We start from the raw sequence: 57,363 nt of genomic DNA, 5'->3' as shown, positions 1-57,363 counted from the left end.
GGAGCCGGTGCCTTCGGTGCTGGAGGTGTTCCAGACGCTCTCGCTCCAGCCGCGGGAGTTGCTCGCGCGGCTGAGCGAGGTGCCGCCGACCGCGGTGACGTACTGGGACGCCGCCGGGTACTCCGCGCCGTAACCGCCGTCACCCGCGCTCACGGTGATGGCGACGCCGGGGTGGTTGAAGTACTGGCTGTCCGAGGTGGTGTCGGTCGAGTCCTCGGAGCCTCCGTAGGAGTTGGAGACGTACTTCGCGCCGAGCGAGACGGCCTCGTTGACGGCCGTGCCCAGGTCGGACATGTTCGCGGAGCTGGCCTCGACGAGCAGGATGTGGCACTGCGGGCAGACGGCGCTGACCATGTCGAGGTCGAGCGAGATCTCACCGGCCCAACCGGAGTCGGCCGAGGGGTAGTTGGTGCCGCCGTTCTGGTCGACCTTGCGGAAGCAGCCGTTGGCGGTGGTGCAGGCCGGCAGGCCGTACTGGGAGCGGTACGCCCCGAGGTCCGACTCGGCGTTGGGGTCGTCCTGGGCGTCGACGATGGCCACCGTCTGCCCCGAACCGGCCGTGGACGACGGGAGGTTGTAGGCGCTCTGCAGGTCGGAGGGGCCGTAGCCGGAGGGTGTCGCGTTCGGGCTGAGGCTCATGTGCTGGACGATGTCGGTGCGCGCCTCGGCGAGGCAGGCCATCCGGCCCGGCTCGGTCGGCTGCGCGCACAGGTGCTTGACGTGGGCCGACGAGGCGGACGAGCCGGATGCGGGGGAGGCGGCGGACGGAGTCGCCGCGAGCAGGCCACCCGAGACGAGCGCCACGGTGGACAGCGCAGCGGCCACCGAGAGTCTTCGTCTGCCGCCCGGTTCTCTTCGGGAACGTTGGGATCTTGAGCGCAATGTACTGCCCTCCTGTGTGGGGATGCGCAGGCAAGACTGGATCTGCGCATGACAAGGAATGACATGTGCGGAGAAGTGCAACGTTGCGTGATGTGCGTACGGTGCGGTTTACGTGCCCAGAACGGGAGATCTTTTGTTGCCACCCCGATCAGTGGTGGCTACTGGCGAAGAAAGTAGCGAAGCCGTTAACAAGAAACAACCAGGAATAAGCAAATCCTTGGCCTGAGCCGGGTCCACCTTTTCGCCCGAGCCGTATACGGTGTCCTGCCATGGATCCGGAGGAAGAGCCTGTCAGCCATCTCGTCTCGCTGGGGCTGGCACGGTACGAAGCGCGCGTCTACCTCGCCCTGATCAGGCGCGAGTCGTACACGGCTGCCCAGGTGGCACGTGAGGCCGACGTGCCGCGTCAGCGTATCTATGACGTCCTGGACGCCCTCGTACGCCGTCGGCTCGCCACCGCCCACCCAGGCAGGGTCGCCACCTTCTCGGCGGTCGACCCCGAGCTCGCGCTCACCCGGCTGATGTCCGAGCAGCGCGAGGCGCTCGAACGCATGGAGCGCGTCTCCACCACCCTCACCGCGGCGCTGCTGCCGCTGTGGTCCGACGGGCGGTCCCACTCCGACCCGCTCGACTACATCGAGGTGCTGCGCGACCCCAAGGCGATCTCCGAGCGGTTCGCGGACATCCAGGAGCAGGCCGGCCACGAGCTGCTCAGCTTCAGCAAGCCGCCCTTCGTCACCCCCGCGGACAACACTGCGGGCCTGAAGGCTGCGCGCCGCCTCAGCCGCTCGGGCGGCACGTTTCGCTCGATTTACACCTACGAGGCCCTCGACGTCCCGGAGATCAGGGAGGCGGTGGAGCGCTTCGGCAGGGCGGGGGAGGAGACGCGCTTCACCGAGGAGCTGCCGATCAAGCTGGTGATAGCCGATGCCTCACTGGCCCTGTTCGACATGCCCGACCCGGTGGCCGGCACCGGCGCCACCACCTGTCTCTACATCGAGCACCCGGCGCTCGCCGCCTGCCTGCGGCTGGCCTTCCTCTCGGTCTGGGACAACGCCTCACCGCCGGACAGCCTCAAGCGCTAGCAGCGCCACGTGCAGCGACAGGCACGACTCCACTTGGTCGAGGTCGGTGCCGAGGACCCGCTCGACCTTGTGGAGGCGGTCGTAGAAGGACGGCCGTGACATGTGGGCGGCGTCGGCCGCCGCCGACTTGTTGCGGCCGCTGGCCAGGTAGACGCCGAGGATGCGGACCAGGTCCGTGCCGTTCTCGGCGTCATGGGCCAGCAGCGGGCCCAACTCCCGCTCCACGTAGGTCTGCAGACGTGCGTCGTCGCGCAGCAGGTGGAGCAGGCCGCGCAGGCGGACGTCCGGGAGGCGGTAATAGGTTCCCGCGGTGCGCGCGGTGGTGCGGTCGGCGGCGTCCGCGACCTGGGCGGCTTCGAGCAGCGTACGGCGGGCGTCGCGCAGTGAGCCGACGGAGGAGCCCGCCGCCATCAGGAACCCGGGATCCGGCGTGCGGGACGTATCCGCGAGCCGGTCGAGGGCGGCAGCGAACCCTTCGAGCGCCGCGTGTTCGTCATCCGACGCGCCGAGCGATATGAGGATGCCCACCCCGTCGTCGTCGAGGCCGCCGATGAGCGCGGTCAGCCCCCGCTCCCGCACCGCGAGCGCCGCCTTCTCGGTGAAGTCCCGCAGCCGCGCCTGGGCTTCGAGCGCCGCGGACGACGGCCCGCCGCGCAGCCGCAGCACCACCCCGACCAGCCGGCGGCCCTCCAGTGGCACACCGAGCGCCCGCGCACGCAACGCCACGTCGGAGACGGTCAGGGCATGGGTGAGGATCCCGCTGATCAGGGTGCGGTGCGTCTGCCGCTCCAGGGACTCCCGGTCGCGTTCGAGCAGCCGGTTGAGGGCGAGCGTGGAGGCGCCCCGCTCGAGGACGACGGACAGGCGCGGCGCGGGCTCCCGGGCCGGCTCGCCCACGAGCACCAGACGCCCCCAGTCCCGGCCGCGCGCTCCCACCGCGGTGACCAGCCAGCCGCTGCGCGGGTCGTAACCGGTACGAGCGGCGGGGTGCACCCCGCGCGAGCGTCGCTCCCAGCCGTCGAGCAGCGCCTGCGGGTCCTCGCCGGCCGCGTCGAAGGCGAGCACCTGGTGCGAGAGGTTCTCCAGCACCACCGGCACCCCGGCCATCCGGGCCACCTCGCGTACCACCTCGCCCGGCTCGGCGCCCTCGACCGACAGCTCGTTGAAGGTCTGATGGACCGCCTCGGAGGCGCGCAACTCGGTCAGCTGCGCGTCCACGACGTGCGCGTGCACCGCCTCCGTGACGGCCACGAACCGCACCTCGGTGCGGAGCGCGACCAGCGGCAGCCGGCGCCGCTCCGCGGCCTTGACCAGCGCGCGGGGCACCTCGTCCGCGTAGCGCCGCCCGAGCTCTACGACGAGACCGGCGGCGCCGACGTCGGCGAGGTCGTCGATGTACCGGGCGAGCGGTTCCTTGTCGGATGGGAGCATGACACCGGTGGTGAGCACGAGTTCGCCGCCGTGCAGCATGCCCGCGATGTCGGCGAGTTCGCTGATGTGCACCCAGCGGACCGGGTGGTGCAGGCCCGCCGCCCCCGCGACGACACTGGGATTGCCGCGGCGCAGGACGTCGAGCTCCAGGACCTGGGCGACGGTGGGGAACACGGGTGACCTCCCGGTCGGAGCCTGCCTCCACAGTGTAAGGACGCCGCTGGGAGCGCATGCGATGTGTCAGTTGCGGGGCCTTGAGGCGCTCCGGCATCGTCCCTTGAAAGCTGGGTACAGCTGGGGAGAGCTGAGAACAGATTCCGTCGTGTGGAGTGAGCTGCGCAACGGAATCGCTTGTTCCGGCCAGGCTACTCTGCCAGGATCGTCCGCAAAAGGGAGAGCTGATGGACCACAGCCGTGAGACCGCGCTGAAGATCGCGGAGCGGTTCGGCGGAGGGGCCCAGTACATCGCGGGCGCACTGCGGCCCGGGTGCTCGGGGCGTAGCCACGACGTCGTCGACCCGGCGACCGGTGAGGCCGTGCTCCGCTACGAGCTCGCCGGTGCGCAGGATGTCGACGCCGCGGTCGCGGCCGCGGAGGAGGCCCAGCCGCAGTGGGGCTCGGCGACGCCCGGCGAGCGCTCCGACGCCATGCACCGCTTCGCGGCGCTGCTCGCCGAACGGGCGCAGGAGCTCGCCCTCGCCGAATCACTGCAGTGCGGCAAACCCGTCAAGCTCACCACCGAGTTCGACGTTCCCGGATCGGTCGACAACACCGCCTTCTTCGCCGGAGCCGCCCGCCACCTGCAGGGTGTCGCCGCGGGGGAGTACTCCGGCGACCACACCTCATACGTACGACGCGAGCCGGTCGGCGTCGTCGGCTCCATCGCGCCGTGGAACTACCCGCTCCAGATGGCCGCGTGGAAGGTGCTTCCAGCCATCGCCGCCGGGAACGCGATCGTGCTCAAGCCCGCCGAACTCACCCCGCTCACCTCGCTGATGTTTGCGCAGGCCGCGACGGACGCCGGGATCCCGCCCGGTGTCGTCAACGTCGTCACCGGTGCCGGACCCGACGCCGGCGAGCACCTGGTGGGCCACCCGTCGGTGGCGATGACCTCCTTCACCGGGTCGACGGCGGTCGGCAGGCGCGTCGCCGAGATCGCCACCCGTACCGTGAAGCGGCTGCACCTCGAACTCGGCGGCAAGGCACCGTTCGTGGTCTTCGACGACGCCGACGTGGAGGCCGCCGCACACGGCGCCGTCGCCGGCGCGCTCATCAACACCGGCCAGGACTGCACCGCGGCGACCCGCGCCTACGTCCAACGGCCGCTGTACGAGACCTTCGTGGCCGCAGTCGCCGACCTCTTCGCGGCGGTGCGGCTCGGTGACCCCTTCGACCCGCACACCGACCTCGGACCGCTCATCTCGCAGGTGCAGCGCGACCGCGTCGCCGGCTTCGTCGACCGTGCCCGCGGTGACGGGGCGCGCGTCGTCACCGGCGGCGAGGCGCCCGGAGGCGGCCTTGCCACGGGTGCCTACTACCGCCCCACGCTGATCACCGACGCGCCTCAGCACAGCGAGATCGTCCAGGGCGAGATCTTCGGCCCGGTCCTGGTCGTGCTGCCCTTCGACACCGACGACGAGGCGCTGCGGCTCGCCAACGACACCCCGTACGGCCTCGCGGCATCGGCCTGGACCCGCGACGTCTTCCGGGCGGGCCGCGCCACGCGGGAGATCAAGGCCGGCTGTGTCTGGGTCAATGACCACATCCCGATCATCAGCGAGATGCCGCACGGCGGCTGCAAGGCCTCCGGCTTCGGCAAGGACATGTCGGCCTACTCGTTCGACGAGTACACCCAGGTCAAGCATGTGATGTACGACAACACCGCGGTCGCCCGCAAGGACTGGCACCGCACGATCTTCGGAGACCGAGGGTGACAGCCATGGCGGACCCAGCCGGCACCTCGCCGACCACACTCAATCGAAGGCGCTCCGCGCCCTGTCCGACGTCGCTCGCCGACGCGCAGCCGACGCCGTACTGGCTCGACGACCCGGCACGGCCTCGCCCGCTGCCCGCGCTCGTCGGCGACGAACACTGCGATCTGCTCGTGGTCGGCGGTGGCTACTCGGGGCTGTGGACGGCCCTGATCGCCAAGGAACGCGACCGGGCGCGCGATGTCGTGCTGATCGAGGGCAACGAGATCGCCTGGGCCGCCTCCGGCCGCAACGGCGGTTTCTGCGCCGCATCCCTCACCCACGGCCTCGGCAACGGCTTGGCCCGCTGGCCCGGAGAGCTCGCCACCCTCGAAGAGCTCGGCGCCCGCAATCTCGACGCGATCCAGGCGGCCGTCGAGCGGTACGCGATCGACTGCGACTTCGAGCGCACCGGTGAGATCGATGTGGCCACCGAGCCCTACCAGCTCGACGACCTGCAGGAAATGGCGCGTGAGGCCGAACGCCTCCGCGGCGCATCCGAGTTGCTCGACCGCGACGCGATGCGCGCCGAGGTCGACTCGCCGGCCTTCCTCGGAGGGCTGTGGGACCGCGACGGTGTCGCCATGCTGCATCCGGCGAAGCTCGCCTGGGGGCTGAAACGCGCCTGCCGGGAGCTGGGCGTGCGGATCCACGAGCACACCCGGGCGACCGCGCTGGCCGTCCACGGCGGCGGGATGGCCGTCCGCACGCCGTACGGCCGCGTCTTCGCACGCCATGTCGCGCTCGGCACCAATGTCTTCCCGTCGCTGGTCAGGCGGGTGCGCCCGTACGTCGTCCCCGTGTACGACTACGCGCTGATGACCGAGCCGCTGACCGAGGCGCAGATGGCGTCGATCGGCTGGAAGAACCGCCAGGGGCTCGGCGATTCGGCCAACCAGTTCCACTACTTCCGGCTCTCCGCCGACAACCGGATCCTGTGGGGCGGATACGACGCGATCTATCCGTTCGGCGGGCGCGTCGCCGCGGAGCACGACCAGCGCCCGGAGACCTTCCGCAAGCTCGCGGCCCAGTTCTTCGACTACTTCCCGCAGTTGGAAGGGGTGCGCTTCACCCATGCGTGGGGCGGCGCGATCGACACCTGCTCCCGGTTCTCGGCGTTCTTCGGCACCGCGCACGGCGGCCGCGTCGCCTACGCCGCCGGGTTCACCGGCCTCGGCGTCGGGGCCACCCGCTTCGGCGCCGAGGTGATGCTCGACCTGTTGGCGGGCGAACGCACCGAGCGCACCGCACTGGAGATGGTCCGCACCAAGCCGCTGCCGTTCCCGCCCGAGCCGTTCGCCTGGGCCGGGATCGAGCTGACCCGCAGATCCCTCGCACGGGCCGACCGCAACGGCGGACGCCGCAATCTGTGGCTGCGCACCATGGACCGGGTCGGCCTCGGCTTCGACAGCTGAGAACTCTTTCCCCGACTCGCGTAAGGATTCCGCCGCGACGCGCTCTCCCCTGTGACAGCGACGAACGCGCAGCGACGCGGAAGAGCGACGCGGAGGGGTGAGAGATGGTCAGCGCGGGGGCGAAATCTGCGGTGGAATGGCTGGTGTCCGTGGCGCCGGACCCGGAGGCCTGCCGGTGGGAATGGGAGCGCAACCCGCTGGGGGTGGCGCTGCTTCCCGCGGGCAGGGCGTGGGACGTACTGATCCTCGGCGGCGATCTGGGCTACCCGACGCTCGATGTGCTTACCCGCCTGCTGGACCGACCGGGCCCGGTGCTCGCCGACTTCGGCGACGCCCGGACCGGGTTCTTCGTGCCCTGCGGCACGGTGAGCCGCTGGCTGGGTACGGGGGTGCGCGGCGCGGGCCGCGGGACGTGGATCGTCGTCCCGTACCCGGGACGGGTGACGGGAGGTGTGCGGTGGCTCGTGCCGCCGGACGGCTCGGGGCGGCTCACCGACCCGGCCGTGCTCGAACTGGCCATGCACGAGGCGGCCGCCCGGATGACGGGCGCATGACGGGCAGGCCGCGCGACATGATGTAAAGCATCAGGACGCAACACCGACACTGTGGTGCTTGTCGCCTCCCGCCGGAGCTCACAACACTGGAGGCAGGCTCTAAGAGAGGAAGTCTGCCGTGACCAGCAAGCACATCACGCACTGGATCGCCGGCCGGCCATGGTCCGGAACCGCCGAGCGCCGGGGCGATGTCTGCGACCCGGCCACCGGCAGGGTCGCCGGGCAGGTGGACTTCGCCGGGATCGCCGAGGTCGACCAGGCGGTCGGAGCGGCGGTCGAGGCGTTCCACGGCTGGCGCGACGTGTCGGTGGCCAAGCGCACCCAGGTGCTCTTCGCCTTCCGCGAGCTGCTCAACTCCCACCGGGACGAGCTGGCGTCGATCATCGTCTCCGAGCACGGCAAGGTGCACTCCGACGCCCTGGGCGAGATCGCCCGCGGCCTGGAGGTCGTCGAGTACGCATGCGGTATCCCGCAGCTGCTCAAGGGCGGCTTCACCGAGCAGGCGTCCACCGGCATCGACGTGTACTCGATCCGCCAGCCACTCGGTCCCGTCGCGATCATCTCGCCGTTCAACTTCCCGGCGATGGTGCCGATGTGGTTCTTCCCCATCGCCATCGCCGCAGGCAACACGGTGGTCGTCAAGCCGTCCGAGAAGGACCCGTCGGCGGCCAACTTCCTTGCCGGGCTGTGGAAGCAGGCAGGGCTGCCGGACGGCGTCTTCAACGTCGTGCACGGTGACAAGACTGCCGTCGACCGGCTGCTGGAGCACCCTGACATCAAGGCTGTCAGCTTCGTCGGCTCGACGCCGATCGCGCGCTACGTCTACGAGACCGGCACCCGCTACGGCAAGCGGGTCCAGGCGCTCGGCGGCGCCAAGAACCACATGCTGGTGCTGCCCGACGCCGACCTCGACCTCGCCGCCGACGCCGCCGTCAACGCCGGGTTCGGCGCCGCGGGCGAGCGTTGCATGGCGGTCTCGGTGCTCGTCGCCGTCGACCCGATCGGCGACGAACTGGTCGAGAAGATCAAGCAGCGGATGGCCACCCTCACCGTCGGCCCCGGCTGCAACGCCGACTCCGAGATGGGCCCGCTGGTCACCGGCGCTCACCGGGACAAGGTGACCTCCTACCTCGACGCGGGGATCGCGGACGGCGCGACGCTCACCGTCGACGGCCGCAGCCACCCGATCTCCGGCGAGGACACCTCGGACGGCTTCTGGCTCGGCCCGACCCTCTTCGACCACGTCAAGCCCGGGATGTCCGTCTACAACGACGAGATCTTCGGCCCGGTGCTCTCGGTGGTTCGGGTCACCACGTACGACGAGGGGCTCGAACTGATCAACGCCAATCCGTACGGCAACGGCACCGCCGTGTTCACCAACGACGGCGGCGCGGCCCGGCGCTTCCAGCACGAGGTGGAGGTCGGCATGGTCGGCATCAACGTACCGATCCCCGTACCGGTCGCCTACTACAGCTTCGGCGGCTGGAAGAGCAGCCTCTTCGGCGACACCCACGCCTACGGCGCCGACGGCGTCCACTTCTTCACCCGGGGCAAGGCCGTCACCCAGCGCTGGCTCGACCCCAGCCACGGCGGCATCAACCTGGGCTTCCCCACCAACGGGTGAGACCCAGCAGCACACCGCTGAGGCACCAGGCGGCCGCCACGTCGAGCGGCCAGTGGTAGCCGCGCCAGACGAGGCCGGCGCCCACCGCACCATTGAGCAGCACGGCGGCAGCCACCAGCAGCCGCCGTGCTGACGTGCTCCGCAGCAGCGGCAGGGTGGCCAGCAGGGCGAGCCCGCAGGCCATCGCCGCCGTCGACGCATGCCCCGACGGGAAGTAGCCGGAGTGGCCGAGGAGCACGGTGCTGCCGGGGGCCGGGCGGGAGACCAGATCCTTCAACGGCACGATCACCGGTCCCACCAGCGCCATGACCAGCGCACAGCAGGCCGACGGCAGCCACCAGCGGGCATGCCCCGCGCGCCGGCGGTACCAGGCGGCGTACCCCAGGGCGGCGGCGAGCGCCGGCACCGCGACCTGGATGTCGCCGAGATCGGCGAGGAACTGGGCGGCGGGGGTGAGGAATCGATACCGCGCGGCGGCCTGCAGCACGGCGGAGTCGACGCCCGTGTCCGAGTGGAACAGCGGGCCATGGACGGCCACTTGCCAGGTGAGGAGCGCGAGAAGCAGCGCGCATGCCCCGACGACCGTCACCAGGAAAGCAGTTGGCCGCCCCGGGACAGGGGGGAGAGTCCCGAGGCGGCCGTGACGATCGCCGCACCGCTCGCCCCGGGGGGTTTGGGACGGGCGGCCGACCGATCGACGAGGATTGCCAGGGCCTTCGGCTCCGGCGGTGTTGCGCGCGAGGGCACTGCACAACCGGCGATGGGGGGTCGCCGGCAGGGTGTCGCTCGCAGTCTCCCGCGAGCGGGGTGGTTCCTTCATCTGCGACCACGGTAGGTCACACGGCGGTCGCCGGGGAGTACGGCGAACCGAATCTCCCCAGCCCCGCACAGGTTCTTCACCGCGTCACGGACCGTCACAAACTGGCCGTCACAGACCGGCGAACGCGCCCTCGATGATGTCGAGGCCCTCGCGCAGCAGCTCCTCGCCGATGACCAGCGGCGGCAGGAAACGCAGCACGTTCCCGTACGTGCCACAGGTCAGGACCACAAGCCCCGCCGCGTGGCACGCCTTGGCGACGGCGGCGGTCGTCTCCGGGTTCGGGTCCTTCGAGCCGGACTTCACCAGCTCGATCGCGATCATGGCTCCACGACCGCGGACGTCACCAATGACGTCGTACTTCTCCGCCAGAGCGGTGAGGCGGCCCTTCATGATTTCTTCGATGCGCTTCGCCTTGGCGTTGAGATCCAGCTCCCGCATGGTCTCGATGGACCCGAGCGCCGCCGCGCACGCCACCGGGTTGCCGCCGTAGGTGCCGCCGAGGCCGCCCGCGTGCGCCGCGTCCATGATCTCCGCGCGGCCGGTCACGGCAGCGAGCGGCAGACCGCCCGCGATGCCCTTCGCCGTGGTGATGAGGTCCGGGACGATGCCCTCGTCCTCGCATGCGAACCACTGGCCGGTGCGGCAGAAACCGGTCTGGATCTCGTCCGCGACGAAGACGATGCCGTTGGCCTTCGCGAACTCGGCGATCCGCGGCAGGAAACCCTTGGCCGGCTCGATGAAGCCGCCCTCGCCCTGGATCGGCTCGATCACGATCGCCGCGACGTTCTCGGCGCCGACCTGCTTGCTGATCTGGTCGATCGCCTGGGCGGCTGCCTCCGCGGCACAGTTCTCCGGGCCGGTGAGCCAGCGGTACGGATAGGCGAGCGGCACCCGGTAGACCTCGGGCGCGAACGGGCCGAACCCGTGCTTGTACGGCATGTTCTTGGCGGTGAGCGCCATCGTCAGGTTGGTGCGGCCGTGGTAGCCGTGGTCGAAGACGACGACCGCCTGGCGCTTGGTGTAGGCGCGGGCGATCTTCACGGCGTTCTCCACCGCCTCGGCGCCCGAGTTGAACAGCGCGGTGCGCTTCTCGTGGTCGCCCGGGGTGAGTTCGTTCAGCTGCTCGGCGACCTCCACGTACCCCTCGTACGGCGTCACCATGAAACAGGTGTGGGTGAACGACGCGAGCTGCTCGGTCGCCCGCCGCACCACGGCCTCGGCGCTGTTGCCCACGCTCGTCACCGCGATGCCGGAGCCGAAGTCGATCAGCGAGTTGCCGTCGGCGTCCTCCAGCACGCCGCCGCCCGCCCGGGTCACGAACACCGGAAGGGTCACGCCCACGCCCGCCGCGACCGCCGCGCTCTTGCGGGCCAGCAGCTCCTGGGACTTCGGACCGGGGATCGAGGTGACGAGTCGGCGCTGCTGGGCCAGCGCCGGGCCGCCGGACAGTTCGGTCATGGGGCTTCCTTAAGCATCATGAGGGCACGTCTTTCCCGGCAGGCTAAGCCCGCCGCGAGCGCACCCGCATACGCCGATAGGGAGCAGTGGCCTGTCATCTCTTCGACGCGGCGGACAGTACGGATAGATTGCTGGTCGAGCGTAGGCCGGTCAGGGGCGAGGGACAACGATTCATGGACGTCGAAGGCACGCACGGCTACCGCGACGGCTACCGCGACACCGAAGCGGCGAGGCCGCCCGTTCCGCGGCAGTCCCCGCCCTGCGCACCGCCCATGCCGCCGGGGCCGCCCGCGCCTTCCCTGGTCACCTGGCTGCGCACCCCGCGCATCGCGGAAGCGCCCGGAATCTACGCGTACGGGCATGTGCCGCGGCCACCGGAGCAGCCGGACCGGATCCCCGACCGCCGCCTCGTCGGCGGCGCCGTGCTGTCTCTGCTCGGCGCGATGCTCGTCTGGTCGCTGCTGTGGGACGCCCCGCTCAATCTGATCGCCGTGATCGTGCCCGAGTCGTGGTGGCTCGGCGGCGGCAACGAGTACCGGGCCGCCCTCTTCAGCTACTCCATGTACGCCGTCACTGCGCTGGCCATCGTCTGGATCTTCGGCCGGACCGGCCACTGGCGCGAAGTGCTGCGCCGCTACGTCGTTGCGCCGCTGCGCCGTCCGGCTGCCGCTGCCGCCGCGACGGCATCGGCAGCCGAGCCCGACCCGCAGCACGACCCCGTCGGCTGGCCCCAGCTGCGCGCCGCAGGACAGCCGGCCGTCGCCGAACGGCTCGCCGCCGAGGCCCGGTCCGGCCGCATGAACGACGTGGACTACGTCCGGCTGCACCGCGCCTGGCATTCGGTGCAGGCCGACCCGTCCCGGCTCGACGCCTACTGCGACGCGGTACTGCGCCAGGGCGCGGCCGCCTGCATCCACCCCTCGGGCGCGCGCGATCTGCCGGCGCGGGCGGCACGGCACGACCTGTTCACGGCCCAGGTGCGCATCGGGTCCGCCGCGAGCAGCCGGAGGAACCCCTACGCCTACCGCGGCGCGGGCATCGCACTCGATCCGGCGCTGCTCGGCACCTCGGCGGTCGCCGTCGGACCGCCGGGATCCGGCAAGACCCGGCACTTGGTCCGCCCGGTCGTCGAGTCGCTGTGCCTGCAGGCGCTCGCGGGGACCGCTGCCGTGATCGCCGTCGGCGCGACGGGCGCCGACTTCGGGCCCGCCGACGCGTTCGACGTGGTGATCGCCCTCGGCGACCCGAACTCCGCCCACGACCTCGACCTCTACGGCGGCACATCCGACCCCGACGAGGCGGCGGCGATCCTCGCCGCCGCCCTGCTCGACGGCTTCGATGGCCCCGAGGCCGATCCGCGTCGGGCCGCCACGGCGCTCGGCCAGCTGCTCGGCCCCTACCGGGCGGTTCACGGACGCTTCCCTGCCGTCTCCGAACTGCGAGAACTCCTCGACGCCCGCCCCGCCGCTCTCGCCGCGCTCCGGGAGGCGCTCGACGAGGCGGACGAACACGCCTGGGCGCGCGAACTCGCCGCCCGCGAGCGGCAGGCCGAGCGCCCCGGCGACATCGGCACGCTGCTCGCCGACCGGATCGCGCTGCTCGACCGTCCCGCCTTCGCGGGCTTCTTCGACGTCACCGGGCGGACCCGGCCCTTCGCCCTGCGCTCGCTCGAACACCCGCTGCGGGTCCGCATCGACCTGCCAGGGCGCGGACACGCCGAGGCCTCCCGGCTGCTGACCCGGCTCGTACTCGCCCAGTTCACGGCCGCCGCCACCGCACGCACCGACCGCTCCCTGTTCGCCTTCCTCGTCCTGGACGACGCCGCGCACACCGTCACCGCGGAGGCCGTGCGCGGCCTGCAGCGGCTGCGCACGGCGGGGGCGGGCGCCCTGCTCGCCCTGCGCAGCCTCGACGAGGTCCCCGAGACGCTGCGCAGTGCGCTGCTCGGCGCGACGGGCTGCCGGATCGCGCTGTCCGGGGTGACGACGTGGGACGGCAAGCGGTTCGCGGAGGCGTGGGGCACCACCTGGGTGGAGGAGAGCGACGTCACCCGCGCACCCGACCTGTCCGGCGGCATCCTGCGGCGCACGCTGCGCGGTATCCGCCGGCTGTTCACCGGTGAGGCGGCCACGACGGAGTCGGTGACCGTGCGCACGGTCGAGCGCGAGCGCTGGTCCGCCTCCGATCTCGCCCACTCGGTGCCGCCCGGTCACGCGGTGGTCTCCTTCACCACGGTGGACGGCGAGCACGCCCCGCCGGTCCTCGTCGACCTGCGCGGCTGATCCCGCCGCGTGACATGTTCGCGCGGCGGACCTGGCACGTGAGGCAGAATCAAAGCGCTATGCCACCCACCCTCGCCTCCCTCGTGCGCACCTCCGCGCTGGGGCTCACCGTCCTCGCCGGAGGCGACCGGCTCGACGCCGCGGTGCGCTGGGTGCACACCAGCGAACTGGACGACCCGACGCCCTACCTCGAAGGCGGAGAGCTGGTGCTGACCACGGGGCTCAACCTGAGCACCGGGGAGAAGGAGCTGAGCGCCTACGTCCACCGGCTGGCGGACGCCGGGGTTGTCGGCCTGGGGTTCGGCGTCGGCCTCGGCCACGACACCGTGCCCGGGCCGCTCGTCACCGCGGCCGAGGAGCACGGCCTGCCGCTGCTCCGGGTGCCACGGCCCACCCCGTTCATCGCCATCAGCAAGGCGGTCTCCGCCGCCATCGCCGCGGACCAGTACAAGGCGGTGACCACGAGCCTGGAGGCGCAGCGCGAGCTCACCCGCGCCGCGCTCGCCAAGGACGGCACGAGCGCGCTCCTCGCTCGGCTCGCCGCGCATCTGGACGGGTGGGCGGCGCTGTACGACGCCTCGGGCGACGTGGTCGCGGCGGCACCCGAATGGGCGGAGCGCCGGGCCGCGCGGCTCACCGGCGAGATCGAACGGCTGCGGGAGCGGCCCGCGCCGGTGAGCGCGGCCGTCACCGGCCCCGGCGGGACCGACGACCGGGTCGAGATCCAGTCGCTCGGCACCGGGCGCCGCCCGCGCGGCTTCCTCGCCGTCGGCACGGGGGAGCGGCTCGACCCGTCCGGCCGGTACGTCGTCCAGGCGGCCGTTGCCCTGCTCACGCTCTCCCTGGAGCAGTCCCGCACCCTGCAGGAGGCCGAACGCCGCTTCGGTGCCGCCCTGCTGCGCATGCTGCTGGAGGGCGAGGCCGGGCACGCCCGCACCGCGGCCGGCCGGCTCTACGGCACCCTGCTCGACCGTCCGGCGCGCATCCTCATCGCCGAGCCCGCGCGCGGTTCCAAGTCCTCCGCAGCCCAGCCGGAGCCCGTCGCGCTGCTCGCCGAGCACGCCGAGGCCGCCTCCGCGCGTGCGGCCGAGCCCGTGCTCCTCGCCCACGAGGGGCAGCGGCTCACCGTGCTCGCCGCCGACGGGGGAGCGGTGCTGCGGGCCTGTCTCGAACACCTGGGGGCCGACGAGGCGCTCGCCACTGGCCTGTCGGCGGCGGTGGAGGTGGACCAGGTCCCGGTGGCGGCCCGCGAGGCCGAACGGGCGCTGGTCGTCGCGCAACGCCGCGGCCGCAGCCTCGTCGAACACGACGAGGTCAGTGCAGGATCGGTTCTGCCGCTGCTGGGCGACGACGCCGTCCGCGCCTTCGCCGAGGGTCTGCTGCGTCCGCTGCGCGAGCACGACGCAACCTCCCGCGGCGATCTCGTCGCGTCGCTGCAGGCGTGGCTCTCCCGCCACGGCCAGTGGGATGCGGCCGCTGCCGACCTGGGAGTGCACCGCCATACGCTGCGCTACCGGATGCGCCGCGTCGAGGAGATCCTCGGCCGCTCTCTGGACGATCCGGACGTCCGCATGGAGCTCTGGCTCGCGCTCAAGGCCGATGTCTGACGGCTGACCCGGGCCCGGCGTCCGACGAATCGGCGAGCGCCGCGGCTTGCGTACTCCGCGATGGACAAACCCGTCGCGCCGCCCCCGCCCCTACCGTGTTAGCACGCATCGACCGATCGAGGACCACCACGGGAAAGGCGGAGATCCGCTGTGACTTCCACCCGCACAGCTGCCAAGGCGTTCTGGCTGGCCGGCCGGCAGGCCACCGGCGAGGACACCTTCGAGGTCACCCACCCGTGGGACGGCACCGTCGTCGCCACGGTGAGCGTGCCCACCGAGGCCCAGGTGGAGGAGGCGGTCTCGGCCGCCACCGCGGTGCAGGCCGGGTTCGCGGCGAGCCCCGCGCACGTGCGCGCCGCCGCTCTCGACCACGTCTCCAAGCGGCTCGCCGAGCGCAGCGAGGAGATAGCCCGGCTCATCACCGCCGAGAACGGCAAGCCCATCAAGTGGGCGCGCGGCGAGGTCGGCCGCGCCGTCTCCGTCTTCCGCTGGGCCGCCGAGGAGGCCCGCCGCTTCAACGGCGGCGACGCCCAGCGTCTCGACACCGACGCCGGCGGCGTCGGCAGGCTCGCCGTCACCCGCCGCTTCCCGCGCGGCGTGGTCCTCGGCATCGCGCCGTTCAACTTCCCGCTGAACCTGGTCGCCCACAAGGTGGCCCCGGCCATCGCCGTCGGCGCGCCCATCATCCTCAAGCCGGCGCCCGCGACCCCGCTGTCGGCGCTGCTGCTCGGCGAACTGCTCGCCGAGACCGACCTTCCGGCCGGCTCCTGGAGCGTTCTGACGGTCCCCAACGACCGGATGCCCGCCCTCGTCCAGGACGAGCGGCTGCCGGTCATCTCCTTCACCGGCTCCGACACCGTCGGCTTCGCGATCCAGCAGTCCGTGCCCCACAAGCACACCACCTTGGAGCTCGGCGGCAACGCCGCCGCCGTGGTGCTCGCCGACTACTCCTCCGACGCCGACCTGGAGTGGGCCGCCACCCGCATCGCGACCTTCGCCAACTACCAGGCCGGCCAGTCCTGCATCTCGGTGCAGCGGGTGATCGCCGACGCTTCCGTCTACGACCGGCTGGTCGAGAAGGTCGTCGCCAAGGTCAAGGCCCAGGTCACCGGCGACCCGTCCGACGACGCCACCGACGTAGGCCCGCTGGTCAGCGAGGACGCCGCCAAGCGCGTCGAGTCCTGGGTCGACGACGCCGTCGCCAAGGGCGCCAAGCTCGTCACCGGCGGGGCGCGCGACGGCGCCTCGTATGCCCCCACCGTCATCGCCGACCTGCCGGACGACGCGATCCTGGCCACCGCCGAGGTCTTCGGACCGGTGCTCAGCCTGCACAAGGCCAACGGCACGGACGAGGCGTTCGCCGCCGTCAACGATTCCAAGTTCGGCCTGCAGGCGGGCGTGTTCACCCACGACCTGAAGACCGCCTTCCGCGCCCACCGGGAGCTCGAAGTCGGCGGCGTGATCATCGGTGACGCACCCTCGTACCGCGCCGACCAGATGCCGTACGGCGGCGTGAAGGCCTCCGGCGTCGGCCGCGAAGGCGTGGCCTACGCGATGGACGACTACACCTACGAGCGGGTCCTCGTCCTGACCGGCCTCGACCTGTAAGGCCCTCGGAACCATCCACCGAGGAGGAGGGCGCTCTGTGCGGGAGCGCCCTCCTCCGCCTTCCCGCGGGTTCGTCGCACGCCTACCACTTGGCTATTGCCACGAAGCGCGTGCAGAATGGCACGGTACGTGTGAGTAATATCACTCGATCGGATCAGGCGGCGAGGTGGAACCATGACCGCACCATCCGCTCCACACAAGGTCTCCGAGCGCGAGGCGCGCGCGGTAGCCGAGGCGGCGCGTGAGCAGGGCTGGCGCAAGCCGAGCTTCGCCAAGGAGTTGTTCCTCGGCAGGTTCCGGCTGGACCTGATCCATCCCCATCCCTCGGGCGCACCCGACGACGTCCAGCGCGGTGAGGCGTTCCTCGCCAAGCTGCGGGACTTCCTCGACGCCGAGGTCGACGGCGCGCGCATCGAGCGCGAGGCGCGCATCCCCGACGAGGTCATCAACGGCCTGAAGGACCTCGGCGCCTTCGGGATGAAGATCGACACCAAGTACGGCGGCCTCGGCCTCACCCAGGTGTACTACAACAAGGCGCTGCAGCTCGCGGGCTCCGCCAACCCCTCGATCGGCGCCCTGCTCTCCGCCCACCAATCGATCGGCGTACCGCAGCCGCTGAAGCTCTTCGGCACCCAGGAACAGAAGGACGCCTTCCTGCCGCGCTGCGCCCGCACCGACATCTCCGCGTTCCTCCTCACCGAACCGGACGTCGGCTCCGACCCGGCGCGGCTCGCCACCGCGGCCGTGCCGTCGGAGGACGGCTCGGAGTACGTCCTCGACGGCGTCAAGCTGTGGACGACCAACGGCGTCGTCGCCGACCTGCTCGTCGTCATGGCCCGGGTCCCCCGGTCGGAGGGCCACAAGGGCGGAATCACCGCCTTCGTCGTGGAGGCCGACAGCCCCGGCATCACCGTCGAGAACCGCAATGCGTTCATGGGCCTGCGCGGCATCGAGAACGGCGTCACCCGCTTCCACCAGGTGCGCGTCCCCGCCGCCAACCGCATCGGCCCCGAGGGCGCCGGCCTAAAGATCGCCCTGACCACCCTCAACACCGGACGCCTCTCGCTTCCCGCGATGTGCGTGGGCGCGGGCAAATGGTGTCTGAAGATTGCCCGGGAGTGGTCGGCCGCCCGCGAGCAGTGGGGCAAGCCCATCGCCAAGCACGAGGCAGTCGGCTCGAAGATCGCGTTCATCGCGGCGACCACCTTCGCCCTGGAAGCGGTGCTCGACCTGTCCAGCCAGATGGCCGACGAGGACCGCAACGACATCCGTATCGAGGCCGCGCTCGCCAAGCTCTACGGCAGCGAGATGGCCTGGCTGATGGCCGACGAGCTGGTCCAGATCCGCGGCGGGCGCGGCTTCGAGACCGCGGCGTCGCTCGCGGCTCGCGGCGAGCGCGCGGTGCCGGCCGAGCAGATCCTGCGCGACCTGCGGATCAACCGGATCTTCGAGGGATCGACGGAGATCATGCACCTGCTGATCGCCCGCGAGGCGGTGGACGCCCACCTGTCGGTCGCCGGCGACCTCATCGACCCCGACAAGTCCCTGCCGGACAAGGCGAGGGCGGGCGCCAAGGCCGGCGGCTTCTACGCCCGCTGGCTCCCCAAACTCGTCGCGGGACCCGGCCAGCTTCCCACCTCCTACGGGGAGTTCCACCCCTCCGGCCACCCCGACCTCGCCGTCCATCTGCGCTACGTCGAGCGCAACGCACGCAAGCTCGCCCGCTCCACCTTCTACGCGATGTCGCGCTGGCAGGGCCGGATGGAGACCAAGCAGGGGTTCCTCGGCCGGATCGTCGACATCGGCGCGGAGCTGTTCGCGATGAGCGCGTCATGCGTACGGGCGGAAATGCTGCGCTCGCGCGGCGAGAACGGCCGCGAGGCCTACCAGCTCGCCGACGCCTTCTGCCGTCAGTCCCGCCTCCGTGTCGAGGAGCTCTTCGCCCGGCTGTGGGCCAACACCGACGACCCCGACCGCAAGGTGGTCAAGGGGGTGCTCGACGGCGCCTACACCTGGCTGGAGGAAGGCATCGTCGACCCGAGCGGCGACGGACCCTGGATCGCGGACGCCACCCCGGGCCCCGCCAGGGCCGACAACGTCCACCGCCCGATCCGCTGACGCCGCTCCGCCGAGTGCACCCGCGTCATCGCCGTCACCGGTTACGGACACAATGGAGGGATGACGGACTCCCTCGCCGACCCGCTCGCCGACCCTCATCTCCGCTATCCGGGCCATCCGGCTGATGCCGGGACGCACACCGGGCCCCGGGACATCGTGATCCTGGGGTCCACCGGATCGATCGGCACCCAGGCCATCGACGTGGTGCTGCGCAACCCCGAGCGGTTCCGGGTGGTCGCGCTGTCCGCGGCGGGCGGCCGTGTGCACCTGCTCGCCGAGCAGGCGCACCGCCTCGGCGTCCGGGCGGTGGGCGTGGCCGACCAGACGGCCGTGCCCGTGCTGCGCGAGGCCCTGGCCGCGCAGTACGGGCCGCGGCCGCTGCCGGAGATCCTGGCGGGGCCCGACGCCGCGACACAGCTCGCCCGCTTCGAGTGCCACTCCGTGCTCAACGGGATCACCGGGTCGATCGGGCTCGCCCCCACGCTCGCCGCGCTGGAGGCCGGCCGGGTGCTGATCCTGGCCAACAAGGAGTCGCTGATCGTCGGCGGTCCACTGGTCAAGGCGATCGCCCGGCCCGGCCAGATCGTGCCCGTCGACTCCGAGCACTCCGCGCTCTTCCAGGCACTGATGGGCGGCGCGCGGTCGGAGGTGCGCAAGCTCATCGTGACCGCGTCCGGCGGGCCCTTCCGCGGCCGTACGAGGGCGGAGCTCGCCGGTGTCACCCCCAGTGACGCCCTCGCCCACCCCACGTGGGACATGGGCCCGGTGATCACGATCAACTCGGCGACGCTGGTCAACAAGGGCCTGGAGGTGATCGAGGCGCATCTGCTCTACGACATCCCGTTCGAGCGGATCGAGGTCGTCGTCCACCCGCAGTCCTACATTCATTCGATGGTGGAGTTCACCGACGGTTCGACGCTGGCGCAGGCCAGTCCGCCGGACATGCGCATGCCGATCGCGCTGGGCCTTGGCTGGCCGGAGCGGGTGCCGGACGCGGCGGCCGCCTTCGACTGGTCGAAGGCGATGGAGTGGGAGTTCTTCCCGCTCGACGAGGAAGCCTTCCCGTCGGTGACTCTGGCGCGCCACGTGGGTAGCCTCGGGGGCACCGCTCCCGCGGTGTTCAACGCGGCCAACGAAGAGTGCGTCGATGCGTTCCTCGCCGGCCGGCTGGCGTTCACCGGGATCGTGGACACCGTCGCCGCCGTCGTCGAGGAACACAGTGCTGGGGGGCACACCGCGCCGGCCTCGGGAACTTCGCTGACCCTGGCGGACGTCCTCGAAGCGGAGACGTGGGCACGAAGGCGTGCCCGGGAACTTGCCGCACAGGCGACAGCGGAGGCGCGCGTATGACGACACTCATGACGGTGCTGGGGGTAGTCGTCTTCGCCGTCGGCCTGCTCATCTCCATCGCCTGGCACGAGCTGGGCCACCTGTCGACCGCAAAGCTCTTCGGCATCCGTGTGCCCCAGTACATGGTCGGCTTCGGGCCCACCATCTGGTCGCGGAAGAACGGCGACACCGAGTACGGGATCAAGGCCATCCCGCTCGGCGGCTACATCCGCATGATCGGGATGTTCCCGCCCGGCGACGACGGGAAGATCACGGCACGTTCGACCAGCCCGTGGCGCGGCATGATCGAGGACGCCCGCTCGGCGGCGTTCGAAGAGCTTCAGCCCGGAGACGAGACGCGGCTGTTCTACACGCGCAAGCCGTGGAAGCGCGTCATCGTGATGTTCGCCGGCCCGTTCATGAACCTGGTCCTCGCGGTCGCCCTCTTCCTCGCGGTACTGATGGGCTTCGGCATCAACTCCCAGACCACGACCGTCAGCAGCGTCTCGGACTGTGTGATCTCCCAGTCCGCGGCGAGCGCGGGCAAGACGACGTGCGCGGCCCACGACCCGGCCTCCCCGGCGAAGACGGCGGGGCTGAAGGCGGGCGACCGGATCACCGCCTTCGACGGGCGGCCCATCACCTCCTGGTCCCAACTGCAGGGCGACATCCGCGCCACCACGGGAGCGGCCACCATCACCGTCGAGCGCGGCGGCCGGAGCCTGGAGCTCCACGCCGATCTGATAAAGAATCAGGTCGCCAAGACGGACGGGTACGGCAACTACGTCGAGGGGCAGTACGTCACCGCAGGCTTCCTCGGATTCACCCCCGCCCAGGGCATTGTCAAGCAGTCGTTCGACGACTCCCTGAACCGCATGGGCGGCATGGTGAGCACGGCCACCCGGTCCCTCGTCGATCTGCCCGAGCGCGTCCCCGGCCTGTGGCGGTCGGCCTTCGACGGCGCGCCGCGCCAGCCGGACTCGCCGATGGGCGTGGTCGGAGCGGCCCGCGTCGGCGGCGAGGTCTTCTCGCTCAACATCCCTCCGGAGCAGCGGGTTGCGACGATGCTCATGCTGGTCGCGGGGTTCAACCTGTCGCTCTTCCTGTTCAACATGCTTCCGCTGCTGCCGCTCGACGGCGGGCACATCGCGGGCGCGCTGTGGGAGGCGTTGAAGCGCAATCTCGCGCGTGTCTTCCGCCGTCCCGACCCCGGTCCGTTCGACGTGGCGAAGATGATGCCCGTCGCGTACGTCGTCGCCGGACTGTTCCTGTCGTTCACCGTGCTCGTGCTGATCGCGGACGTGGTCAACCCCGTCAAGATCACATGACATGGACGGCCGTCGAACCCGCCACTCCCTCCGGGTGTCCGGAGTGTGTCGGTGTGACGGTTGGTGTGCCTGCCACATATGCGGTGCCGTAATCTCGTAAGCCGGGGCTCGTGGCACGATGCACGGACTCCGGTCCACACCATCCAGACCTTGGGGATGCACAGCACATGACCGCGATCTCGCTCGGCATGCCGTCCGTTCCGCTGAAGCTCGCAGACCGCCGCAGGAGTCGCAAGATCCAGGTCGGGTCGGTCGCGGTGGGCGGTGACGCGCCGGTGTCGGTGCAGTCGATGACGACGACGGTGACCGCGGACGTCGGTGCGACGCTGCAGCAGATCGCCGAGCTGACGGCGTCGGGCTGCCAGATCGTGCGGGTGGCGTGCCCCTCGCAGGATGACGCCGACGCCCTGGCGACCATCGCCCGCAAGTCGCAGATTCCGGTCATCGCGGACATCCACTTCCAGCCGAAGTACGTCTTCCAGGCGATCGACGCCGGGTGCGCCGCCGTCCGGGTGAACCCCGGGAACATCCGCCAGTTCGACGACAAGGTCAAGGAGATCGCCAAGGCGGCCTCCGCGGCCGGGGTGCCGATCCGGATCGGCGTGAACGCCGGGTCGCTCGACCGGCGGCTGCTGGAGAAGTACGGCAAGGCCACTCCCGAGGCGCTGGTGGAGTCGGCGCTGTGGGAGTGCTCCCTGTTCGAGGAGCATGGCTTCCGGGACATCAAGATCTCGGTGAAGCACAACGACCCGGTCGTGATGGTCAACGCCTACCGGCTGCTGGCGCAGAAGTGCGACTACCCGCTGCACCTGGGCGTGACCGAGGCGGGCCCGGCATTCCAGGGCACGATCAAGTCGGCCGTGGCCTTCGGCGCGCTGCTGAGCGAGGGGATCGGCGACACCATCCGCGTATCGCTGTCCGCACCTCCGGCCGAGGAGGTCAAGGTCGGCATCCAGATCCTGGAGTCGCTGGGGCTGCGCGAACGCCGCCTGGAGATCGTCTCCTGCCCGTCCTGCGGCCGTGCGCAGGTCGACGTCTACAAGCTCGCCGACGAGGTGACCGCGGGACTGGAAGGCATGGAGGTCCCGCTGCGTGTCGCGGTGATGGGCTGTGTCGTCAACGGCCCCGGCGAGGCGCGCGAGGCGGACCTCGGCGTCGCCTCCGGCAACGGGAAGGGGCAGATCTTCGTCAAGGGCGAGGTCATCAAGACCGTCCCGGAGTCGAAGATCGTCGAGACGCTCATCGAGGAGGCGATGAAGATCGCCGAGCAGATGGAGGCGGACGGCGTCGCCTCCGGCGAGCCCGCCGTCACCGTCTCCTGACGCGCGCCGCACGTGCCGGCCTCCCCGGCCGGGGGTGCACCGTCGGAACCCTGATCCTTTCCGTGCTCTTACGCTCGCTCCGTCCCGCCTCGGCCGGCGCCACCCCGGCCGTGGGCCGTGGCGGTTCGCGCGGCCCGTGGCTGTGGCCGCCGCCGGACCGCGCTCGCGGCGGAGTCGCGCACGATGCGCGAAGCGCGAGGTACAGTGCGGAGATCCCAGCCCGACAGCCCTTGGGGGCCCGTACCGGTGAGGCGCCCACGTGTTGACGACGACGACCACCAAGGTCCTCGACCCCGGTGAGCTCGACGCCGCTCTCGCCCTCCTCGACCGTGAACCCGTCGCCAACGCCTTCGTCGCCGCCCGCGTCCGCATAGCCGGACTCGACCCCTGGCGGCTCGGCGGCGAGATGTGGGGCTGGTACGCGGGCGGACAACTGGTGTCGCTCTGCTATGCGGGCGCCAACCTCGTCCCCATCTGCGCGACCTCCGCCGCCGTCCGCGGCTTCGCCGACCGGGCCCGGCGCGGCGGGCGCCGGTGCTCGTCCATCGTCGGCCCGGCCGCGGCCACAGGCGAACTGTGGTCGCTGCTCGAACCCTCCTGGGGGCCGGCCCGCGAGATCCGCCCTCACCAGCCGCTCATGGTCACCCGTTCCCTGCCCGCGGACGTCCCGCCCGACCCCCTGGTGCGGCGTGTCCGCCGTGACGAGATGGACGTGATCATGCCGGCCTGCGTCGCCATGTTCACCGAGGAAGTCGGCGTCTCGCCGCTCGCCGGGGACGGCGGCCTGCTCTACCAGGCGCGTGTCGCCGAACTGGTCACCTCCGGCCGGTCGTTCGCACGCATCGAGGACGGCCGCGTCGTCTTCAAGGCGGAGATCGGGGCCGTCACCCCGCACGCCTGCCAGATCCAGGGCGTCTGGGTGGCCCCCGAATTCCGGGGCCGCGGACTGTCCGAGACGGGCATGGCCGCGGTGCTCGGCTACGCGCTGCGCGACTTCGCCCCCGTCGTCAGCCTGTACGTCAACGACTTCAACACCGCCGCCCGCGCCTCGTACCGGCGCGTGGGGTTCACCGAAGTCGGTGCCTTCATGAGCGTGCTGTTCTGAGGCAGGCCTCCGCCCAGTACGCTCCCCGCATGGATGACGTGGTGGTCGAGCCGCTCGATCTCGTGCGACGGGTCGACGAGGCGCTCGCCGTACAGGCGCTGGCCTTCGGCCTGACCGACGACGAGATCGCGGTCCGCCGCCAGATCGTGCTCCGGCACTGCAAGTTGCCCGGAGTGCGCGCCTTCGGCGCCACCACCCAGGAGGGCCGGCTCGTCGGCTTCGTCTACGGCATGCCCAACGACCGCGCGCACTGGTGGTCGACGGTGGTCGAACCGTATCTGCGTCGCACCGGCAACGACCACTGGCTCGACTCGTCCTTCGTCATCGTCGAGCTGCACGTGCTCCCCGCCTACCAGGGCAAGGGAATCGGGCGCCGGCTCATCACCGTGATCACCGACACCGCCGACGAGCCGCGCACCATCCTCTCCGCGCTCGACCTGGAATCCTCGGCCCGCCGCTTCTACCGCTCGCTGGGTTACCAGGACCTCGCCCACCCGGTCCACTTCCCGAGCGCACCCACGCCGTACACGGTGATGGGCGCCCCGCTGCCGCTGCCGCGCCCGCGCGGCATCTGAGCCTCGGTATCCTCGGCGGCATCCGATGTCACCAGTACGGAGATCCCCCATGGTCCAGCGCATGTCCCGAATGCTCCTCAAGACACTGCGCGACGCCCCGGCCGATGCCGAGACCGCCAGCCACAAGCTGCTGGTCCGGGCCGGGTACGTCCGCCGTTCCACGGCGGGCGTGTGGACCTGGCTGCCGCTCGGCAAGCGCGTGCTGGAGAACGTCACCCGGGTGGTGCGCGAGGAGATGAACGCCATCGGCGGCCAGGAGGTGCTGCTGCCCGCGCTGCTGCCCCGCGAGCCGTACGAGGCGACGGGCCGCGCGGACGAGTACGGTGACCTGCTCTTCCGGCTGAAGGACCGCAAGGGCGCCGACTACGTGCTCGGCCCCACCCACGAGGAGATCTTCACCCACGTGGTGAAGGACCAGGCCACGTCCTACAAGGACCTGCCGGTGATCCTCTACCAGATCCAGACGAAGTACCGGGACGAGGCCCGGCCGCGCTCGGGCGTGCTGCGCGGCCGTGAGTTCCAGATGAAGGACTCCTACTCCTTCGACGTGGACGACGACGGGCTCGCCGAGGCGTACCGGCTGCACCGCGAGGCCTATGTCAAGATCTTCAACCGGCTCGGCTTCGACTACCGGATCGTCTCCGCCGTGTCGGGTGCCATGGGCGGCTCGGCCTCGGAGGAGTTCCTCGCGCCCGCAGCCGCCGGCGAGGACACCTTCGTCGACTGCCCGGCCTGTGACTACGCGGCCAACACTGAGGCGGTGACCGTCGTCGTACCGCCGGCCGGCGGGACCGGGCACGGCCCGGCGGAGGAGCTGGACACCCCCGACACCCCCACCATCGAGACCCTCGCCGCCCATCTCGGTGTGCCCGCCTCCGCGACGCTGAAGAACCTGCTGGTGAAGGTCGACGGCGAGATCACCGCGGTCGGCGTGCCCGGCGACCGCGAGGTCGACCTCGGCAAGCTCGCCGAACACCTCGCGCCCGCCACCGTCGAACTGGTCACCGCCGAGGACTTCGAAGGCCGCCCCGACCTGGTCCGCGGCTACATCGGCCCGCAGCACGGCCGTACCTTCCGCTACCTCGCCGACCCGCGGATCGCCCCCGGCACGGCGTGGATCACAGGCGCCAACAAGCCCGGGCGGCACGCCCGCAACGTGGTGTGCGGACGGGACTTCGAGGTCGACCAGTACCTCGACGTCGTGGTCGTCGAACCGGGCGACCCGTGCCCGAGGTGCGGTGCGGGTCTGGAGATCGGCCGGGCCATCGAGATCGGCCACATCTTCCAGCTCGGTCGCAAGTACACCGACGCCTTCGAGCTCGACGTGCTCGGCAAAGAGGGCAAGCCGGTCCGCGTGACAATGGGCTCCTACGGCATCGGCATCTCCCGCGCGGTCGCGGCGCTCGCCGAGCAGACCGCGGACGACCAGGGGCTGTGCTGGCCGCGCGAGGTAGCCCCGGCCGATGTGCACGTGGTCGCGGCCGGCAAGGCGGCCCAGACCGACCTGGCCCTCGACGTCGCCGGCAAGCTGGAGGCGGCCGGGGTGCGGGTGCTCGTCGACGACCGGGCGGGCGTCTCGCCGGGCGTGAAGTTCACCGACGCCGAGCTGATCGGGGTGCCGACGATCCTGGTCGTGGGGCGCCGGGCCGCCGAGGGCATCGTCGAGCTGAAGGACCGGCGCACCGGCGAACGCGAAGAGGTCACCGTGGAGACGGCGTTGGCGCGCCTCAGCGCCTGACGCTGACGCGTCACAACCAGGCGGCGAACTCCAGGGCGAGTTCGCCGTCCTCCCGGTCGCCGACCGACAGCGACCACAGGCCCGCCTCCACCGCGCGGAAGAGCGTCCAGTCACGCAGCCGGTCACGGTCCACGTCGAGCGCGTCCGCGAGCGTGGCGATACGGCGCCGTGCCGCCGCCTGCGGGGCCGGCATCGCCACCAGCGTGTCCAGGCGGTCCTGCGCCAGCCAGGCCAGGTCGAACCCCGGGTCGCCCACCAGCGGCTTGGGGTCGATCGCCAGCCACGGCATCCGGTCCCCGGCCAGTACGTTGCCGTGGTGGAAGTCGCCGTGCAGCAGCACCGGCGCGGCGGGCGCCGATTCCGTCAGCCGTTCGAGCGCGGCCAGCGCCTCGTCGGCGAGCGGCCGCGCATCGGCGGCCCAGGGCTGCTCCCGCCGCTCCCGCAGATGCTCCGCAAGCCTGCACGTGTGGTCGGCGACCGAGGCGAAGGGGTGGCCCTCGGCAGGCGCCACCCACAGCCGCCGCAGCACCCCGCACGCCTCCAGCATCGCCTTGGCGTCGGGCAGTGAACGCAGGCTGACGTCGGCGTGGAGCCGCTCCAGCAGCATCGCGCTGCCGGCCGGGTCGTCCCGCAGCAGCCGCACCGCCCCGAGCCCGCTCCAGTGGGCCAGGGCCGCGTGCTCCTCGCGCGTCTGCGAGGTCACCATGCCGACTTTCAGGGCAGCCGGTGTCCCGTCGGCCTGCCGCACCAGCACCACCATGCTGATGTGCCCGCCGGGGTGCTGCACCCGCTCGGGCGTCAACTCCCAGCGGGCCAGGTACTCCTCGACGAGCCCCGGCAGGGCCTTGAGCCAGTCGCGGCCGGCCTCGCCCTCCCACGCGCCGACGGTGCGCAGCAGCCGTTCGGGCGGCTCCAGCGGTACGTGGCCGCGGATGATGTCACGGTCCGGGGCCATGGGCGGCGGATCCCTCCAACGGGTCGGTGGCCGGTCAGCGGGTGGCAGAGGCGGCCGGCGAGGCGCCGGGCGCCCGTTCGATCAACCCCGGGAAGGCTACGCCGCTGCCGCGCCACTGCACAGCGCGCACCGCTGCGCCGCGCAACGCGGCCGCCGCGTCCCGGCGCAGGCCGCCGTGGGCGGCCCGCACCAGGTCCGCGTAGGCCCCGGCGATCCGGTCCTCGATGTACGCGGCGAGCCGTGCCGCGGCGTCCTGGTCCGGCACGGGGAAGGGAAGCGCGTAGGCGGGGTCGGCGGCCACCGGCTCGCCGCCGAGCCCGTGGACGGTTCGGCTGAGCGCGTCGCGCTGCGCGCGGTGCGCGTCATAGGCGGCCTGCGCGTCGGAGCGCCTGCCGGCACCGACCCGGGCGCCGACGACCCCGTAGCCGTAGACGGCGGCGTCCTCCGCGGCGAGCGCCGCCTGCGCCGCCGCGAGGGCGCTTGCGGGGCTGCCGGGGCCTGCCGGAGACGACGTGGCCGGCGGCGAGGTCATGCGGGCCTCCTGAAGAGGTCGGGGAGTGCGGGGATCACGCACCGCCCTGGAGCAGCAGCACATGGCACGCCCCGGCGGCGGCCACCGAGGCGAGGAGGCGGGCGAGTTCGGGCGGTGCGTCCTGCAGGGCGGTGGTCCGGGCGTCGGCGAGCCGCCGTTCCGCCGCGGCGAGTGCGGACAGCGCCTGGCCCTGGTCCGCAGGCACCTGGCCGGCTGCCGCACGCGCCGACGCGGACGCCGAAGGGCGCGGTGAGCCCGTGGACAGGCCGGGAACCGTGAACGCCTCGATGTGCTGGGCCACTTGGGCGCGCAGCGGCCTGAGCCGGGCGGCGAGCGGCGGGTGCGCCGCGGCGGTGGCGTCGTAGCGTGCCAGCAGCGCCGAGCTGTCCCGTACGGCCTGTGCGCTCAAGGCCAGGCCGGGATCGTCCTCGGCCGCGTCCTGCGCCGAAAGCGGGCCTCCGCAGCCCGCGAGCGCGCCGGCCGCGAACGGCAACGCGAGTCCACCGGCGAGTACGGCTCGTCTGCGCGGCCCGGAGGGGGCCCGCGGTGTCGTCCCTGGCGCCACGTTCTTCTTCCCGGCCTCTTCCTGACGACGAAGGTGAACCGGCGGTTCCGCACCACCGGTGTGGGGGACCCTACCGCGCGGACCTGCGGGGACGGTGTCGACCCGACGTTCGCCCGGCTCCATCCGCCGAATCGTCGGTCAGCTGCCGGAACCGATAGGCTTTGCCACGACACGCGACGATCCGACAACAGCACACGCGGCCGAGGAGTCACCCGGATGAGCACCACCCAGACCGACAGGCTGCGAGGATTGCTGGAGCCGCTCGCGGTCGCCGCTGGACTCGATCTGGAAGAGATCGCCGTGACCCCGGCGGGCAAGCGGCGGATGCTGCGTGTCGTGGTGGATTCCGACACCGGTGTGCAGCTTGACGCGGTCGCGGAGCTGAGCCGCGAGATCTCCGCGGTGCTCGACGAGTCCGACGCGATGGGCGGCACCCCGTACGTCCTGGAGGTCACCTCCCCGGGCACCGACCGGCCGCTCACCCAGCCCCGGCACTTCGCACGCAACACCGGCCGCCTGATCAAGGCCCAGCTGGCCGACGGCGGCGAGCTGATCGCGCGTATCACCGGAGTGGACGACAAGGGCCTCGACGTCGAGGTGCCGGGCGTCAAGGGCCGCAAGCCCACCTCCCGCCGTCTCGCGTTCGACGAGATCACCCGGGCACGGGTCGAGGTCGAATTCAGCCGTAAATCCAAGGACGATGGGATCACCCAGGACGACGACGCGGAACCGGCCTCCGCTGACATCGACGAGAGCACTGAGGAGGCGTAGCCGTGGACATCGACATGAGTGCCCTGCGGGGTCTGGTGCGCGAGAAGGAGATCTCGTTCGACCTGCTGGTCGAGGCGATCGAGTCGGCCCTCCTCATCGCATACCACCGGGAGCCGGGCAGCCACCGCAACGCGCGGGTCGAGCTGAACCGCGACACCGGCCATGTGACGGTATGGGCGAAGGAGGAGCCCGACGAGGTCCCGGAGGGCGAGACGCCCCGGGAGTTCGACGACACGCCTTCCGGCTTCGGCCGGATCGCCGCCACCACCGCCAAACAGGTCATCCTGCAGCGGCTGCGCGACGCCGAGGAGGAGATCACCTTCGGCGAGTACGCGGGCCGCGAGGGAGACATCGTCGCGGGCGTGGTGCAGCAGGGGAATGACCCCCGCAACATCCTCGTTGACATCGGCAAGCTCGAAGCCATCCTGCCGCCGCAGGAGCAGGTGCCGGGCGAGGAGTACAAGCACGGCACACGGTTGCGTGCATATGTCGTCCGGGTGGTGAAGGGGGTGCGCGGGCCGTCGGTGACGTTGTCGCGTACCCATCCCAACCTGGTGAAGAAGCTCTTCGCGCTGGAGGTCCCGGAGATTGCGGACGGCTCGGTGGTGATCGAGTCGGTGGCGCGCGAGGCCGGGCATCGCACCAAGATCGCGGTGCGGTCGACGCGCCAGGGGCTCAACGCCAAGGGCGCCTGCATCGGCCCGATGGGGGCCCGGGTGCGCGCGGTGATGGCGGAGCTGAACGGCGAGAAGATCGACATCGTCGACTGGTCCGAGGATCCCGCGCAGATGGTCGCCAACGCCTTGTCACCCGCACGGGTGAGCAAGGTCGAGGTGGTGGACCTCGCTGCGCGCTCGGCCCGGGTGACCGTGCCCGACTACCAGCTGTCACTGGCGATCGGCAAGGAAGGTCAGAACGCGCGTCTGGCGGCCCGCCTCACCGGCTGGCGCATCGACATCCGGCCCGACACCGAGCCGGACGCGGAGAGCGCGAACCGCGGTCACTTGCAGGAGTAATCCCCTGGGAATGGGGCAACGAACAGCCGAGCGCAAACCAACCCGAAGGGGTGAGGTTGGCGCGGGGAGGTAGACTTAAGCAGTGTCTGGCCGGACGCGGGCACGAGCATGCCCAGAGCGCACTTGCGTGGGCTGTCGGCAGCGGACGGCGAAGGACGATCTGCTGCGTATCGCGGTGGTCGGGGACGAATGCGTCGCCGATCCGCGCGGTACGCTGCCCGGCCGGGGTGCGTATCTGCACCCCGACATGGCGTGTTACGACCTGGCGGTCCGCCGCCGGGCGTTCTCCCGGGCCTATCGGAGCCGGGGGCCGCTCGGGACGGAGAGGCTACGGCAGTGCGTCGAGCAGGCGGAGCGCACAGCACAGGAAGCAGTACCAGCACCACCAGCAGTACCAGCACCACCAGCAGTACCACCGGTAAACGAAGAAGAGATCAGAGAACGGCACGGGTGACCGTGCGGTCAGGTACCTCGCGAGTCGGAAGTAGGTCGAGATTGCGATGAGCACTCGATGAGTACGCGATGAGTACGCCCATGAAGTAGCGACGGTCCGGCGGACGACCAACCCCGGACCAGAAGGAGCGAAGTGGCTAAGGTCCGGGTATACGAACTCGCCAAGGAGTTCGGAGTTGAGAGCAAGGTCGTCATGGCCAAGCTCCAAGAACTTGGCGAATTCGTCCGTTCGGCGTCCTCGACGATCGAGGCGCCGGTTGTTCGCAAGTTGACCGACGCGCTGCAGCAGGGGAACGGCGGCGCCGCCGGTTCCACGGCTGCCAAGCCGTCCGCGCCGCGCAAGCAGGCGCCGTCCAAGCCGTCGCCCGCTCCGGGTGCCACGGCCCGTCCCGCCGCGCCCAAGCCGGCGGGCTCCCCCGCGCCGAAGCCAGCCGCTTCCGCGCCGACCTCCACCCCCACGCCCACCCCTGCGCCGCGTCCCGCGGCCCCCGGCCCGCGTCCGGGCCCCAAGCCCGCTCCGGCGCAGCCCGCGCCCGCGGCAGAGTTCTCGTCTCCTCCCGCCTCCGCCGGTGCCGCGCCGTCCCCGGCCGCGCCGTCGGGTCCGCGTCCCGCGGCCCCCGGCCCGCGCCCGTCGCAGCGTCCGGCTCCCGGCCCGCGTGACGGCGGTGCCCGCGGCGGCGAGCGTGCGCCCCGCTCCGGCGGCGGCGCCCGTCCGGCTGCCCCGCGTCCGGCCGGTCCGCGTCCCGGCAACAACCCGTTCACCTCGTCCGGCAGCACCGGCATGCCGCGTCCGCAGGCTCCGGGCGGTGCGCGTCCCGGCGCGCCGCGCCCCGGCGGCCCCGGCGGTCCCGGAGGCGGCCCGCGTCCCGGCGGCGCTCCCCGCCCCGGCGGCCAGGCCGGTCCGGGCGGACCCCGCCCGACGCCGGGCGGTATGCCGCGCCCGCAGGGCGGCGGCGGCCCGCGTCCGAACCCGGGCATGATGCCGCAGCGTCCGGCTGCCGGTCCGCGTCCGGGCGGTGGCCCGGGCGGCGGCCGTGGCCCGGGTGGCGGCGGCCGTGGTCCGGGTGGCGGCGGCGGTCGTCCGGGTGGCGGCGGCGGCGGCTTCGCCGGACGTCCCGGAGGCGGCGGCGGTCGTCCCGGCACCGGCTTCGCCGGCCGGCCCGGTGGTCCGGGTGGCGGCGGCGGTGGCGGTGGCTTCGGCGGTGGCGGCGGCGGTCGTCCCGGCTTCGGCGGTCGTCCCGGCGGCCCAGGTGGCCGTGGCGGTACGCAGGGTGCCTTCGGCCGTGGTCCGGGCGGTCGCCCGGCGCGTGGCCGCAAGTCCAAGCGTCAGCGTCGCCAGGAGTACGAGGCCATGCAGGCCCCGTCCGTCGGCGGCGTGCTGCTGCCGCGCGGCAACGGCCAGATCGTCCGGCTCTCCCGCGGTGCCTCGCTCACCGATTTCGCGGAGAAGATCAACGCCAACCCGGCGTCGCTCGTCCAGGTCATGCTGAATCTGGGTGAGATGGTCACCGCGACCCAGTCCGTCTCCGACGAGACGCTGCAACTCCTCGCGCAGGAGATGAACTACGTCGTCGAGATCGTCAGCCCGGAGGAGGAGGACCGCGAGCTTCTCGAGTCCTTCGACATCGAGTTCGGCGAGGACGAGGGCGGCGAGGAAGCGCTCGTCGCGCGCCCGCCGGTGGTCACCGTCATGGGCCACGTCGACCACGGCAAGACCCGCCTGCTCGACGCGATCCGCAAGACCAACGTGGTCGCGGGCGAGGCCGGCGGCATCACCCAGCACATCGGTGCGTACCAGGTGACGACCGAGGTCAACGGCGAGGACCGGAAGATCACCTTCATCGACACCCCGGGTCACGAGGCGTTCACCGCCATGCGTGCCCGCGGTGCGAAGTCGACCGACATCGCGATCCTCGTGGTCGCGGCGAACGACGGCGTGATGCCGCAGACCGTCGAGGCGCTCAACCACGCCAAGGCGGCCGACGTGCCGATCGTCGTCGCGGTCAACAAGATCGACGTCGAGGGTGCCGACCCGACCAAGGTGCGCGGTCAGCTGACCGAGTACGGCCTGGTGGCCGAGGAGTACGGCGGCGACACGATGTTCGTCGACATCTCCGCCAAGCAGGGCATCAACATCGACGGTCTGCTGGAGGCAGTGGTCCTCACCGCGGACGCCTCGCTCGACCTGCGTGCCAACCCCGAGCAGGACGCGCAGGGCATCGCGATCGAGGCGCACCTCGACCGCGGCCGCGGCGCCGTGGCCACCGTGCTCGTCCAGCGCGGCACGCTGCGGGTCGGCGACACGATGGTGGTCGGCGACGCGTACGGCCGTGTCCGGGCGATGCTCGACGACAGCGGCACCAACGTGGAGGAGGCCGGTCCTTCGGCGCCGGTGCTGGTGCTCGGCCTGACCAATGTGCCGGGCGCGGGCGACAACTTCCTCGTCGTCGACGAGGACCGCACCGCCCGCCAGATCGCCGAGAAGCGTGCCGCCCGTGAGCGGAACGCGGCGTTCGCCCGCAAGGGCGTCCGGTTCTCCCTGGAGAACCTGGACGAGGCGCTCAAGGCCGGTCAGGTGCAGCAGCTCAACCTCATCCTCAAGGGCGACGCGTCCGGTTCGGTCGAGGCCCTGGAGTCCTCGCTCATGCAGCTGGACGTCGGCGACGAGGTCGACCTGCGCATCCTGCACCGCGGTGTGGGTGCGGTCACCGAGCACGACATCAACCTGGCGGCGGGCTCCGACGCCATCGTCATCGGCTTCAACGTGCGGGCCGAGGGCCGCGCCACGTCGCTGGCCGAGCGCGAGGGTGTCGACGTCCGGTACTACTCGGTCATCTACCAGGTGATCGAGGAGATCGAGGCGGCCCTGAAGGGCATGCTCAAGCCGGAGTACGAGGAGGTCGAGCTGGGCACCGCGGAGATCCGCGAGGTCTTCCGCTCGTCCAAGCTCGGCAACATCGCCGGTGTGCTCATCCGCTCCGGCGAGGTCCGGCGCAACACCAAGGCCCGCCTCATCCGCGACGGCAAGGTCATCGCGGAGAACCTCACCATCGAGGGCCTGCGCCGCTTCAAGGACGACGTCACCGAGATCCGTGAAGGTTTCGAGGGCGGTATCAACCTCGGCAACTACAACGACATCAAGGTCGACGACATCATCGCCACCTACGAGATGCGCGAGAAGCCGCGCGGCTGACCTGCACGGCAACGGCGGTCGGGGCCGGTCGGCGGAAGTGAAATTCCGTCGACCGGCTCCGGTCGTGGCCGCTACTGTTTTGAACCCTCTCCCAGCTGAAGCAGGGAGATTCCTAGCTCACGCTGCTCGGCCGTTGAGCGAACGATCGAGTCTTGCGCGATCAGCACCAGCCGGGTTGGAACCAGCCCGGTTGACATCGAATGTACCGTTGACACCATGCCTTGACGGGTCGGCTTGACACCTGATGCCCATGTATGTAGGGACGTTGTCCTTTGACCTGCTTCTCGGCGACGTCCGCTCGCTGAAAGAGAAGCGATCCGTCGTCCGGCCCATCGTGGCCGAGCTGCAGCGCCGCTACGGCGTCAGCGTGGCCGAGGTCGGCGGCCATGACCTCTACCGCAGAGCCGAGATCGGCATCGCGGTGGTGTCCGGGGATATCCCGCACATCACAGACGTACTGGGGCAGTGCGAGCGCTGGATGGCCGCACGCCCCGAAGTGGACCTGCTGTCGGCGCGGCAGCGGATCCACGGAGACGAAGACTAGACAGAGAGAAGATGACGCATGACCGACACCGCGCGGGCGCGCAAGCTGGCGGACCGCATCCGGGTCGTGGTCGCGGAGACGCTGCAGCGGCGGATCAAGGATCCGCGGCTCGGCTATGTGACGATCACGGACACCCGGGTCACCGGTGACCTCCGGGAGGCGACCGTCTTCTACACGGTCTTCGGCTCCGAGGAGGAGCGGACGGCGTCCGCCGCGGCGCTGGAGAGCGCCAAGGGCGTCCTCCGCTCCGAGGTCGGACGGCAGACCGGGGTGCGCTTCACCCCGACGCTGACCTTCGTGCTCGACGCGGTCCCGGACAACGCCCGCACCATCGACGACCTGCTCGCCAAGGCGCGCGCCGCCGACCAGCAGGTCCGCGAGTCGGCGGCCGGGAAGGGCTACGCGGGCGACGCGGACCCGTACCGCAAGCCGCTCGACGAGGAGGCCGAGGGTTCCGACGAGTCCGGGGAAGCATGAGGCGCAAAGGAACGGGCCCCGACGGCCTCGTCATCGTCGACAAGCCCGCCGGGCTCACCTCGCACAACGTCGTCTCGCGGCTGCGCCGCCTCGCCGGCACCCGGCGGGTCGGCCACGCCGGCACGCTCGACCCGATGGCCACCGGCGTGCTCGTCATCGGCGTCGAGAAGGCGACCCGCCTGCTCGGCCACCTCGCGCTGACGGCGAAGACGTACGAGGCCACGATCCGGCTGGGCCAGTCGACCGTCACCGACGACGCCGAGGGCGAGGTGACGGCGACGGCACCGGCGGGGCACATCACCCGCGAGGCGCTGGACGCCGCGATCGCCAAGCTCACCGGCGACATCCTCCAGGTGCCGTCCAAGGTGAGTGCGATCAAGGTGGACGGGCAGCGCTCGCACCGACTGGTCCGGGCGGGCGAGGAGTTCGAGCTGGCGGCCCGGCCGGTGACGGTGTCGTCGTTCGTCGTCCACGACGTGCGCCGGGCCGAGCAGGACGGGATCGAGCTGCTCGACGTCGACGTCACCGTCGACTGCTCATCTGGCACCTACATCCGCGCGCTCGCCCGTGACCTCGGCGCCGATCTCGGCACCGGCGGCCATCTGACCGCGCTGCGCCGCACCCGTGTCGGGCCGTACCGCGTCGAGGATGCCCACACCCTCGAACAGCTCGAGGAGTCGCTGGACGTGATGCCGATCGGCGAGGCGGCGAGCGCGGCGTTCACGCGCTGGGACGTCGACGCCGAGCAGGCCCGGCTCCTCGCCAACGGTGTACGGCTGAAGGCTCCGGGGCTCGGGAGCGCCGGACCCATCGCGGTCTTCGGGCCCGAGGACCGCTTCATCGCCCTCGTCGAGGAGTGTCGCGGCGAGACGAGGATCCTCGCCGGATTCGCCTGACCCATCCCTTCCGTGGCCCGAATTCACCCCAATGGGCAGGCGCGCGGAGTGAATCGCGGGGGTGCAAGGGGGCGCTTTCGCCTCGGGCTCTGTTGTGTCGATCTACCGACACCTACCGTCGAACTGCACTGAAGTGGACTTTTTCTGTTTTCAGTGGTTTCGGCGGAGAGGTTCGAACATGGCGGTACGGGGGGCCGATGCGGATGACGCATTGGTGCGGATCTGCGACCTGGCCGGGCGGCCGCGCGGCACGGGCTTCATCGCCGATACCGACGGCACCCTGCTGACCAGCCACGAAGCCGTCGACGGCCTGGCGAGGCTGGTGCTTCACGCGCACGGCGAGCAGACCTGCCTCGTCGGCCCCGATGCCATCACCCCGTACCCCGAGGAGGGCCTGGCCGTGGTGGCGACCGAAGGGCTCACCGTTCCTGCGCTGCCCATCGCCTGCCACGGCCCTTCCGACCCCGAGGGCCGCGTCCGGCTGCCGGGCCCGACCCGGGCCGATGCGGCCGTCACCGGTGTCGTCGCCGCCACATACACCGCCACCGACCGCTACCACCTGCTGGAGGAGGCGTACGCCCTCACCACGGGCGCGCCGGAGGCTCCCCCCTCCGGAACCCCGCTGATCGACGCGCACACGGGAGCGGTGCTCGGCGTTGTCGCCACCGCGCTGCACGCCTCCCGCAGCGCGGCCGCGTTCGCCGTCCCGCTGCGCACCGACGGCCCGCTCGCGGAGCTCGTGGCGCGCAACGCCGCGACCGTGCCCGCCTACGGCCCGCATCTGAACCTCGCGGGTGCGCTGCAGCTCACCGCGACCTCGGTCGGCTCGGCCGCCGCCGGGCTCCCGCGCGAATGGCGTGAACCGGTCCGCAGGCCGGGCGTCGAAGCCGAACTGCGCCGCTTCCTGGAAGCAGCGGACGACGGTCCGCTCGTCCTCGGGCTCGTCGGCGACCCCGGCTGCGGACGGACGACCGAGCTCGGCGCGCTCGCCGCGCGGCGCGCCCGCGGCTCCCGTCCCGCGCCCACCGTATGGCTGCGCGGTGCCGAACTGCGGCCGGGTGACGGTGGGTTGAAGGAGGCCGTCGAGCGGTCGCTGCGCGCCGCCGGCCGCATCGTGGATGCATCGCGATCAGCTCAGGGGCGCGCAGCGCCTCCGTTGAGGACGGAGGTGGGCGACGGGCGGGCGGGCGAGGTGGGTGAGGCTGCCGAAGCCACCCCTGACGCCGTCGCACATCTGGCGCGCGCGGCAGGGCGCCCGCTGCTCGTACTCCTCGACGCGCCCGAGGAGATGCCGCCCGTGCTGGCGCATGCACTGCCCGACTGGACATCCGGCACGACGAGTTGGCTGCGCGCGGCGGGCGTGCGGCTCGTCGTGGCATGCCGGCCCGAGCACTGGGAGCAGGCCGGTGCCCTCTTCCCGCCCGGTCTGCTCTACCGTCCGCACTGGTCCGGTCCCACCGCGCCGCCCGGCGCCCCGGCGCGAGCCCTGCCCGACTGCGTACGCCTCGGGGACTTGCGGCCGCGGCAGGCCGAGCGGGCCAGGCAGCTGTACGGCATCGAGGCCGGACGGATCGCCCCGGCCGACGCCGCGCACCCGCTCACGCTGCGGCTGCTCTCAGAAGTGCGCGCAGCGGCCCCCGACGTCGAGGGCGCCCCGACCCGGGAAGCGGTCTTCTCGGCCCACCTGGACCTGGTCTGTCTGCGGATGGCGGTGCGGCTCGGCGAGTCCGCCGGGGAGTCGTACGGGCCGCACGACGTGCGGCGGATGGCGGCCCGGGTGGCGGGGCAGGTGCACGAGGCCGCGCGCCGCTGCCTCGGCCCGGGACAGGGCGAGTTGGACCGGGAGGCGTTCGAGGAGATCTTCCCCTGGCGCACCGGCTGGGCCTCCGCCGTGCTCACCGAGGGGCTGCTCGTCCCCGCAGGGGCCGGATACCGGTTCGCCCACGAGGAGTTCGCCGACTGGCTGCAGGGCTCCCATATCGACCTGGAGGCGGCGCTGCACGCCCTCGTGCACCGCTGGTTCGCGTCCGTCACGAGCCGCAGGGAGGCCGTCGTACGGCTGCCCTCGCACCCGGTGACGACGGTGCGGCCCGGCACGTGCGACGGCGGCGCACCGCCCCCACCGCCCGCTCCGTCGGTCGCCCCCACCGACGCGCCGCATGTGCTGCCCGTGCCGCGCCACCGCATCGGACCCGTCGTCCAGTCGCTGCTGCTGGCCGGGCGGCGCGACGGCCCGGACCACCTCGCCCGCAGGCTGGACGCCCTGGTGGACGCGCTCGACACGGCGGCAGCCGTTGGCGCCGGCGATGCGGCGCGCTGCAAGGACGCCGTCTGGTGGGCGGCGCACCTGCTCGGGGAGGTGCTGCTGCGGGTCCCGGACGCCGAGCCGTACCGGGGCGTTCTGCGTCGCCTCGCCGGACGCATCACCGCGCGGGCCGGCCGGCACGGAGGGTTCACCACCGCCCTCGACGGGCTCGGTGAGTTCGGGCCGTGGTTCTGGCGGCGGCTGCCGCTTCCCGTCGCCGGTCGGCTTGAACTGATCCGTCTGATGCTTCCGGCCGACGGGCGGCGCGGCACGGTGGACGACACGGCTGAAGGCATGGCGGACGGAGGGAGCTTCCTCGCCGCGGCGGGGCAGCTGCTCTGCGCCGATGCCGAGGCCGCGCTGCCCGTCATCTGCCGCTGGTTCGACGACGACCGGCCGGTGCCGGGCACAGGACGCACCGTCGCCGCTGCCGTGCACATCCTCCTGCACACCCACCGCCACCACGACATCGACGCCCTCACCGAGGCGCTCGTCGACACCGCTCACCCTCGTGCGGACCGCCTGCTCGCCGCGCTGGCGAAGGACGAGCCCTCGGCGGTGTGCCGCGCCGTCGACCGCTGGGCCCACGACGACCGCCCGGAACGCCGCGTCGCGGCCGCGACGTACGGGCTGCGGGCGGCCGCACACGTATGCTCCGAGCCCGACCGCGAGCTGCTGCGCTACGCCGCGCTCGCGCTGCTGGGCCGCGCCTCCGACTGCTCACTGCACGGCGCCGCGCTCGCCCTCCTGGTGCGGGACCCGGTGACCCGCAACCGTCATCTGGGCGCGGCGCTCGCCCGTTTCGTCTCCGGTGACCGCTATGTTCCCGCGAGCGCGATCGGCGTGGCGCTGCCCACCCATCCGGAGCCGGTGTTCGCCGCCTTCCAGGCGCGGCTGCGCGAACCGGGCGGGGTCGCGGATGCGGAGATCCTCGCCGAGCTCGCGGCGCAGACCACCCCTGCGCTGGCGCGACGCGCAGCCGCCTGCGTCCGCTCGTACGCGGACCACCGTCCCGAGGGCGCCCGCCACGTCGCCGACTACCTGGAGCGCCGCCTCGAACAAGGGCCCGCCGGGCGTGCCGTCGTCTTTCCGCTCGCGGTCGGGCTGCTGCGGGAGGGCCGTCCCGAGATGCGCCGTGCGATCGCTCCCGTCCTCGCAGCGCCCGGCGGCGCCGTCTCGCGCCCGCTGCGGCAGGAGCTGCTCGATGTGCTGCTGGAGCGGGAGCGGGATCCGGCCGTTCTCGAAGCGCTGCTGCAGCAGGCCGCCGAGGGGTGCCTGGGCCGACCGGCGGTGCAGACCAGGGAGCTGGTCCACCGCGTCGGCCTGCTGCTGGGCCGCACCGCGGAGGGCGCGGCGTACTTCGACCGCCGCCTGGTGCAGCTCGCCAGCGCCTCGCCGTCGTTTGCGGCGCATGTCCGCGACTGGCTGGCCTGCACCGAATGGGATGCCGTGGTCGGCCCGAGCGCCCGCCACATGTGCGAGCGGCTGCCGCTCCCGTCCTAGGCTCCGTGCGGCCGGCCGGGGCGCCCGATTCCGTCGGGCGCGCCACGGCATGGCAGTCTTGGACCGTCATCACATCGGCACGACACAGTTCGTTCGGGCGAGGAGCGGTCACGGTGCAGCGCTGGCGGGGCTTGGAGGACGTTCCCGAGGATTGGGCGCAGGGGCGCAGCGTCGTCACCATCGGTTCCTACGACGGTGTGCACCGCGGGCATCAGCTGATCATCGGCCATGCGGTCACACACGCCCGGGAGCTGGGGATTCCGTCGGTGGTCGTCACCTTCGACCCGCACCCCAGCGAGGTCGTCCGGCCTGGCAGCCACCCGCCGCTGCTCGCCGCACACCACCGGCGTGCCGAGCTCATGGCGGAGCTGGGCGTGGACGCCCTGCTGATCCTGCCCTTCACCACCGATTTCTCCCAGCTGTCGCCCGGCGACTTCGTCCGTACGGTGCTCGTCGAGGCGCTCGGCGCCAAGGTGGTGGTGGAAGGCCCGAACTTCCGGTTCGGGCACAAGGCGGCCGGCGACGTGGAATATCTGTCGGCTCTCGGGCTCAAGTACGACTTCGAGGTCGACGTTGTCGATCTGTTCGTCGCGGGGGAGGCGGGCGGCGGCGAGCCGTTCTCGTCCTCGCTGACGCGACGACTGGTCGCCGAGGGGGACGTCGCGGGCGCGGCCGAGGTACTCGGCCGTCCGCACCGGGTCGAGGGCGTGGTCGTACGGGGTGCGCAGCGCGGCCGCGAGCTGGGATACCCGACGGCCAACGTGGAGACGCTGCCGCACTCGGCGATCCCCGCCGACGGCGTCTACGCGGGCTGGCTCGTCGTCGAGGGGGAGTCGATGCCCGCGGCGATCTCGGTCGGCACCAACCCGACGTTCGACGGCACCAACCGCACGGTGGAGGCGTACGCGATCGACCGCGTCGGTCTCGACCTCTACGGCCTGCACGTCGCCGTCGACTTCTACGCCTTCCTGCGCGGGCAGGAGAAGTTCGACTCGATCGATGCGCTGCTCGAGCGGATGGCCGTCGATGTGAAGCGCGCACGCGAACTCGTCGACGGGTGACGCGCGTTATGCGGGAAGCGGGAAGAGCCCGGGCGATCGATCGACCGGGCCCTTCCGCGTCAGCCGTGAATGCTCACTGCTGCGGAGGTGGCGGGGGGTAGCCGTACCCCGGCTGCGGTTGCTGCTGGGGCTGCTGCTGCGGCCATCCCTGTGGCCCGCCCGGCTGCTGCGGATACTGCGCCTGGGGCTGCTGAGGCGGCGGACCGCCCTGCGGGCCGGGCCCGGCAGGGTAGTACGGGTGCTGCGGCATGGGCTGACCCGGCATGGGCTGGCCGGGCATCGGCTGGCCCATCTGCGGCTGCGGTGCATTGCCGTCGGGCTGCCCCCACATGCCCTGGCCACCGCCCTGCTGGGTGCGCACGATGTCCTCCGCGATCATCGCGGCGAGGTTGAAATACGCCTCGCGTGTCTTCGGCCGCATCATGTCCAGGTCGACCTCGGCGCCGGCCGCCAGGTGCTCGTCGAACGGGACCACGATCACGCCGCGGCAGCGCGTCTGGAAGTGCGCGACGATGTCGTCCACCTTGATCATCTTTCCGGTCTCGCGGACCCCGGAGATCACGGTGAGGCTGCGCGCGACCAGGTCCGCGTAGCCGTGGGCCGAGAGCCAGTCGAGCGTGGTGCTCGCACTGCTCGCACCGTCGACGGACGGCGTCGAGATGATGATCAGCTGATCGGCGAGGTCGAGCACGCCGCGCATGGCGCTGTAGAGCAGACCGGTGCCTGAGTCGGTGAGGACGATCGGGTACTGACGGCCGACGACTTCGATGACCCGCCGGTAGTCCTCGTCGCCGAACGTGGTCGACACGGCCGGGTCCACGTCGTTGGCGATGATCTCCAGGCCCGAGGGCGCCTGTGAGGTGAAACGGCGGATGTCCATGTAGCTGTTGAGGAACGGCAGCTGGTGGACGAGGTCGCGGATGGTGGCCCCCGTCTCGCGGCGGACGCGGCGTCCGAGCGTGCCCGCGTCCGGGTTGGCGTCGATCGCCAGGATCTTGTCCTGGCGCTCGGATGCGAGGGTGGCACCGAGTGCGGTGGTCGTCGTGGTCTTGCCGACGCCGCCCTTCAGGCTGATCACCGCGATCCGGTAGCAGGACATCACCGGGGTGCGGATCAGCTCCAGCTTGCGCTGGCGCTCGGCCTCGGCGGCCTTGCCACCGAGCTTGAACCGGCCGGCGCCGGGGAGGTTGCTGCCGGGCTTCCTGGGCTTGGGCTGATTGCGCAGCAGACGGTCGGACGACAGCTCCACCGCTGCCGTGTAGCCGAGGGGCGCGCCGCCCGGGCCGTGCTGGCGCTGCTCTGGCGGGACGGTCGGCCAGCCGGCGGCGCGGGGGTCCGCGGTAGGCGCCGCCCGCCCGGCCTGCTGCTGCGGAGGCTGCTGCTGGTGAGGCTGTGGTTGAGGCTGCGGCTGCGGGTAGCCGTACGCGGTGGGCGGCTGCTGTGTCGGGCTCGGCGGCGGCAGCGGCACGGAGGGCGAGTTGGGCCCGGGTGCGGGCGGCTGCGGGTATCCGTACGCGGGCGGCTGGGGTGCCTGCGGCGTGGGCGGCTGCGCCGCCTGGTACTGCGGCGGAAGCGGCGGCACGGGCTGCTGCGGAGGCTGCGGATGCTGCGGGGACCAGGCCGAGTTCGGGCCCTGCGATGCCCAGGGCTGGGCGGCGGCGGGTGCGCCCGGTGCGCCCGTAGGGTTGGGCGGCGTCGGCGGTCCGGCGGGAGGCGCCGCGGCAGCGTGCTGCGGATGCGGAGGCTGCTGCGGCGGTGCCTGAGGGGCCGGTGCCGGGTCGCGCGGCTCCGTCGCCGGCGCGGGCTCGGGCTTGCGCTCCTCGTGCGCAGTCGGCGGGGGAGGAGGCGTGGGCGTCGTCGGAGCGGTCGGGGCAGCGGGGGCGGCGGCCTTGGGCTTCTCCTCGAGGGGCTCCTTGTTCTGCTTCAGCGAGATCGCGGAGAAACGCTCGGTGGAGGCGAAGGTTTGGGGCGCCTTGGTGCCGCCGCTGCCGGAGGTGTCGTCATCCGCCGGTTCTGAACTGGTTTGCGGCGCCTTGGTGTTCTTCAGGGAGATCGCGGAGAAGCGCATGGTGGATTCGCTCTGCACAGCTCCTGGCAGATCGTCGCCCGAATTGTCCGATGACGCCGCCTCAGATGACGACGACTCCGGCCTCTCCTCACCGGAGTTGGGCTTGAAGGCGGGGAAGCTCGGACCACTGCCGGAGCTCGGCGCCGGCGGCGCCGACCATGAACTCCCGCCCGACGCCGCCGATGCCGCCGGCTCCTCCCTGGCATCCGGCGCCACAGGCTGCTTGGGCTCCGGCTCGGAGCCGTCCTCCCCGTTCGTCATGTACCAGGCGGGCGGCGTGTAGTCGATGGTGAACTCGCCGGTGTAATCGGCTTCGCGCGACCGCGCCCCGTCGCCGCCGAAGCGGTTGTCGTCCCGATCGCTGCTCACTGTGCCTCCTGGATTGCTGTCATGCTCGCGAACGGCGAGGTCATACACGGGCGTACGGCATCTAGGGCGCGGATACGGCCCGTACGGCGCATGCCGTGCATACCGGAGAAACCTCCCCCTGTGCCGCGGCAGTCCGCCCGGCCGGCCCCGAATCCCCTCGTTCACGGGGCCCGCGGAGCCCGGTCGGAACACCCTTGCTGTCCTCCTGCCGCTCCGAAGTACAGCCTAATCGTGCATGCCCCTGGTATGTCAGGCCCGCCCCCTGCCCGACATCCGCGCACCGCACCCGGGCGGCACATCCTCATCGCCTACCGGCACAGTAGAGGGCCGGTCCGACAACGCCGGGCGGCTTCCGCGCGGCCGGCTCCACGACGGCCAGGTGCTCTACGTGCGGCGTCGCCGACCGTCGGCGCCGCGGCGCGGTCTGCCGCCCGCGTACCGCGACACCGCCGACGGGCAGATCGGCCTCGTCACCGACACCGGCCTGCGATACGCCCTTCCCGCCTCGGCCGGAACCGACGACGCGCAGTTCCGCCTCGGCTACGGCCATGCGCAGCCCGTCCCCGTTTCCGACGCGTGGTCGCAGCGTCGTCGGCGCGGCCGTCCTGCTCGCCGTGGTCGTGGGCGGGGCCGTCGCCGTACGGGACGGGAGGAGCCGCCGGTGAACGGCGGCGAGGCGGTCAGCTGCGGGACGGCCGGACTGTGCTCGTAATCTTCTCGATCTGAGCCTCCGTCAGTGCCCCCGAACCCGCTGGTCCGCATGGATCACCCACTCGTGCACGGTTCCGTCCTTCAGCCGCTGGGCGATGCTGTGCACGACAGCGGAGGGCGGGACGCATGAGCTCGGCCAGTAGGTGACGGTGACATGGGCGGTTGCCGTGTAGCGCTGGATGCCGTTGTGGTTCCAGGGCGTTGTCGGGCCGACTTCGATCCTCGGCTTGTGCGAGGGGCCGCCGTACGCGGCGAATCCCCGACATGGCCGGAACTCTATCCAGCGGCGGGCCACGGCACCTGCGGCGAGTGGTAGTAGTCGATGCCCATCGCGTCCCAGCGCGGCCCCTGCGCCGCCAGCCGTTCGCTGAACCCTTCCCAGTCGTGTGTCGCGGCGGGCGACCAGCCGAGCTCCGCGATGGCGGGCAGCCGCGGGAACGCCATGTAGTCGATGTCGTCGCCGGTCACGACCGTCTCCGACCACAGCGGCGCCTCCACACCGATGACGGCGGAAGCGGGCGCGCCGGACAGGAAGGTCGCGGGATCCCAGTCGTAGGCGTCCTTCACCTCCGTGTACCCGGCCCAGCTCAGCCCGAGCTTCGTCGACGGGTTGTACTTCATGTCCAGATAAGCGTGATTGGCCGGTGACATGACCAACCGCGTCCCGGCCCTCGCGGCGGCGATGACGCTCGCCTCGTTCCCGGTCGTCCCCCAGTACTGCGCGATCGCCCCCGGCACCGGGTTCGCGTCGGTGATCTCGTGCCAGGCCACCACCGTCTTGCCGTACCTGCCGACGAGCGGCTGTACGCGATCCATGAACGCCGCGTAGTCCGCCGCGCTCGTCGAATGGGCCTCGTCACCGCCGATGTGCAGATACGGCCCGGGCGTGAGCGCCGCGACCTCCCGCAGCACATCGCTGACGAACGCGTACGTGACGGCCTTCCGCACGCACAGCGAGCTGAACCCGACGTTGGTCCCGGTGTAGAGCGGAGGCGCCTTGCCGTCGCAGTTCAACTCGGCGTACGAGGCCAGTGCCGCGTTGGTGTGCGCCGGCATGTCGACCTCCGGGACGACGGTGATGTAGCGGCTCGCCGCATACCGCACGATCTGTTCGTACTGTGCCTTGCTGTAGTACCCGCCGGGGCCGCCGCCCACCTCCGTGGAGCCGCCGTACCGCGCAAGACGCGGCCAGGAGTCGATCGCTATTCGCCACCCCTGGTCGTCCGATAGGTGCAGGTGCAGCCGGTTGATCTTGTACAGCGCTATCTCGTCGATATAGCGCTCGACTTGGGCGACGGTGAAGAAGTGCCGTGCCACATCGAGCATCGCACCGCGGTAGCCGTAGCGCGGTGTGTCGGTGATCGTGCCGCCCGCGACCGTCCACGGCCCGGGCTGCCGCGTCCTGCGCTCGACCGAGGCGGGCAGCAACTGCCGCAGCGTCTGCACCCCGTGGAAGAGCCCGGCGGCCGCGTGCGCTCGGACGACAATGCCGCTGCCGCGTACCTGAAGCTGATAGCCCTCGCTGCCCAGCCACTGCGGGCCGTCGAGCCGCAGGGCGATCCCGCCGCGCCCGGACCGCCGGGAGACCGGCAGGGCGTATCCGGTCGACGGCCGCAGCAGACGGGCGAGGTAGTCGGCCACGCCCACGGCGGAGCGCGACGGCGCGTGGATCCGAGTGCGGGATCCGATCGTGTACGCGGCGCCGTCCGGCCGTACGGACGCCGGAGCGGGCACCACGTCACCCAGCGGTCTCGCCGAGGCGGCCACGGAGGCGGGTACGGGCGAAGAAGCGGAAGCGGCGGCCGTGCCCGCCCCCGTCGCGGCTCCGAGGATGAGCACCATCGAGACCGCACAACGCGACAGCCGTCGTCTCACGACAATCCCTTCGACGGGGAACGGGCGCACACCCTCAAGGCCTGAGTAACCCGCATCTGGTGCACCGTCAACGGGTGCAGCCCACTCGGGGGACGCATCCCGGCCACCGCCCGCGAGGCGCCGCATCCTCCATACGAGTGACCTGATCGGGCGGCCACGGGCGGTACGGTGATCCTGGCGGGCCGGTGGCCCGCGGCCGCCGTGACGAAGGGACGTGGACCCATGGCAGACGCCCGTGAGAAGGCAGACGAGAAGGCGGAGCTCTACGCCCTCGACATCTCCGACGTCGAGTGGCTGAGCGCCCCAGGCGACACCTCCGAGGAGCGCGTCGAGATCGCCCACCTGCCCGGCGGCGCGGTGGCCATGCGCAACTCCGCCGACCCCGGCACGGTGCTGCGCTACACCGAAGCCGAGTGGCGCGCATTCGTCCTCGGCGCCCGGGACGGCGAGTTCGACCTGACCTGACCTGATCCGACCCCGGCGCCTACCCCGGCACCCGGCCGGCGGTGAAGACCACCGGCCGCCGCGCGGCCCCGCTCCCCGTCAGAGAGGCCCGCACCGCCGCCAGGCCACGCCGCGCCCACGAGCTGCTGCCCGGGCTCGTCGGCGGATGCTGCACGGTCGTTGCCCGGCTTTTCGCGCTCCGGCTGGGAGCGATGGCTCGCCCTCGCCACGGCGGCGGCCGCCGTGCTGCGCGCCCGCCTCTTCCCGCACACCGCGCAGATCGCCTGTCTGCTCGGCGCCGGGACTGTGTCCCTCTGCCTGCTGCTGTCCGGCGGCGCCCTCGGTCGGTAGCCCCCGGCGGAGCCGGTACCGTCTGGCTGGCCGCCGCGCTCACCACGGGAGCCGCGCTGCTCACCACCGTCGCGGTGATGCTTCCCGGAAGGAACGTCACGCCGCCGTGGTCCCGTGCCTTGGAGGTGGCCGAGGCAGCCGTACTGCTCTGCCCGGTCCCGCTCCGTCTCGGAGCCCTCGGCGTCTACGCCGCCGCCCGCGCGCTGACCTCCGGCTGACGGCTGGTACCCTGGGTGACGGCCGAGTGTCTGCATCCGTGTGGCATCCATGTGGCACATCACGTCCACGTGGCAACCACGCAGCACGCGGCCCCGCCTCCCGAGTAACGGAAGACCCCCTGAGAAGAAGACCAGGGGCGCTCGCGGGCGAGAATCCCCCAAGGAGCCAGCGTGTCGATCGACGCCGCCGCAAAGAAGCAGATCATTGAGAAGTACGGCACGAAGCCGGGCGACACCGGCTCCCCCGAGGTCCAGGTCGCGCTGCTCACGCACCGCATCACTGGCCTGACCGAGCACCTGAAGAGCCACAAGCACGACCACCACTCCCGCCGTGGTCTGCTGATCCTGGTCGGCCAGCGCCGCCGCATGCTGCAGTACCTGGCCAAGAAGGACATCCAGCGCTTCCGCGCTCTCGTGGACGAGCTCGGCATCCGCCGCGGCGCCGCGGGCGCCAAGTAAGACGCCGTGAAGGGAGCGGTTCCCACTGAGGGAGCCGCTCCCTTTGCCGTACTTGCCCTTCGCGATCGTCGCCGGCCCGCAACCTTTGTAGTCTGGCAGCGACACAACTTCACAAGCACCAAGCACAACGCTCAGATGATGGAGCGCCCGCCGACCGCCGAGTCGGCGCCGTAGGCGCCATAGGCGCCGGTCCTCGGTAGTGGCCCCCGGGAAGCGCGATCCGCGGTACCCCGGTGGCTTCGATCGAAGACCGGCCCGGCCGGGCCCGCCCAGTTCGGCAGGCGGCGCTCCACCGCAGCAGGCCACCGGCAGAGCCGGTGGCATGGACGAGGAGATATTCCTGGTGGAGAACGAGACCCACTACGCCGAAGCCGTGATCGACAACGGTTCCTTCGGCAGCCGTACCATCCGCTTCGAGACGGGCCGCCTGGCCCGCCAGGCCGCCGGCTCCGCCGTGGCCTACCTGGACGACGAGACCATGGTCCTGTCGGCCACCACTGCCTCGAAGCACCCCAAGGACCAGCTCGACTTCTTCCCGCTGACGGTGGACGTCGAGGAGCGGATGTACGCGGCCGGACGCATCCCCGGCTCGTTCTTCCGCCGCGAGGGCCGGCCCTCCGAGGACGCGATCCTCACCTGCCGGCTCATCGACCGCCCGCTGCGCCCGTCCTTCGCCAAGGGCCTGCGCAACGAGATCCAGGTCGTCGCCACCGTCATGGCACTCAACCCCGACCACCTCTATGACGTGGTCGCCATCAACGCCGCCTCCGCCTCGACGCAGCTCGCGGGCCTGCCGTTCTCCGGTCCGATCGGCGGCGTGCGCGTCGCGCTGATCCGCGGCCAGTGGGTGGCGTTCCCGACCCACAGCGAGCTCGAGGAGGCCGTGTTCGACATGGTCGTCGCAGGCCGTGTCCTCGAGGACGGTGATGTGGCGATCATGATGGTCGAGGCCGAGGCCACCGAAAAGACCATCAAGCTCGTCGAGGGCGGCGCCGAGGCGCCCACCGAGGAGATCGTGGCCGCCGGCCTCGAAGCCTCCAAGCCCTTCATCAAGGCCCTGTGCAAGGCCCAGTCCGACCTCGCCGCCAAGGCCGCCAAGCCGACCGGCGAGTTCCCGGTCTACCTGGACTTCCAGGACGACGTCCTGGAAGCGCTCACCGAGGCGGTACGCGACGAGCTCGCCCAGGCGCTGACCATCGCGGGCAAGCAGGAGCGCGAGAACGAGCTCGACCGCGTCAAGAGCGTCGCCGCCGAGAAGCTGCTCCCGCAGTTCGAAGGGCGCGAGAAGGAGATCTCGGCCGCATACCGCGCGCTGACCAAGAAGCTGGTCCGCGAGCGCGTCATCAAGGACAAGGTCCGCATCGACGGCCGCGGTGTCACCGACATCCGCACCCTCTCCGCCGAGGTCGAGGTCGTCCCGCGGGTCCACGGCTCCGCACTCTTCGAGCGCGGCGAGACCCAGATCCTCGGCGTCACCACGCTGAACATGCTGCGCATGGAGCAGCAGCTGGACACGCTCTCGCCCGAGACGCGCAAGCGCTACATGCACAACTACAACTTCCCGCCGTACTCCACCGGTGAGACCGGCCGTGTCGGCTCCCCCAAGCGCCGCGAGATCGGCCACGGGGCGCTGGCCGAGCGGGCGCTCATCCCGGTGCTGCCCACGCGCGAGGAGTTCCCGTACGCGATCCGCCAGGTCTCCGAGGCGATCGGCTCCAACGGTTCTACGTCGATGGGCTCGGTCTGTGCCTCGACGATGTCGCTGATGAACGCCGGTGTGCCGCTCAAGGCCCCGGTCGCGGGCATCGCCATGGGCCTGATCTCCCAGGAGATCGACGGCCAGACGCACTACGTCACGCTCACCGACATCCTCGGTGCCGAGGACGCGTTCGGCGACATGGACTTCAAGGTCGCGGGCACCCGCAACTTCGTGACCGCGCTCCAGCTCGACACCAAGCTCGACGGCATCCCCGCCTCCGTGCTCGCCGCCGCGCTGAAGCAGGCCCGTGACGCCCGGCTCCACATCCTCGACGTGATGAGCGAGGCCATCGACGTGCCGGACGAGATGTCCCCGCACGCCCCGCGGATCATCTCCATCAAGATCCCGGTCGACAAGATCGGCGAGGTCATCGGCCCCAAGGGCAAGATGATCAACCAGATCCAGGAGGACACCGGCGCCGAGATCGCCATCGAGGACGACGGCACCGTGCTGATCGGCGCCGCCGAGGGCGCGGCCGCCGAGGCCGCGCGCGCCACCATCAACGGCATCGCCAACCCGACGATGCCCGAGGTCGGCGAGCGCTACCTGGGCACGGTAGTCAAGACCACCACCTTCGGCGCGTTCGTCTCGCTCATGCCGGGCAAGGACGGCCTGCTGCACATCTCGCAGATCCGCAAGCTCGCCGGCGGCAAGCGCGTGGAGAACGTCGAGGACGTGCTCAAGGTCGGCGCCAAGGTCCAGGTCGAGATCGCCGAGATCGACCAGCGCGGCAAGCTCTCGCTCATCCCCGTCATCGAAGAGGAGGCCGAGGGCGGCGACAAGGCCGACAAGGCCGACACCGCTGCTGCGGCTGACGAGACCGAGGCAGAGACCTCGAAGTGACGTCCCGTACGCACCGGAAGACGGCCCGCACTTCTTCGGAGGGGCGGGCCGTCCCCCGTACCAAGGCCCTCACCAGAACGCTGATCAAGGGCGCCGGCGGCGCCGGCACGATCCGCAAGACCGTGCTGCCCGGCGGCCTGAGAGTGATCACCGAGACGATGCCGAGCCTGCGCTCGGTGACCTTCGGCATCTGGGCCCACGTGGGCTCCCGCGACGAGACCCCGGTTCTCAACGGAGCCACGCACTACCTGGAGCACCTGCTCTTCAAGGGCACCGCACGGCGCAGCGCACTGGAGATCTCCTCCGCCATCGACGCGGTCGGCGGCGACATGAACGCCTTCACCGCCAAGGAGTACACGTGCTACTACGCACGCGTGCTCGACTCCGACCTGCCGCTCGCCATCGACGTCATCAGCGACATGCTGACCGGCTCCCTCATCGACCCTGCGGACGTCGAGGCCGAACGCGGCGTCGTCCTCGAAGAGATCGCGATGGCCGACGACGACCCGAGCGACCTGGTGCACGAGCTGTTCGACACTGCGGTGCTCGGCCCGACCCCCCTCGGCCGCCCTGTCCTCGGCACCGTCGAGACCATCAACGCCCTCACCCAGCCGCAGCTCGCCCGCTTCTACAAGAAGCACTACGACCCCACCCACCTGCTCGTCACCGCCGCCGGAAACGTCGACCACACCAAGGTCGTACGCCAGGTCCGCCGCGCCTTCGAGCAGGCGGGCATGCTCGGCGACGACACCGACGCCGCACCCGCCCCCACGCGCTCCGGCACCCGCACCCTGCGCAGCGCCGGCCGCATCGAGGTGCTCGACCGGCGCACCGAGCAGGCACACGTGGTGCTCGGCATGCCCGGCATGTCGCGCACCGACGACCGGCGCTGGGCGCTCAGCGTGCTCAACACTGCGCTCGGCGGCGGCATGAGCTCACGCCTCTTCCAGGAGGTGCGCGAGAAGCGCGGCCTGGCCTACTCGGTCTACTCGTACACCTCGTCCTTCGCGGACTGCGGCCTGTTCGGCGTGTACGCGGGGTGCGCCCCCGGCCACCTCGGCGAGGTGCTCAAGATCTGCCGCGACGAGCTCCACGACGTCGCCGAGAACGGACTGAGCGACGAGGAACTGCGGCGAGCCGTCGGCCAGCTCTCCGGATCGACCGTGCTGGGGCTCGAGGACACCGGTGCGCTGATGAACCGTATCGGCAAGAGTGAGCTGTGCTGGGGCGAGCAGATATCGGTCGACGACCTGCTGGGGCGCATCGCCTCCGTCACCCCGGACGACGTCCGCGCGGTGGCCCGTGATGTGCTGTCGCAGCGTCCGTCACTCGCCGCGATCGGCCCGATCGGCCGGCGACAGGAGCCCCGCCTCGAAGAAGCGGTCTCCTGAAACCCTGGAACTCCTGAAACCCTGAAATCCTGGAACTCCTGGATCCCTGGAACTCCTGAGACCGAGGAACGAGAAGAAGAGATGAGCAAGCTGCGCGTGGCCGTCATCGGCGCTACCGGCCGTATCGGCTCCGAGGCCGTACGCGCCGTGGAGGCCGCCGACGACCTGGAGCTCGTGGCCGCCCTCGACCGCGGCGACAAGCTGGAGACACTCACCGAGGCCGGCGCCCAGGTCGCGGTCGAGCTCACCCACCCCGACGCGGTCATGGGCAACCTGGAGTTCTGCGTACGCAACGGGATCCACGGTGTCGTCGGCACGACCGGCTGGACCGAGGAGCGGCTGACGACACTGCGCGGCTGGCTCGACGCATCGCCTGCCACCGGTGTGCTGATCGCCCCGAACTTCTCCATCGGCGCGGTCCTGACCATGCGCTTCGCCCAGCAGGCGGCCCGCTTCTTCGAGTCGGTCGAGGTCGTCGAGCTGCACCACCGCGGCAAGGCCGACGCGCCGTCGGGCACCGCGACCCGCACCGCCCAGCTGATCGCAGCCGCCCGCAGCGATGCGGGCCTGCCGCCACAGCAGGACCCGACGACCCACGGCCTGGAAGGCGCGCGCGGCGCCGACGTGGACGGCGTCCCGGTGCACGCGGTACGGCTGCGCGGGCTCCTCGCCCACCAGGAGGTGCTCTTCGGCGACACCGGTGAGACGCTCACCATCCGCCACGACTCGCTCCACCACAGTTGTTTCATGCCGGGCATCCTGCTCGCCGCCCGAAAAGTCGGCGACCACCCCGGCCTCACCTTCGGGCTCGAGCACTTCCTGGACCTGGACTGAGATCGAGGCCGATCACCGTGCGCGCGAAGATCACGTATTTCGTCACGGCCGCCGTCCTGGTCGTCTACTTCGTCCTGGCCGGCAGCCGGGGCGTGATGCTCATCGAGCACGGCACCCCGGTCACCATCGCCTTCGGCGTCGCTGTGCTCATCCTGCCGCTCATCGGAGCCTGGTTCCTCTGGCAGACCACGCAGTTCGCGCGCAGCGCGGACCGCCTCGCCAAGGAGCTCGAAGCCGAGGGCGGCCTGCCCGTCGATGAGTTGGTACGCACCCCGAGCGGCCGCATCGACCGGGACTCCGCCGACGCCGTGTTCGCCAAGCGCAAGGCAGAGGCGGAAGCCACGCCCGACGACTGGCGCGCCTGGTTCCGGCTCGCCATCGCGTACTACGACGCCCGCGACACCCCGCGTGCCCGCAAGGCGATGCAGCGCGCCATCGCCCTCCACGACGGCAGGCCGGTGCGGGCCCAGATGCACACCTAGACCCTGCTCACCGCCTGCCGCCGAGGGCGTCCGCCCAGCCCTCTATCGCGTCGGCGGCGACGTCGAAGCTCTCCGCGCGGCCCAGGAAGTCGGCGTTGTGATCGGTGAGGAGGGCGGGTAGTTCCCTGCCGTCCACCCGCTCGATCACCAGCGCCTGGCCCTGCACCGTCCGCGGCAGCGCGAGCCATCGGACCGGCTGCTGCGCCGTGCGCACCCGCCCGACCCGCCGCCACTCCACCGTGACGGTGCGGAACAGCCCCGTACGCCGCAGCCCGCGGCCGCTCACCCAGATCCCCACGCGCAGCGACCGCAGCGCCCAGGCGACCACGAGCACAGCCGCCACCAGCAGCGCACCCGCCCCCGACGTGCTCCCGGCCGCCGCGTCGATCAGCGCGGCGATGAGCAGATACGAGGCGAGTACGAGCAGCATCGCGGCTCCCGCCACCCGGCACGGCCCCGGCCGGTACGGCCGCTGCCACGGCTCGTCAACGGCATAGCGCCCGCGGGCGTGGCTGTGGGTGTGGGCATGGGTGTCGGGTCGGTGTTCGTCGCGTCCGGCGTGGTCGGCGTTGTCGGCGTTGTCGGCGAGGAAAGGCAGGGGCACGGCGTCGACGTCCCTCTCCGTCGGAGCTCACCGGAGCTCACACATGTGGCGGTTCTGTGACGGGTGAGGCTATCAGCGGTGCCTTGCGGTGCCGAGACGTGAGGCGTCGCGCAGGACATCAGGCGCAACGCCTCAGCCGTGCTGTGCGCTCTCCGCCTGCTGGTGCGGGACGTCCGCCGGCCGCTGCTCCAGCGCCGGGGTCCCGAGCACGACGGCGCCGACGAGACCGGCGACGACGGTGAGCACGGCGAGCACCCGCGCTGCCACCTGGGCCTTGCCCGGCCGTTCCCGTGGAGGAGGTGTGACGTTGCTCCGGAATCGGTCGGCCTCAGCGACGAAGGCGAACGGCACCGACTCTCCCCGGCGGAACATGGACGTCACCCCTCAGTACTCCTTCCGTCCGGCATGCCGGTGTGGTGATTTTCACCCAAGTTAGCAGGCGAGTTGACCGATTTAGCCGCCGGGGGCCCGTATTGGGCGGCTTCCCATGGTTGTCAGTGCCACCGCATAGGCTGGTCGCTGCAAGCGCAGACAGGGAGGACATCAGGTGACCGACACCCCTACCGAGCCCGCCGTCCAGTTCCGCGACGACGTCACGGTCGAGCTGATCAAGCACAGCGCCTCGGACTCGGACGTGCTGTGGGCCGCCCGCGTGTCCACGGCCGGGGAGCAGTCCCTGGAGGAGATCACCAAGGATCCGGAGCGGTCGACGGGTCTGATCAACTTCCTGATGCGCGACCGGCACGGCAGCCCCTTCGAGCACAACTCGATGACCTTCTTCGTCAGCGCCCCGATCTTCGTCTTCCGTGAATTCATGCGGCACAGGGTCGGATGGTCGTACAACGAGGAGTCCGGCCGCTATCGAGAGCTGCAGCCGGTCTTCTACATCCCTGGCGAGGACCGCAAGCTGGTGCAGCAGGGGCGCCCCGGGAAGTACGAGTTCGTCCACGGGACTCCCGAACAGCACAAGACGGTCGCCGAGGCCATGGAGGCGTCGTACCGCCAGTCCTACGAGGCCTACCGCGAGATGCTGGAGGCCGGGGTGGCCCGTGAGGTCGCGCGGGCGACGCTCCCCGTGGGCCTGTTCTCCAGCATGTATGCGACGTGCAACGCTCGGTCACTCATGCACTTCCTGTCGCTGCGCACCCAGGACGAGCGGGCGAGGACGCCGTCGTTCCCGCAGCGCGAGATCGCCATGGTGGCCGAGAGGATGGAAGCCGAGTGGGCGGCTCTCATGCCGCTCACCTACGCCGCGTACAACGCCAACGGCCGCGTTGCCCCGTAGTTCTCCCGGAGCCCCGGTCCCTCCGAACCTGTGTTCAAGGTGTCCCAATTGCGGGCATTAGTGAGGTTCATCTACGCTGCAGAAATGGATCCCGGCGCCGTCTGGACCCCCGAGCAGGCGGCGCCGGGGTCCTCCTGTCAGGTCCCCGAGAGAGCACCCCGGTGGACCCTACGAGTAGCGTTGGTCCCATGGCACCGACCTCCACACCGCAGACCCCCTTCGGAAGGGTGCTGACCGCAATGGTCACGCCGTTCACAGCGGACGGCGCTCTCGACATCGACGGCGCGCAGCGTCTCGCCACCCATCTGGTGGATGCCGGCAACGACGGCCTGGTCGTCAACGGCACCACCGGCGAGTCACCGACCACCAGCGACGCGGAGAAAGAGCAGCTGGTGCGGGCGGTACTGGAGGCGGTCGGTGACCGGGCCTTCGTGGTCGCCGGCGTCGGCACCAACGACACCCGGCACAGCATCCACCTGGCCCGGCAGGCCGAGCGAGCGGGCGCACACGGTCTGCTGACGGTCACGCCGTACTACAGCAAGCCGACCCAGGAGGGGCTGCTGCGGCACTTCACGGCGATCGCGGACGCCACCGGCCTGCCGGTGATGCTCTACGACATCCCTGGCCGCAGTGGTGTGCCGATCCAGACCGAGACCATCGTGCGGCTCGCCGAGCATCCGCTGATCGTCGCGAACAAGGACGCCAAGGGCGACCTGGGCCGCGCCAGCTGGGCCATCGCCCGCTCCGGCCTTGCCTGGTACTCGGGCGACGACATGCTCAACCTGCCGCTGCTGTCAGTGGGGGCGGTGGGTTTCGTCTCCGTCGTGGGCCACCTGGTCGCGCCGGAGCTGCGCGCGCTGCTGGAGGCCTACCTGAACGGCGATGTCACCAAGGCCACCGAGATCCACCAGCACCTGCTGCCCGTCTACACCGGCATGTTCCGCACCCAGGGCGTGATCACCACCAAGGCCGCACTCGGCCTGAAGGGACTGCCCGGCGGGCCCCTGCGCCTGCCGCTTGTCGAGCTGTCCGAGGACGAGACCGAGCAGCTGAAGAAGGATCTCGCCGCCGGCGGGGTACAGCTCTGACAACGGACCGCTGCGGGCCGAGCTCCGGACGCTGGGCACAAAGCGGCCGCACAGACTTCACAACTGAACATCGACGAATGAACACCGGACCAAGAACCAGCACGATTCGCTCGCGCCATGTCTCCAAGCGGCCCCCCATGCCGGACCCACGGGGTCCCGCATGGAAGGCCCAGGAGGTATGGCGCGAGTGGTAGGGAGAGACTTTTGAGCCATCCGCATCCTGATCTCGCAGCTCCGCCTGCGCTCCCCGAGGGAGGCCTGCGCGTCACCCCGCTCGGCGGCCTCGGGGAGATCGGCCGCAACATGACGGTCTTCGAGTACGGCGGCCGGCTGCTGATCGTCGACTGCGGGGTGCTCTTCCCCGAGGAGGAGCAGCCCGGAATCGACCTGATCCTGCCGGACTTCACCTCGATCCGTGACCGGCTTGACGACATCGAGGGCATCGTCCTCACCCATGGCCACGAGGACCACATCGGAGGCGTCCCCTTCCTGCTCCGCGAGAAGGAGGACATCCCGCTGATCGGCTCCAAGCTGACCCTGGCCCTGATCGAGGCCAAGCTCCAGGAGCACCGCATCCGCCCCTACACCCTGGAGGTGGAGGAAGGGCGGCGGGAGCGCATCGGTCCCTTCGACTGCGAATTCATTGCGGTCAACCACTCGATCCCGGATGCACTCGCCGTGGCGATCCGCACCCCGGCCGGCATGGTGGTGCACACCGGTGACTTCAAGATGGACCAGCTGCCGCTCGACGGCCGCCTCACCGACCTGCCCGCATTCGCCCGGCTCGGCGAGGAAGGCATCGACCTGCTGCTCTCGGACTCCACCAATGCCGAGGTGCCCGGGTTCATCCCGCACGAGCGGGACATCTCGCCGGTGTTGCGCCAGGTCTTCGCCAAGGCCGAGCGGCGCATCATCGTCGCCAGCTTCGCCAGCCATGTGCACCGCATCCAGCAGGTGCTTGACGCCGCGTACGAATACGGGCGGCGGGTCGCGTTCGTCGGCCGTTCCATGGTCCGGAACATGGGCATCGCCCGCGACCTCGGCTATCTGCGGGTTCCCGGAGGGCTGGTCGTCGACGTCAAGACGCTGGACGACCTGCCGGACGAGGAGATCGTCCTGATCTGCACGGGCTCGCAGGGCGAGCCCATGGCCGCACTGTCGCGCATGGCCAACCGCGACCACCAGATCCGCATCGTCGAGGGGGACACCGTCATCCTCGCCTCGTCGCTCATCCCGGGCAACGAGAACGCCGTGTACCGGGTCATCAACGGTCTCACGCGATGGGGCGCCAACGTTGTCCACAAGGGCAACGCCCGAGTGCACGTCTCCGGCCACGCCTCGGCCGGCGAACTGCTGTACTTCTACAACCTCTGCAAGCCGCGCAACCTGATGCCCGTACACGGGGAATGGCGCCACCTGAGGGCCAACGCCGACCTGGGCATCCTGACAGGCGTCCCGCGGGAGCGCACGGTCATCGCGGAGGACGGGGTCGTCGTCGACCTCGTCGACGGTATGGCGAAGATCGCCGGCAAGATCCAGGCGGGGTATGTCTACGTGGACGGCCTGTCGGTCGGTGATGTCACCGAGACCTCGCTGAAGGACCGGCGGATCCTGGGCGAAGAGGGCATCGTCTCCGTCTTCGTCGTGGTGGACAGCACGACGGGCAAGGTCATCGGCGGCCCGAACATTAACGCCCGCGGCTCGGGCATCGAGGACTCAGCGTTCGCCCCCGTCGCCGCGAAGATCGAGGAGGCCCTGCTCAGGTCTGCGCAGGACGGGGTCTCCGAACCTCACCAGGTTCAGCAGCTCATCCGCAGGGTCGTGGGCAAGTGGGTCTCCGACACCTACCGTCGCCGACCGATGATCCTCCCGGTGGTCGTGGAGGTCTGACGGTTCGTCACCGGGCCGGGTGCCAGGATTTGCATCCGGCACCCGGCTCAAGTACGTTGTCACAACCGCCTCGACGAGTGCCGCGGAGACCCGTGCGCAGAGCGCTGGGGCGGGAAATTCCGGCCGGAGAAATCTGATAGAGTCGGAAACATCGAAGGGAAAGCCCGGAG

48 protein-coding genes are annotated in these 57,363 nt (G+C 71.3%); 36 read left to right on the top strand and 12 right to left on the bottom strand.

The window, feature by feature from the left end:
• Positions 1–681, bottom strand: a 681-nt coding sequence (locus NGB36_RS29515) for a S53 family peptidase (RefSeq protein ID WP_443741618.1), incomplete at its 3' end; no start/stop codon positions are given.
• Positions 682–1,151: 470 nt separating this feature from the next.
• Between NGB36_RS29515 and NGB36_RS29510 the strand changes: the two genes are divergently transcribed.
• Positions 1,152–1,967: a TrmB family transcriptional regulator gene (locus tag NGB36_RS29510; RefSeq protein ID WP_255923635.1), complete on the top strand. Its 816-nt coding sequence runs from the start codon at positions 1,152–1,154 to the stop codon at positions 1,965–1,967.
• On the opposite strand, the gene NGB36_RS29505 is transcribed toward NGB36_RS29510, so the two are convergent.
• Entirely contained in the window at positions 1,941–3,572 is a 1,632-nt protein-coding gene (locus tag NGB36_RS29505; RefSeq protein ID WP_255923634.1) for a PucR family transcriptional regulator, read from the bottom strand. The two genes, NGB36_RS29510 and NGB36_RS29505, sit on opposite strands and share 27 nt — an antisense overlap.
• Positions 3,573–3,799: 227 nt before the next feature.
• Between NGB36_RS29505 and NGB36_RS29500 the strand changes: the two genes are divergently transcribed.
• The 4 genes from NGB36_RS29500 to NGB36_RS29485 all read left to right on the top strand — a co-directional run bounded on the left by NGB36_RS29500 (position 3,800) and on the right by NGB36_RS29485 (position 8,961).
• Positions 3,800–5,332, top strand: coding sequence for a gamma-aminobutyraldehyde dehydrogenase (locus tag NGB36_RS29500; protein ID WP_255923632.1), 1,533 nt, complete (start codon positions 3,800–3,802; stop codon positions 5,330–5,332).
• A 5-nt stretch (positions 5,333–5,337) separates the two neighbouring features.
• Positions 5,338–6,783: an NAD(P)/FAD-dependent oxidoreductase gene (locus NGB36_RS29495; protein WP_255923630.1), complete on the top strand. Its 1,446-nt coding sequence runs from the start codon at positions 5,338–5,340 to the stop codon at positions 6,781–6,783.
• A gap of 104 nt (positions 6,784–6,887) precedes the next feature.
• Positions 6,888–7,337: a hypothetical protein gene (locus NGB36_RS29490; protein WP_255923629.1), complete on the top strand. Its 450-nt coding sequence runs from the start codon at positions 6,888–6,890 to the stop codon at positions 7,335–7,337.
• A 118-nt stretch (positions 7,338–7,455) separates the two neighbouring features.
• Positions 7,456–8,961, top strand: a complete 1,506-nt coding sequence (locus NGB36_RS29485) for a CoA-acylating methylmalonate-semialdehyde dehydrogenase (RefSeq protein WP_255923628.1) — start codon at positions 7,456–7,458, stop codon at positions 8,959–8,961.
• Here NGB36_RS29485 and NGB36_RS29480 read toward each other — a convergent pair.
• Positions 8,933–9,550: a phosphatase PAP2 family protein gene (locus tag NGB36_RS29480; protein ID WP_255923627.1), complete on the bottom strand. Its 618-nt coding sequence runs from the start codon at positions 9,548–9,550 to the stop codon at positions 8,933–8,935. The two genes, NGB36_RS29485 and NGB36_RS29480, sit on opposite strands and share 29 nt — an antisense overlap.
• Before the next feature lie 339 nt (positions 9,551–9,889).
• Positions 9,890–11,239, bottom strand: a complete 1,350-nt coding sequence (gene gabT, locus NGB36_RS29475) for a 4-aminobutyrate--2-oxoglutarate transaminase (protein WP_255923626.1) — start codon at positions 11,237–11,239, stop codon at positions 9,890–9,892.
• A gap of 173 nt (positions 11,240–11,412) precedes the next feature.
• On the opposite strand from gabT, the gene NGB36_RS29470 reads away from it, so the two are divergent.
• The 10 genes from NGB36_RS29470 to NGB36_RS29425 all read left to right on the top strand — a co-directional run bounded on the left by NGB36_RS29470 (position 11,413) and on the right by NGB36_RS29425 (position 26,251).
• A complete protein-coding gene (locus tag NGB36_RS29470) occupies positions 11,413–13,521 on the top strand; it encodes a type IV secretory system conjugative DNA transfer family protein (protein WP_255923625.1) in 2,109 nt (702 codons plus the stop codon).
• Positions 13,522–13,580: 59 nt separating this feature from the next.
• On the top strand, positions 13,581–15,128 hold the full coding sequence (locus NGB36_RS29465) for a PucR family transcriptional regulator (protein ID WP_255923624.1): 1,548 nt from the start codon (positions 13,581–13,583) through the stop codon (positions 15,126–15,128).
• A 150-nt stretch (positions 15,129–15,278) separates the two neighbouring features.
• Positions 15,279–16,736 carry an aldehyde dehydrogenase family protein gene (locus tag NGB36_RS29460; RefSeq protein ID WP_255923623.1) on the top strand — a complete coding sequence of 486 codons (1,458 nt, stop codon included), beginning with the start codon at positions 15,279–15,281 and terminating at the stop codon, positions 16,734–16,736.
• 174 nt (positions 16,737–16,910) lie between these two features.
• The gene (locus NGB36_RS29455) at positions 16,911–18,854 is read left to right on the top strand and encodes an acyl-CoA dehydrogenase family protein (protein ID WP_255923622.1); all 1,944 of its coding nucleotides are present in this window, start codon (positions 16,911–16,913) and stop codon (positions 18,852–18,854) included.
• A gap of 60 nt (positions 18,855–18,914) precedes the next feature.
• Positions 18,915–20,204 carry a 1-deoxy-D-xylulose-5-phosphate reductoisomerase gene (dxr, locus tag NGB36_RS29450; protein WP_255923621.1) on the top strand — a complete coding sequence of 430 codons (1,290 nt, stop codon included), beginning with the start codon at positions 18,915–18,917 and terminating at the stop codon, positions 20,202–20,204.
• On the top strand, positions 20,201–21,511 hold the full coding sequence (locus NGB36_RS29445) for a M50 family metallopeptidase (protein ID WP_255923620.1): 1,311 nt from the start codon (positions 20,201–20,203) through the stop codon (positions 21,509–21,511). The genes dxr and NGB36_RS29445 overlap by 4 nt, the downstream gene beginning before the upstream one ends.
• 167 nt (positions 21,512–21,678) lie before the next feature.
• Positions 21,679–22,833, top strand: coding sequence for a flavodoxin-dependent (E)-4-hydroxy-3-methylbut-2-enyl-diphosphate synthase (gene ispG, locus NGB36_RS29440; RefSeq protein WP_255923619.1), 1,155 nt, complete (start codon positions 21,679–21,681; stop codon positions 22,831–22,833).
• Between the two features lie 259 nt (positions 22,834–23,092).
• Complete coding sequence (locus tag NGB36_RS29435; RefSeq protein WP_255923618.1) at positions 23,093–23,938, top strand: GNAT family N-acetyltransferase; 846 nt, start codon at positions 23,093–23,095, stop codon at positions 23,936–23,938.
• A 29-nt stretch (positions 23,939–23,967) separates the two neighbouring features.
• On the top strand, positions 23,968–24,513 hold the full coding sequence (locus NGB36_RS29430) for a GNAT family N-acetyltransferase (RefSeq protein WP_255923617.1): 546 nt from the start codon (positions 23,968–23,970) through the stop codon (positions 24,511–24,513).
• A 49-nt stretch (positions 24,514–24,562) separates the two neighbouring features.
• A complete protein-coding gene (locus NGB36_RS29425) occupies positions 24,563–26,251 on the top strand; it encodes a proline--tRNA ligase (protein WP_255923616.1) in 1,689 nt (562 codons plus the stop codon).
• A 10-nt stretch (positions 26,252–26,261) separates the two neighbouring features.
• Here NGB36_RS29425 and NGB36_RS29420 read toward each other — a convergent pair whose 3' ends face one another.
• From NGB36_RS29420 to NGB36_RS29410, 3 genes are read right to left on the bottom strand one after another with little or no spacing between them, the layout of a single operon-like run.
• Positions 26,262–27,206 (bottom strand): aminoglycoside phosphotransferase family protein, encoded by a 945-nt coding sequence (locus tag NGB36_RS29420; RefSeq protein ID WP_255923615.1) that lies wholly within the window; start codon positions 27,204–27,206, stop codon positions 26,262–26,264.
• 34 nt (positions 27,207–27,240) lie between these two features.
• Positions 27,241–27,738: a ferritin-like domain-containing protein gene (locus NGB36_RS29415; RefSeq protein ID WP_255923614.1), complete on the bottom strand. Its 498-nt coding sequence runs from the start codon at positions 27,736–27,738 to the stop codon at positions 27,241–27,243.
• A gap of 34 nt (positions 27,739–27,772) precedes the next feature.
• The gene (locus NGB36_RS29410; RefSeq protein ID WP_308288945.1) at positions 27,773–28,426 is read right to left on the bottom strand and encodes a hypothetical protein; all 654 of its coding nucleotides are present in this window, start codon (positions 28,424–28,426) and stop codon (positions 27,773–27,775) included.
• A gap of 93 nt (positions 28,427–28,519) precedes the next feature.
• On the opposite strand from NGB36_RS29410, the gene rimP reads away from it, so the two are divergent.
• From rimP to NGB36_RS29365, 9 genes are all read left to right on the top strand, one after another.
• Positions 28,520–29,074 (top strand): ribosome maturation factor RimP, encoded by a 555-nt coding sequence (rimP, locus tag NGB36_RS29405; protein WP_255923613.1) that lies wholly within the window; start codon positions 28,520–28,522, stop codon positions 29,072–29,074.
• Between the two features lie 2 nt (positions 29,075–29,076).
• Entirely contained in the window at positions 29,077–30,090 is a 1,014-nt protein-coding gene (gene nusA, locus NGB36_RS29400; protein ID WP_255923612.1) for a transcription termination factor NusA, read from the top strand.
• 82 nt (positions 30,091–30,172) lie between these two features.
• Positions 30,173–30,544, top strand: a complete 372-nt coding sequence (locus tag NGB36_RS29395; protein ID WP_372509561.1) for a YlxR family protein — start codon at positions 30,173–30,175, stop codon at positions 30,542–30,544.
• A 132-nt stretch (positions 30,545–30,676) separates the two neighbouring features.
• The gene (infB, locus tag NGB36_RS29390; RefSeq protein WP_255923611.1) at positions 30,677–33,736 is read left to right on the top strand and encodes a translation initiation factor IF-2; all 3,060 of its coding nucleotides are present in this window, start codon (positions 30,677–30,679) and stop codon (positions 33,734–33,736) included.
• 250 nt (positions 33,737–33,986) lie between these two features.
• Complete coding sequence (locus NGB36_RS29385) at positions 33,987–34,280, top strand: DUF503 domain-containing protein (RefSeq protein WP_255923640.1); 294 nt, start codon at positions 33,987–33,989, stop codon at positions 34,278–34,280.
• Between the two features lie 18 nt (positions 34,281–34,298).
• A complete protein-coding gene (gene rbfA, locus NGB36_RS29380; protein WP_255923610.1) occupies positions 34,299–34,757 on the top strand; it encodes a 30S ribosome-binding factor RbfA in 459 nt (152 codons plus the stop codon).
• Complete coding sequence (gene truB / locus NGB36_RS29375) at positions 34,754–35,653, top strand: tRNA pseudouridine(55) synthase TruB (RefSeq protein WP_255923609.1); 900 nt, start codon at positions 34,754–34,756, stop codon at positions 35,651–35,653. Before rbfA ends, truB begins: the two co-directional genes overlap by 4 nt.
• A gap of 178 nt (positions 35,654–35,831) precedes the next feature.
• A complete protein-coding gene (locus NGB36_RS29370) occupies positions 35,832–39,461 on the top strand; it encodes a serine protease (protein WP_255923608.1) in 3,630 nt (1,209 codons plus the stop codon).
• A 113-nt stretch (positions 39,462–39,574) separates the two neighbouring features.
• Positions 39,575–40,522: a bifunctional riboflavin kinase/FAD synthetase gene (locus NGB36_RS29365; protein WP_255923607.1), complete on the top strand. Its 948-nt coding sequence runs from the start codon at positions 39,575–39,577 to the stop codon at positions 40,520–40,522.
• 73 nt (positions 40,523–40,595) lie between these two features.
• Here NGB36_RS29365 and NGB36_RS29360 read toward each other — a convergent pair whose 3' ends face one another.
• Positions 40,596–42,959, bottom strand: coding sequence for an SCO5717 family growth-regulating ATPase (locus NGB36_RS29360; RefSeq protein WP_255923606.1), 2,364 nt, complete (start codon positions 42,957–42,959; stop codon positions 40,596–40,598).
• A gap of 235 nt (positions 42,960–43,194) precedes the next feature.
• Between NGB36_RS29360 and NGB36_RS29355 the strand changes: the two genes are divergently transcribed.
• Positions 43,195–43,671, top strand: coding sequence for a hypothetical protein (locus tag NGB36_RS29355; RefSeq protein ID WP_255923605.1), 477 nt, complete (start codon positions 43,195–43,197; stop codon positions 43,669–43,671).
• Positions 43,672–43,692: 21 nt separating this feature from the next.
• On the opposite strand, the gene NGB36_RS29350 is transcribed toward NGB36_RS29355, so the two are convergent.
• Both NGB36_RS29350 and NGB36_RS29345 read right to left on the bottom strand, forming a co-directional pair.
• Positions 43,693–43,965, bottom strand: a complete 273-nt coding sequence (locus NGB36_RS29350; RefSeq protein WP_255923604.1) for a DUF8017 domain-containing protein — start codon at positions 43,963–43,965, stop codon at positions 43,693–43,695.
• Positions 43,947–45,545, bottom strand: coding sequence for a beta-N-acetylhexosaminidase (locus NGB36_RS29345; protein ID WP_372509560.1), 1,599 nt, complete (start codon positions 45,543–45,545; stop codon positions 43,947–43,949). The genes NGB36_RS29350 and NGB36_RS29345 overlap by 19 nt, the downstream gene beginning before the upstream one ends.
• Before the next feature lie 222 nt (positions 45,546–45,767).
• Between NGB36_RS29345 and NGB36_RS29340 the strand changes: the two genes are divergently transcribed.
• The 8 genes from NGB36_RS29340 (at position 45,768) to NGB36_RS29305 (ending at position 52,326) form a co-directional block, all read left to right on the top strand.
• Entirely contained in the window at positions 45,768–46,010 is a 243-nt protein-coding gene (locus tag NGB36_RS29340) for a DUF397 domain-containing protein (protein ID WP_255923603.1), read from the top strand.
• 159 nt (positions 46,011–46,169) lie between these two features.
• A complete protein-coding gene (locus NGB36_RS34095; protein WP_255923642.1) occupies positions 46,170–46,340 on the top strand; it encodes a hypothetical protein in 171 nt (56 codons plus the stop codon).
• Complete coding sequence (locus NGB36_RS29330; RefSeq protein ID WP_255923638.1) at positions 46,274–46,558, top strand: hypothetical protein; 285 nt, start codon at positions 46,274–46,276, stop codon at positions 46,556–46,558. Before NGB36_RS34095 ends, NGB36_RS29330 begins: the two co-directional genes overlap by 67 nt.
• Before the next feature lie 171 nt (positions 46,559–46,729).
• Positions 46,730–47,017, top strand: coding sequence for a 30S ribosomal protein S15 (gene rpsO, locus NGB36_RS29325; RefSeq protein WP_255923602.1), 288 nt, complete (start codon positions 46,730–46,732; stop codon positions 47,015–47,017).
• Positions 47,018–47,360: 343 nt separating this feature from the next.
• Entirely contained in the window at positions 47,361–49,619 is a 2,259-nt protein-coding gene (locus NGB36_RS29320; protein ID WP_255923637.1) for a polyribonucleotide nucleotidyltransferase, read from the top strand.
• Positions 49,616–51,010: a M16 family metallopeptidase gene (locus NGB36_RS29315; protein ID WP_255923601.1), complete on the top strand. Its 1,395-nt coding sequence runs from the start codon at positions 49,616–49,618 to the stop codon at positions 51,008–51,010. Before NGB36_RS29320 ends, NGB36_RS29315 begins: the two co-directional genes overlap by 4 nt.
• A gap of 81 nt (positions 51,011–51,091) precedes the next feature.
• Positions 51,092–51,844 (top strand): 4-hydroxy-tetrahydrodipicolinate reductase, encoded by a 753-nt coding sequence (dapB, locus tag NGB36_RS29310; protein ID WP_255923600.1) that lies wholly within the window; start codon positions 51,092–51,094, stop codon positions 51,842–51,844.
• A gap of 17 nt (positions 51,845–51,861) precedes the next feature.
• Entirely contained in the window at positions 51,862–52,326 is a 465-nt protein-coding gene (locus NGB36_RS29305; RefSeq protein ID WP_255923599.1) for a tetratricopeptide repeat protein, read from the top strand.
• A gap of 7 nt (positions 52,327–52,333) precedes the next feature.
• On the opposite strand, the gene NGB36_RS29300 is transcribed toward NGB36_RS29305, so the two are convergent.
• Together NGB36_RS29300 and NGB36_RS29295 are read right to left on the bottom strand one after the other, a co-directional pair.
• On the bottom strand, positions 52,334–52,930 hold the full coding sequence (locus tag NGB36_RS29300) for an SCO5741 family PH domain-containing membrane protein (RefSeq protein WP_255923598.1): 597 nt from the start codon (positions 52,928–52,930) through the stop codon (positions 52,334–52,336).
• 132 nt (positions 52,931–53,062) lie between these two features.
• Positions 53,063–53,302 (bottom strand): hypothetical protein, encoded by a 240-nt coding sequence (locus NGB36_RS29295; protein ID WP_255923636.1) that lies wholly within the window; start codon positions 53,300–53,302, stop codon positions 53,063–53,065.
• A gap of 175 nt (positions 53,303–53,477) precedes the next feature.
• Between NGB36_RS29295 and thyX the strand changes: the two genes are divergently transcribed.
• The 3 genes from thyX (at position 53,478) to NGB36_RS29280 (ending at position 57,193) form a co-directional block, all read left to right on the top strand.
• Positions 53,478–54,215, top strand: a complete 738-nt coding sequence (gene thyX, locus NGB36_RS29290) for an FAD-dependent thymidylate synthase (RefSeq protein WP_255923597.1) — start codon at positions 53,478–53,480, stop codon at positions 54,213–54,215.
• Positions 54,216–54,403: 188 nt separating this feature from the next.
• Positions 54,404–55,303, top strand: a complete 900-nt coding sequence (gene dapA / locus NGB36_RS29285; RefSeq protein WP_255923596.1) for a 4-hydroxy-tetrahydrodipicolinate synthase — start codon at positions 54,404–54,406, stop codon at positions 55,301–55,303.
• Between the two features lie 204 nt (positions 55,304–55,507).
• Positions 55,508–57,193: a ribonuclease J gene (locus tag NGB36_RS29280; RefSeq protein ID WP_255923595.1), complete on the top strand. Its 1,686-nt coding sequence runs from the start codon at positions 55,508–55,510 to the stop codon at positions 57,191–57,193.
• Positions 57,194–57,363 lie beyond the last annotated feature (170 nt).

It is taken from the genome of Streptomyces humicola (genome assembly GCF_024436035.1).
GTDB classification, from domain to species: domain Bacteria; phylum Actinomycetota; class Actinomycetes; order Streptomycetales; family Streptomycetaceae; genus Streptantibioticus_B; species Streptantibioticus_B humicola.
This window is presented reverse-complemented; position numbering and strand designations above follow the sequence as displayed.

What these genes read in the sequence shown, in the direction of transcription:
- rbfA (WP_255923610.1), top strand. Translation starts at nt 34,299, where the DNA reads ATGACCGACACCGCGCGGGCGCGCAAGCTGGCGGACCGCATCCGGGTC.
- truB (WP_255923609.1), top strand. Translation starts at nt 34,754, where the DNA reads ATGAGGCGCAAAGGAACGGGCCCCGACGGCCTCGTCATCGTCGACAAG.
- dapA (WP_255923596.1), top strand. Translation starts at nt 54,404, where the DNA reads ATGGCACCGACCTCCACACCGCAGACCCCCTTCGGAAGGGTGCTGACC.
- NGB36_RS29490 (WP_255923629.1), top strand. Translation starts at nt 6,888, where the DNA reads ATGGTCAGCGCGGGGGCGAAATCTGCGGTGGAATGGCTGGTGTCCGTG.
- NGB36_RS29340 (WP_255923603.1), top strand. Translation starts at nt 45,768, where the DNA reads ATGGCAGACGCCCGTGAGAAGGCAGACGAGAAGGCGGAGCTCTACGCC.
- NGB36_RS29420 (WP_255923615.1), bottom strand. Translation starts at nt 27,206, where the DNA reads ATGGCCCCGGACCGTGACATCATCCGCGGCCACGTACCGCTGGAGCCG.
- rimP (WP_255923613.1), top strand. Translation starts at nt 28,520, where the DNA reads ATGAGCACCACCCAGACCGACAGGCTGCGAGGATTGCTGGAGCCGCTC.
- NGB36_RS29430 (WP_255923617.1), top strand. Translation starts at nt 23,968, where the DNA reads ATGGATGACGTGGTGGTCGAGCCGCTCGATCTCGTGCGACGGGTCGAC.
- NGB36_RS29295 (WP_255923636.1), bottom strand. Translation starts at nt 53,302, where the DNA reads ATGTTCCGCCGGGGAGAGTCGGTGCCGTTCGCCTTCGTCGCTGAGGCC.
- NGB36_RS29385 (WP_255923640.1), top strand. Translation starts at nt 33,987, where the DNA reads ATGTATGTAGGGACGTTGTCCTTTGACCTGCTTCTCGGCGACGTCCGC.
- NGB36_RS29445 (WP_255923620.1), top strand. Translation starts at nt 20,201, where the DNA reads ATGACGACACTCATGACGGTGCTGGGGGTAGTCGTCTTCGCCGTCGGC.
- NGB36_RS29415 (WP_255923614.1), bottom strand. Translation starts at nt 27,738, where the DNA reads ATGACCTCGCCGCCGGCCACGTCGTCTCCGGCAGGCCCCGGCAGCCCC.
- NGB36_RS29410 (WP_308288945.1), bottom strand. Translation starts at nt 28,426, where the DNA reads ATGGAGCCGGGCGAACGTCGGGTCGACACCGTCCCCGCAGGTCCGCGC.
- NGB36_RS29355 (WP_255923605.1), top strand. Translation starts at nt 43,195, where the DNA reads ATGCCCCTGGTATGTCAGGCCCGCCCCCTGCCCGACATCCGCGCACCG.
- NGB36_RS29465 (WP_255923624.1), top strand. Translation starts at nt 13,581, where the DNA reads ATGCCACCCACCCTCGCCTCCCTCGTGCGCACCTCCGCGCTGGGGCTC.
- NGB36_RS29495 (WP_255923630.1), top strand. Translation starts at nt 5,338, where the DNA reads ATGGCGGACCCAGCCGGCACCTCGCCGACCACACTCAATCGAAGGCGC.
- NGB36_RS29455 (WP_255923622.1), top strand. Translation starts at nt 16,911, where the DNA reads ATGACCGCACCATCCGCTCCACACAAGGTCTCCGAGCGCGAGGCGCGC.
- dxr (WP_255923621.1), top strand. Translation starts at nt 18,915, where the DNA reads ATGACGGACTCCCTCGCCGACCCGCTCGCCGACCCTCATCTCCGCTAT.
- NGB36_RS29500 (WP_255923632.1), top strand. Translation starts at nt 3,800, where the DNA reads ATGGACCACAGCCGTGAGACCGCGCTGAAGATCGCGGAGCGGTTCGGC.
- gabT (WP_255923626.1), bottom strand. Translation starts at nt 11,239, where the DNA reads ATGACCGAACTGTCCGGCGGCCCGGCGCTGGCCCAGCAGCGCCGACTC.
- NGB36_RS29510 (WP_255923635.1), top strand. Translation starts at nt 1,152, where the DNA reads ATGGATCCGGAGGAAGAGCCTGTCAGCCATCTCGTCTCGCTGGGGCTG.
- NGB36_RS29370 (WP_255923608.1), top strand. Translation starts at nt 35,832, where the DNA reads ATGGCGGTACGGGGGGCCGATGCGGATGACGCATTGGTGCGGATCTGC.
- NGB36_RS29470 (WP_255923625.1), top strand. Translation starts at nt 11,413, where the DNA reads ATGGACGTCGAAGGCACGCACGGCTACCGCGACGGCTACCGCGACACC.
- dapB (WP_255923600.1), top strand. Translation starts at nt 51,092, where the DNA reads ATGAGCAAGCTGCGCGTGGCCGTCATCGGCGCTACCGGCCGTATCGGC.
- NGB36_RS29425 (WP_255923616.1), top strand. Translation starts at nt 24,563, where the DNA reads ATGGTCCAGCGCATGTCCCGAATGCTCCTCAAGACACTGCGCGACGCC.
- ispG (WP_255923619.1), top strand. Translation starts at nt 21,679, where the DNA reads ATGACCGCGATCTCGCTCGGCATGCCGTCCGTTCCGCTGAAGCTCGCA.